Source organism: Polyangium sorediatum (assembly GCF_029946465.1).
GTDB lineage: Bacteria > Myxococcota_A > Polyangia > Polyangiales > Polyangiaceae > Polyangium > Polyangium fumosum.
On the sequence record NZ_JARZHI010000005.1, the window covers coordinates 286,966 to 343,593 of the forward strand.

Annotated in this window: 49 protein-coding genes (2 of these 49 cut by a window edge); 30 read left to right on the forward strand and 19 right to left on the reverse strand. The window is 70.2% G+C overall.

All coding sequences use genetic code 11. The annotated features are described in order from the left end of the window. Positions 1–647 carry the 3' end of an FG-GAP-like repeat-containing protein gene (locus QHF89_RS09030; RefSeq protein ID WP_136970945.1) on the forward strand. It extends 2,296 nt beyond the left edge of the window, so only the last 647 of its 2,943 coding nucleotides appear in the window; its start codon lies beyond the left edge, outside the window; its stop codon occupies positions 645–647. 51 nt (positions 648–698) lie between these two features. After that, positions 699–1,973: a LamG domain-containing protein gene (locus QHF89_RS09035; RefSeq protein WP_136970946.1), complete on the forward strand. Its 1,275-nt coding sequence runs from the start codon at positions 699–701 to the stop codon at positions 1,971–1,973. 4 nt (positions 1,974–1,977) lie between these two features. Here QHF89_RS09035 and QHF89_RS09040 read toward each other — a convergent pair whose 3' ends face one another. Genes QHF89_RS09040 through QHF89_RS09055 form a run of 4 tightly spaced genes read right to left on the reverse strand, consistent with a single transcriptional unit; the run spans position 1,978 to position 7,971 of the window. Next, complete coding sequence (locus tag QHF89_RS09040; protein WP_136970947.1) at positions 1,978–4,428, reverse strand: TonB-dependent receptor domain-containing protein; 2,451 nt, start codon at positions 4,426–4,428, stop codon at positions 1,978–1,980. A 41-nt stretch (positions 4,429–4,469) separates the two neighbouring features. Beyond that, positions 4,470–4,679 (reverse strand): radical SAM-modified peptide, FtsH ternary system-associated, encoded by a 210-nt coding sequence (locus QHF89_RS09045; protein ID WP_136970948.1) that lies wholly within the window; start codon positions 4,677–4,679, stop codon positions 4,470–4,472. Continuing rightward, positions 4,676–5,707: an AmmeMemoRadiSam system radical SAM enzyme gene (amrS, locus tag QHF89_RS09050; protein ID WP_284720263.1), complete on the reverse strand. Its 1,032-nt coding sequence runs from the start codon at positions 5,705–5,707 to the stop codon at positions 4,676–4,678. Before amrS ends, QHF89_RS09045 begins: the two co-directional genes overlap by 4 nt. Further along, positions 5,704–7,971 carry a WD40 domain-containing protein gene (locus tag QHF89_RS09055; protein WP_136970950.1) on the reverse strand — a complete coding sequence of 756 codons (2,268 nt, stop codon included), beginning with the start codon at positions 7,969–7,971 and terminating at the stop codon, positions 5,704–5,706. The genes amrS and QHF89_RS09055 overlap by 4 nt, the downstream gene beginning before the upstream one ends. 64 nt (positions 7,972–8,035) lie before the next feature. Here QHF89_RS09055 and QHF89_RS09060 point away from each other — a divergent pair, with 64 nt between their 5' ends. The 12 genes from QHF89_RS09060 to QHF89_RS09115 all read left to right on the forward strand — a co-directional run bounded on the left by QHF89_RS09060 (position 8,036) and on the right by QHF89_RS09115 (position 20,807). After that, positions 8,036–8,620 carry a hypothetical protein gene (locus QHF89_RS09060; protein WP_136970951.1) on the forward strand — a complete coding sequence of 195 codons (585 nt, stop codon included), beginning with the start codon at positions 8,036–8,038 and terminating at the stop codon, positions 8,618–8,620. Next, positions 8,617–9,687, forward strand: coding sequence for a HesA/MoeB/ThiF family protein (locus QHF89_RS09065; RefSeq protein ID WP_284720264.1), 1,071 nt, complete (start codon positions 8,617–8,619; stop codon positions 9,685–9,687). Before QHF89_RS09060 ends, QHF89_RS09065 begins: the two co-directional genes overlap by 4 nt. Next, positions 9,687–11,084, forward strand: coding sequence for a ubiquitin-conjugating enzyme E2 (locus QHF89_RS09070; RefSeq protein ID WP_284720265.1), 1,398 nt, complete (start codon positions 9,687–9,689; stop codon positions 11,082–11,084). Before QHF89_RS09065 ends, QHF89_RS09070 begins: the two co-directional genes overlap by 1 nt. Beyond that, positions 11,081–11,680 carry an MPN domain-containing protein gene (locus QHF89_RS09075; RefSeq protein WP_136970954.1) on the forward strand — a complete coding sequence of 200 codons (600 nt, stop codon included), beginning with the start codon at positions 11,081–11,083 and terminating at the stop codon, positions 11,678–11,680. The genes QHF89_RS09070 and QHF89_RS09075 overlap by 4 nt, the downstream gene beginning before the upstream one ends. After that, on the forward strand, positions 11,677–12,600 hold the full coding sequence (locus QHF89_RS09080; RefSeq protein ID WP_136970955.1) for a hypothetical protein: 924 nt from the start codon (positions 11,677–11,679) through the stop codon (positions 12,598–12,600). Before QHF89_RS09075 ends, QHF89_RS09080 begins: the two co-directional genes overlap by 4 nt. Beyond that, a complete protein-coding gene (locus QHF89_RS09085) occupies positions 12,597–14,585 on the forward strand; it encodes an AAA family ATPase (protein WP_136970956.1) in 1,989 nt (662 codons plus the stop codon). The genes QHF89_RS09080 and QHF89_RS09085 overlap by 4 nt, the downstream gene beginning before the upstream one ends. Continuing rightward, the gene (locus QHF89_RS09090) at positions 14,582–15,748 is read left to right on the forward strand and encodes an AAA family ATPase (RefSeq protein ID WP_136970957.1); all 1,167 of its coding nucleotides are present in this window, start codon (positions 14,582–14,584) and stop codon (positions 15,746–15,748) included. The genes QHF89_RS09085 and QHF89_RS09090 overlap by 4 nt, the downstream gene beginning before the upstream one ends. Next, positions 15,748–16,524, forward strand: a complete 777-nt coding sequence (locus QHF89_RS09095) for a hypothetical protein (RefSeq protein ID WP_284720266.1) — start codon at positions 15,748–15,750, stop codon at positions 16,522–16,524. Before QHF89_RS09090 ends, QHF89_RS09095 begins: the two co-directional genes overlap by 1 nt. A gap of 10 nt (positions 16,525–16,534) precedes the next feature. Next, positions 16,535–16,789, forward strand: coding sequence for a hypothetical protein (locus tag QHF89_RS09100; protein WP_136970958.1), 255 nt, complete (start codon positions 16,535–16,537; stop codon positions 16,787–16,789). Next, positions 16,786–17,457, forward strand: coding sequence for a tetratricopeptide repeat protein (locus QHF89_RS09105; protein ID WP_136931978.1), 672 nt, complete (start codon positions 16,786–16,788; stop codon positions 17,455–17,457). The genes QHF89_RS09100 and QHF89_RS09105 overlap by 4 nt, the downstream gene beginning before the upstream one ends. Next, a complete protein-coding gene (locus tag QHF89_RS09110; RefSeq protein ID WP_284720267.1) occupies positions 17,454–19,235 on the forward strand; it encodes a hypothetical protein in 1,782 nt (593 codons plus the stop codon). The genes QHF89_RS09105 and QHF89_RS09110 overlap by 4 nt, the downstream gene beginning before the upstream one ends. A 171-nt stretch (positions 19,236–19,406) precedes the next feature. Continuing rightward, positions 19,407–20,807 (forward strand): hypothetical protein, encoded by a 1,401-nt coding sequence (locus tag QHF89_RS09115; protein WP_136970959.1) that lies wholly within the window; start codon positions 19,407–19,409, stop codon positions 20,805–20,807. Between the two features lie 69 nt (positions 20,808–20,876). Here the strand turns inward: QHF89_RS09115 and QHF89_RS09120 are convergent, their stop codons facing one another. After that, on the reverse strand, positions 20,877–21,488 hold the full coding sequence (locus QHF89_RS09120) for a hypothetical protein (RefSeq protein ID WP_136970960.1): 612 nt from the start codon (positions 21,486–21,488) through the stop codon (positions 20,877–20,879). 229 nt (positions 21,489–21,717) lie between these two features. On the opposite strand from QHF89_RS09120, the gene QHF89_RS09125 reads away from it, so the two are divergent. Further along, on the forward strand, positions 21,718–22,272 hold the full coding sequence (locus tag QHF89_RS09125) for a SixA phosphatase family protein (RefSeq protein ID WP_136970961.1): 555 nt from the start codon (positions 21,718–21,720) through the stop codon (positions 22,270–22,272). Here QHF89_RS09125 and QHF89_RS09130 read toward each other — a convergent pair. After that, positions 22,269–23,282: an AAA family ATPase gene (locus QHF89_RS09130; RefSeq protein WP_136931973.1), complete on the reverse strand. Its 1,014-nt coding sequence runs from the start codon at positions 23,280–23,282 to the stop codon at positions 22,269–22,271. The two genes, QHF89_RS09125 and QHF89_RS09130, sit on opposite strands and share 4 nt — an antisense overlap. A gap of 95 nt (positions 23,283–23,377) precedes the next feature. On the opposite strand from QHF89_RS09130, the gene QHF89_RS09135 reads away from it, so the two are divergent. The 6 genes from QHF89_RS09135 to QHF89_RS09160 all read left to right on the forward strand — a co-directional run bounded on the left by QHF89_RS09135 (position 23,378) and on the right by QHF89_RS09160 (position 30,507). Continuing rightward, on the forward strand, positions 23,378–24,952 hold the full coding sequence (locus tag QHF89_RS09135) for a peptidase MATCAP family protein (RefSeq protein ID WP_284720268.1): 1,575 nt from the start codon (positions 23,378–23,380) through the stop codon (positions 24,950–24,952). Between the two features lie 53 nt (positions 24,953–25,005). Further along, a complete protein-coding gene (locus QHF89_RS09140) occupies positions 25,006–25,740 on the forward strand; it encodes a hypothetical protein (protein WP_284720269.1) in 735 nt (244 codons plus the stop codon). 272 nt (positions 25,741–26,012) lie between these two features. After that, the gene (locus tag QHF89_RS09145) at positions 26,013–26,675 is read left to right on the forward strand and encodes a hypothetical protein (protein ID WP_136970963.1); all 663 of its coding nucleotides are present in this window, start codon (positions 26,013–26,015) and stop codon (positions 26,673–26,675) included. Positions 26,676–26,991: 316 nt separating this feature from the next. Then, on the forward strand, positions 26,992–27,876 hold the full coding sequence (locus tag QHF89_RS09150; RefSeq protein ID WP_284720270.1) for a hypothetical protein: 885 nt from the start codon (positions 26,992–26,994) through the stop codon (positions 27,874–27,876). Positions 27,877–28,099: 223 nt separating this feature from the next. Next, the gene (locus QHF89_RS09155; protein WP_136970964.1) at positions 28,100–29,647 is read left to right on the forward strand and encodes a serine/threonine-protein kinase; all 1,548 of its coding nucleotides are present in this window, start codon (positions 28,100–28,102) and stop codon (positions 29,645–29,647) included. After that, entirely contained in the window at positions 29,644–30,507 is an 864-nt protein-coding gene (locus tag QHF89_RS09160; RefSeq protein ID WP_136970965.1) for a tetratricopeptide repeat protein, read from the forward strand. The genes QHF89_RS09155 and QHF89_RS09160 overlap by 4 nt, the downstream gene beginning before the upstream one ends. 72 nt (positions 30,508–30,579) lie before the next feature. Here QHF89_RS09160 and QHF89_RS09165 read toward each other — a convergent pair whose 3' ends face one another. The 3 genes from QHF89_RS09165 to QHF89_RS09175 all read right to left on the reverse strand — a co-directional run bounded on the left by QHF89_RS09165 (position 30,580) and on the right by QHF89_RS09175 (position 35,958). Beyond that, positions 30,580–33,348, reverse strand: a complete 2,769-nt coding sequence (locus QHF89_RS09165; RefSeq protein WP_136970966.1) for a beta-propeller fold lactonase family protein — start codon at positions 33,346–33,348, stop codon at positions 30,580–30,582. Further along, a complete protein-coding gene (locus QHF89_RS09170) occupies positions 33,348–34,277 on the reverse strand; it encodes an STAS domain-containing protein (protein ID WP_284720271.1) in 930 nt (309 codons plus the stop codon). The genes QHF89_RS09165 and QHF89_RS09170 overlap by 1 nt, the downstream gene beginning before the upstream one ends. A 457-nt stretch (positions 34,278–34,734) precedes the next feature. Next, entirely contained in the window at positions 34,735–35,958 is a 1,224-nt protein-coding gene (locus QHF89_RS09175) for an oxygenase MpaB family protein (protein ID WP_136970967.1), read from the reverse strand. Positions 35,959–36,054: 96 nt separating this feature from the next. On the opposite strand from QHF89_RS09175, the gene QHF89_RS09180 reads away from it, so the two are divergent. Both QHF89_RS09180 and QHF89_RS09185 read left to right on the forward strand, forming a co-directional pair. Beyond that, entirely contained in the window at positions 36,055–36,714 is a 660-nt protein-coding gene (locus QHF89_RS09180) for a TetR/AcrR family transcriptional regulator (protein ID WP_136970968.1), read from the forward strand. 106 nt (positions 36,715–36,820) lie between these two features. Continuing rightward, positions 36,821–37,606 (forward strand): class I SAM-dependent methyltransferase, encoded by a 786-nt coding sequence (locus tag QHF89_RS09185; protein WP_136970969.1) that lies wholly within the window; start codon positions 36,821–36,823, stop codon positions 37,604–37,606. Between the two features lie 337 nt (positions 37,607–37,943). Here QHF89_RS09185 and QHF89_RS09190 read toward each other — a convergent pair whose 3' ends face one another. Continuing rightward, positions 37,944–38,351, reverse strand: coding sequence for an Mpo1-like protein (locus tag QHF89_RS09190; protein WP_136970970.1), 408 nt, complete (start codon positions 38,349–38,351; stop codon positions 37,944–37,946). 30 nt (positions 38,352–38,381) lie between these two features. Next, entirely contained in the window at positions 38,382–39,173 is a 792-nt protein-coding gene (locus tag QHF89_RS09195) for an enoyl-CoA hydratase/isomerase family protein (protein ID WP_136970971.1), read from the reverse strand. A 175-nt stretch (positions 39,174–39,348) separates the two neighbouring features. Between QHF89_RS09195 and QHF89_RS09200 the strand changes: the two genes are divergently transcribed. From QHF89_RS09200 to QHF89_RS09220, 5 genes are all read left to right on the forward strand, one after another. Continuing rightward, the gene (locus QHF89_RS09200) at positions 39,349–39,621 is read left to right on the forward strand and encodes a phosphopantetheine-binding protein (protein ID WP_170229404.1); all 273 of its coding nucleotides are present in this window, start codon (positions 39,349–39,351) and stop codon (positions 39,619–39,621) included. Positions 39,622–39,688: 67 nt separating this feature from the next. Continuing rightward, positions 39,689–41,914 carry a beta-ketoacyl synthase N-terminal-like domain-containing protein gene (locus QHF89_RS09205; RefSeq protein ID WP_136970972.1) on the forward strand — a complete coding sequence of 742 codons (2,226 nt, stop codon included), beginning with the start codon at positions 39,689–39,691 and terminating at the stop codon, positions 41,912–41,914. Then, complete coding sequence (locus QHF89_RS09210; protein WP_284720285.1) at positions 41,914–42,702, forward strand: hypothetical protein; 789 nt, start codon at positions 41,914–41,916, stop codon at positions 42,700–42,702. The genes QHF89_RS09205 and QHF89_RS09210 overlap by 1 nt, the downstream gene beginning before the upstream one ends. After that, positions 42,699–44,618, forward strand: coding sequence for a beta-ketoacyl synthase N-terminal-like domain-containing protein (locus QHF89_RS09215; protein WP_136970974.1), 1,920 nt, complete (start codon positions 42,699–42,701; stop codon positions 44,616–44,618). Before QHF89_RS09210 ends, QHF89_RS09215 begins: the two co-directional genes overlap by 4 nt. 31 nt (positions 44,619–44,649) lie before the next feature. Continuing rightward, positions 44,650–45,126, forward strand: coding sequence for a hypothetical protein (locus QHF89_RS09220; protein WP_232379760.1), 477 nt, complete (start codon positions 44,650–44,652; stop codon positions 45,124–45,126). Positions 45,127–45,462: 336 nt separating this feature from the next. On the opposite strand, the gene QHF89_RS09225 is transcribed toward QHF89_RS09220, so the two are convergent. From QHF89_RS09225 to QHF89_RS09235, 3 genes are read right to left on the reverse strand one after another with little or no spacing between them, the layout of a single operon-like run. Further along, the gene (locus QHF89_RS09225) at positions 45,463–46,380 is read right to left on the reverse strand and encodes a patatin-like phospholipase family protein (RefSeq protein ID WP_136972534.1); all 918 of its coding nucleotides are present in this window, start codon (positions 46,378–46,380) and stop codon (positions 45,463–45,465) included. A 58-nt stretch (positions 46,381–46,438) separates the two neighbouring features. Continuing rightward, on the reverse strand, positions 46,439–47,128 hold the full coding sequence (locus QHF89_RS09230) for a hypothetical protein (protein WP_136972535.1): 690 nt from the start codon (positions 47,126–47,128) through the stop codon (positions 46,439–46,441). Then, positions 47,103–47,939, reverse strand: coding sequence for a class II glutamine amidotransferase (locus tag QHF89_RS09235; protein WP_136972536.1), 837 nt, complete (start codon positions 47,937–47,939; stop codon positions 47,103–47,105). Before QHF89_RS09235 ends, QHF89_RS09230 begins: the two co-directional genes overlap by 26 nt. Before the next feature lie 272 nt (positions 47,940–48,211). Between QHF89_RS09235 and QHF89_RS09240 the strand changes: the two genes are divergently transcribed. Further along, a complete protein-coding gene (locus QHF89_RS09240) occupies positions 48,212–49,030 on the forward strand; it encodes a PDZ domain-containing protein (protein ID WP_136972537.1) in 819 nt (272 codons plus the stop codon). A gap of 3 nt (positions 49,031–49,033) precedes the next feature. Next, entirely contained in the window at positions 49,034–49,555 is a 522-nt protein-coding gene (locus QHF89_RS09245) for a TrmH family RNA methyltransferase (RefSeq protein WP_136972538.1), read from the forward strand. 8 nt (positions 49,556–49,563) lie between these two features. Here QHF89_RS09245 and QHF89_RS09250 read toward each other — a convergent pair whose 3' ends face one another. From QHF89_RS09250 to QHF89_RS09270, 5 genes are all read right to left on the reverse strand, one after another. Further along, positions 49,564–50,700: a deoxyhypusine synthase family protein gene (locus QHF89_RS09250; RefSeq protein WP_136972539.1), complete on the reverse strand. Its 1,137-nt coding sequence runs from the start codon at positions 50,698–50,700 to the stop codon at positions 49,564–49,566. A gap of 59 nt (positions 50,701–50,759) precedes the next feature. Beyond that, positions 50,760–53,882 carry a beta propeller repeat protein gene (locus QHF89_RS09255; RefSeq protein ID WP_136972540.1) on the reverse strand — a complete coding sequence of 1,041 codons (3,123 nt, stop codon included), beginning with the start codon at positions 53,880–53,882 and terminating at the stop codon, positions 50,760–50,762. 54 nt (positions 53,883–53,936) lie between these two features. After that, entirely contained in the window at positions 53,937–54,758 is an 822-nt protein-coding gene (locus QHF89_RS09260; protein WP_136972541.1) for an undecaprenyl-diphosphate phosphatase, read from the reverse strand. A 7-nt stretch (positions 54,759–54,765) separates the two neighbouring features. Next, positions 54,766–55,284, reverse strand: coding sequence for a hypothetical protein (locus QHF89_RS09265; RefSeq protein ID WP_136972542.1), 519 nt, complete (start codon positions 55,282–55,284; stop codon positions 54,766–54,768). Between the two features lie 417 nt (positions 55,285–55,701). After that, positions 55,702–56,628 carry the 3' end of a PD40 domain-containing protein gene (locus tag QHF89_RS09270; protein ID WP_136972543.1) on the reverse strand. Its footprint extends 1,107 nt past the window's final position, so 927 of the gene's 2,034 nt are visible here — the last part of the coding sequence; its start codon lies off the right edge, out of view; its stop codon occupies positions 55,702–55,704.

Consider the following 56,628-nt stretch of genomic DNA (forward strand, 5'->3'; position numbering starts at 1 on the left):
TCCTCCTCGTCGGTTCGTACGACGCGCAGGCCCTCCTCAATGACGGCGTGGGAGGACTCTCGCCGAAGACCAAGTTCACGATAGCCGTCGGGTTCGACGTCGATTCCGCGACGCTCGTGGATCGCACGGGGGATGGTTTGCCCGAGCTCGTCCTCGGGATCAGCACGCGGATCGATACGTTCGAGAACGAGGGCAACGGGGCCTTCACGAAGCTCGCCACGAAGTTATGTGATCTCGAGGTGGGCGCGCTCGCGGCCGGCGACGTCGACGAGGACGGACAAACGGATCTCGTGGTCGCGCCGAGCATCTTCACAGACCTCGCGGATCTGCGCCTCTTCAAGGGAATGCCGGCCGGCGAACTCGCGGAGCCGACGCTCGTGCCTGCAGGCAAGCAGCTCCGGAAGGTCTTCCTCGTCGATTTGAACCTCGACGGCAGGCTCGACATCGCGAGCGTCGCCTCGTTTGATCAAAAGATCCCGCTGCATTTCCAGGACGCGGCGGGGCACTTCAACGCCGAGGTGACGTTCCCGTATGTCTGGTCCGGGTATTCGCTCGCCGTCGGGCGGTTGAACGGCGACACGTTGCCGGATCTCCTGGTGTCGAGCTACGCGTCCAGGTTCATCGGCGCCCTCCTGTCGAGCCCCTGACAGGCTTTTTGGCGCCTCGCGGACCGACCGGGCTCCTGGTACCATGCGCCCATGAAGTACCTTCTTGCCTTTCTTGTTTTCTCGGCTGGGCTCGCGGGCTGCGGGCCCGTGGTGGATACGATCGACACCTCCACGTCCGGGAGCGGCGGCGCAGGCGGCTCCGGGGGCGCCGGCGGCTCGTCCGGCGTGGGCGGTTTGGGCGCGGGTCCGTCTGCGCTGTGCAAGCCGCTCACGAATCCTTCGGGCCCCGCGCAGCCGCTTTGCGGCCTGGAAGCGCCTTGCCAGGTCCTCGAAGAGGAGCTGCTTTCTGTTCCGCCCGCATATCGGAACGACGCCCCCGCGCTCTCGCTCGATGCGTCCTGCCACCCCCGGATCCTCTTTTCGTCGGCCACGGGCGAATACAAGGGGTTTTACGCCGTGCGCAAGGCCGTGGGCGACTGGAAGGTGATCCCGACGCCGTTTGATTCGGCCACGGCCGGGCTCGTGTCGATTGTGCCGGATTTGCCGGTCGCGCTCGTGAACGACGGGGCCTTCGGGGCTTCGTTGTGGTCGTTCACCACGGAGGGGTGGAGCCTCGTCGGAGACGTCCCCGAGGAGGGAACGCACCTGGCCCGGGGATTCGCGCTCGGTAAAACCGGTGAGCTCTTTGCTGGGTTCCGTGGTCCCGGCGACGAGCTTCTTTTGGGGCGATATGGTAGTTCGTCCTGGTCCATCGAGACGCTGGGCGGGACCCCCTTTCCGTTCCCGGTCGTGGTCTCGCCCGAGGGCGCGCCGCACCTCATCGCGTGGGAGGCCGTGAATGGCGCGTGGGAGCTCCACTGGCAAACGCCGCCGCACGCGCGCGAGGTCGTCATGCCGCTCGGCGCGGGGACCCTGCAAGCGGACGCGTATCGCCTCGTGCTGGGCACCACCGCGGCGGACGACGCGAACCCCCAGGGCAAACCCCACATCCTCGCATTACGCCAGCTCTCGGATTTCACGTTCGAACTCGTGTACGCGACGCGCGAAGGGAAGGACACATGGACCGTCATGCCCCTCGAAAAGGTACCAGAGGACAGCACGGTATATCCGCTGGGAATCGTGACCAACGAGGCGGGCGCCGTGCGTCTCTTTTATTCGAGGGTCAAGTTTGCCTCGCCGACCGCGGGACAACTCGTCGTCGCCGCGCCCGTCCCCAGCGGGCCCAAGCAGGCCGTCGTGACGGAGGGGTTTTCTCCGTTCGGCGCGACGTTCGACCGTGACGGGGTCGGCCGGATCCACGTCGCGCTTTACGAGTTCAACACGACGAGCGACATCGGCATCCGATATCTCGTCCTGGGCCCTTGATCCGCTAAAAACCGCCCTCGACGCCGATGCTCGGGATCACGAGCGGCCCGATCTCCTCGGGCGCGCATCCGTCCTGGAACGAGCATTCATATTGCGTCACCTCCTTGCCGGCGGTCGCGTTCAGGACCTCCACGGTGAACGAGAGCCAGCGCCCGTTCGGGAACGTCCACCGTTTTTCCAGACGCACGTCGAGGCGGAAAAACGCGGGCAGGCGGTCGGGCAAGTTGAGGCTCTGCACGTAGTTCGCGAGCAGCTTCCGGAGCTCCTCGCGTTGCGCGTGGTCCTCGGGGGTGTCCGGGAGATCCGGTCCCTCGTCGGGTTCGTCCGGCAGGCCGAGATCACGGCGGCGGACCCGGTAATCGAGGATCATCGGGGAGCCCGTGTAAAAGACGATGCGGCCGCCGATCTTCCAGTTCCTGCCGAGGTCGTAGGAGGCCGCGAGGTTCATGACGTGCCGTCGGTCGTAGGCCGACTCGAACGTTTGGTTACCGATATGGCGGAGCGAACGCGAGAGCGTATACGAGAGGAACCCCCCGAGGCGCTTCGAGAGGCTGCGTCGGAGATAAAGCTCCATGCCGTACGTGCTGCCGGTTCCGCGGAGCTCCGCCTGGCGGGCATACCCGAGCTCCGTCGCGGGGGGGCGATTGCCGATCGGATCACTCAGGTTGAAGAACGCGCCACGAAAGCCCGTCACGGTCGCAGTGATGTCGAGGGGCAGGGCCATCTCGACGCCCGCGCTCGATAAGAGCCCCGTTTGCACGCCGCCCTGCAATCCCCCGATCTGGAGGCCTGGGGCCGCGCCAAGGAAGCTCGGGGGCTGGTGCGACACGCCAAACGCGCCGACGATCGTGAAGCGTTTTCCGACCTCGAGGCGGCTCGCGAGCCGCGGATCGAAGGTCGCCTTGGCGACGCCGTCGGACGTGAAGATGTCGGAGCGCACGCCGGGGACGAGCTCGAGCGCGGGCAGGGGGCGGATCACGGCGTCGGCCCAGATGGCGGCGGTGAAATCGTCGCGGCTCGTGAGCTGCCGCAGGAGCGCGAGGTCGTTCGGGCTCGGCGCGTCGTCGTCGTCCTCCTCGATGTCGATCTTGAAGCGCTCGACGTACGCGTCAGCGCCCGCGCGCACGGTCACGAGGTCCGAGGGGCGCAAGGTGAGCTCGGTGCGCGAGCCGAGCAGCCACGTTTTGCCCGCGTTTTCGCCGCCGCGGGCCTCGCTCTCGTCGTAGCCGAGCGTGATCGCGTGGCGCAATTTCCCGCGGTTGCCGAGCTTCCGATCGTAACGAAAATCAATGCGGTGGAACTGGCCGGCGACGACGACCTCCTTTTCGCCGTCGTCCTCGTCGATCTGCGCGAGGTAGTCGTGTGAGCCGAAGGCGAACACGCTGATGCGGTCCGAGGGCGTGAGGTCGTAATGGATCCGCGCCTGATAGTCCCAGTAGCCGAGCTCGATGCCCGGGGAAGCGAGCTTCAGGACCAGCTCGGGATATGCATATCGGCCAGCGACGAGCGCGGCGCCGCGGCCGTTCGCGAACGGGGCCTCGACCATCGCGCCGGCGTCGAACAAGCGGATGTTGCCCTCGCCGTGCAGGCGGTTTTCGGGCTCGCGGACGGTGCCCGCGACGATGCCGCCCGTGAACCGGCCATACCGCGAAGGGAAGCCGCCGGGATAAAGATCCACGCGATCGACGAGGCCGGGGTGAATGACGCTTGGCCCCGCGGCCACGTGGAAGAGGAGCGGGACGCGGATGCCGTCGAGGAAATATCCCACGTTGCCGGGCGGCGCGCCGCGCACGAAGAAATAGGGGACGCCCGAGGCGATGGGCGTGACGCCGGGCATGGCCTCGATGGCGCGGAAAGGATCACCGAATGCGCCGGGGAGCTGGCGGACCTCGACGCGCGACATCGTGCGCGTCGTCGGCGCCTGGTGTTCGCCTTGGACGCGGACCTCGATGGCCTCGGGCGCCGGGGGTTTGGCAGGAGGCGCGGGCGGGGCGGGCGCGGCCGGGTTTGTCGCGGGCGCGGGGGACGTTTCTGCGGGCGGCGCGGGGGCCTCGGGGACGGGGGCGGGCGCGCGGAACGAGACGAGGAAGCGGATGCGGGCGCTGAGGGGTTTTCCATTGCGGCGCGCGGGCTCGAACTCCCACGACGAGGCGGCGGCGGCCGCGGCGCTGGCGAACGGCTCGGGCCCTTCGATCACGCGGGCCTCGGTGACCTTGCCGTCGGAGCGCACCAGAATGGCGAGCATGACGTCGGCGTCGCCCGTCGCGCCTTCGGGATAGGGCGGGATCGTCGGGCCACGCGGCGAGGGCATGGTCGCCTCGGGGGGCTCGCTCGCGGGCTCGGCGTGGGACGGGGCTGTGACGAGGCCGAGGGCGAGGGCCGCTGCGCCGGCGACCAGGGCGCGGGAGAGGATCGTTTCGTGCGCGCGGAGGGGACGCGATCCCGGGTACGGCATGGTTTGAGTACAAACCTACCACGAACGCCCGGACTTGCAGGCTAGCCGCAGAGCATTTGCTCGAGGACGGCCGGGTCGAGGGCGAGGAGGATCTCTTCGAGCTCCTTGGGCCGGACGGCGTCGCCGATCACCTCCACGCCGTCCGCCGTCGGCCGGATGAGCAGCTTGACCTTCCGGCCCTCGGGATCGGCCGCATACTCCTCGGGCGTGATGAGGTCGGGCAGGGATTCGACGAATTCGCGTTTCGTCATGTCGGCACCTCGTCCCATCGCCCGGGGACCTTCCGTGAGCAATGAGGGCATGTTCCGTGAAGGAGGTTGTTCTCCGCGAGCGCCCACACGTCTCTTCGAATCACGGCCTGGCCACAGCCCGCGCAAGATGTATTGCGCCCGTCCTCGCCGAGCGCGCGCTCGACGTACACGTGCATGAGGCCGGCGTCCTTCGCGAGGGCGACGGCGCGGCGGAGGAGGTCGGGGTGTGTCGGGGGGGCTTCCTGGAGGCGGTAATCGGGGTGGAAACGGACGAGGTGCCATGGGGTCTCGGCGCCGAACGAAACGACGAGCGCGGCGAGGGCGCGGAGCGAGGCGTCGTCCGTGTTGAGGCCCGGGATGAGTGGGGTCGAGATTTCGAGCCAGACGCCGCATTCTTTCCAGATGGAAAGCGCCTCCAGGACGGGCGCGAGCGGCGCGGCGGTGAGCTTGCGGTGCGAAACGTCGGCCGGCGTCTTCAGATCGACGTTGGCGGCGAGCAGGGCCGGGGCGACGAGCCGGGCGGCGTGTTTCGTGACGAACCCGTTGGTCTTCCAAACGATGGCGGGGCCGGGGTCGCCCCGGAGATCGGCGACGTCGAGTGCGAGCTCGGCGGCGAGGAGGGGCTCGGTGTACGAGAAGGCGAGGAGCGCGTCTTTCTCCGCGCACGCGCGGACGAGCTCTCGCGCCGTGATGGGACGCGCGGTCCACGGCGCCTCGATGCGGCCGTGCTGCGAGAGGGGGAAGTTCTGGCAATACGTGCAGGCGAACGTGCAGCCCGGCGCGGCCACGGTGAGGACGGTTTTTCCTGGATGAACGTGATACAGCGGCTTGCGCTCGATGGGCTGGGCGTGGAGGACGGACGTCGCGTAGGTCGCCGTTTCCATCGTGTCGCCGCGCCTCTGCCGGACGTGGCAGCGGCCGCGATCGCCGTCCGCGAGCGCGCATGCGAAGGGGCAGAGGGTGCAGGTGAGGCGCGCGCCGTCGGTCCGGTAAAACCGCGCGGGGCGCCATTCCGGAGACGAGGTCACGCGAGCACCTGCCCGAGGGCCGCCGCGAGCAGGCCTTCGTCGTCGGGGCCGAGGCAGACGGCGCGCTTGCATCGCCTTTGCCACGCGGGCTCCCGGGGGTGGCCCGGGTAATGCACGAAAAAGCCGGCGAGGTCCTTGGGCGCGGGGACGTCGAGGTCCTCCTCGCCGAACGACGGATGCGAGAGGAGCACGATCGTGGGTTCGAGCGGCCCGTGCATGGGCAAGGACGCGCAGAGCTCGGCGGCGAGGGCCAGGGTTTGTCCGGTATGCACGGGCTCGCGCGCGCGGGCCGTGAGCACTTCGAAGAGGTCGGCGCGGTGGGCGATTGCCCGCGCTTCGTTGTTGCCGCCGGCTGCAATGAAATAGGCGGGCAGGCCGACGTCGAGCAGGGACGCGGCGAGGGCGTGCGCGGCTTGCCGGAGCATGGCCTCGACCGGGCCGAAGGCGGTGGGTGAGACGTCGAGGACGAGCACGAGCGGGCGCAGGCGCGGCGGCTCGCGGCCAAAGCGGGCGCGGTAGAGCAGGCCGCCGGCGAGGGCGCGATACTGCCGGAGATCGTCGGGCAAGGCCCATTGCGAGGGGACGAGCTGGAGGAGATGGCCCGACGAGGAAAATCCCGAGGGTTCGAGCCAGGGGCCCCGCGCCTCCGCAGCGCCGAGGCTCTGCGCGGGGACACGCAAGGCGAGGAGCCGGCGATCGAGGGCGATTCGCGGGGCGAGCTGAGCGAGGCGCCCGAGCATCACGAGCGGCAGGGTGGGATCGTCGGCGCACGCCTCGGGGCCGAGGGAGCCGAGCAGAACGAGCAGGCGATCGTCGACGACATCGAGGGCGTGTTCGAGGTACGCGAGGGGCAAGGGCGGCGCGTCGGGCTCGGAGGCGCCGCCGGCGAGGGCGTCGATCAGGGCGAAACGAATCTCGGCGGCGGAGGTGTCGGTTGGCGGGGCAAACGAGGCGTCCTCGTAGTCGCGGAGCAGGAGCAAGACGAGCGCGATGCGGGCTTGTGGTGGCCAGCGGAGCGCGGCGAGGGCGCTCGTCCCGGGGTGGCGCGCGAGGCGCTGGGCTTCGGGGGACGAGGGTCGTCCGGCGGTGAGAGCGAGCAAATCGCGGAGGAGCGAGAGCGGCGCTGAGCGATTCACGCGGAGCAGGGCGACGAGCGCGCCGGGCAGCGGGTCGAGATCGGCGGCGAGCGGGCCTGCGCTGAGGAGGCGCGGCGCAGGCGCCACGGCTTTGAGGGTGGCCTGCGTATTCCAGATGCGCGCCGTGCAAGGGTGCGTCGACGCGAGCAGGACGCCGTCGGGCGAAAAGGCGAGGCGATAGGCGAAGTCTTCGGGGAATTCGTACCGGGCGAGCGGGAGGCCGGTGTGCGCGTCCCAGATTCGAATGGTGCGATCGGCCGAGCCGGAGGCGATGCGGCGGCCCTCGGGGGACCAGGCGACGCAAAAGACGAGGCCCGTGTGGCCCGTGAGGCGGAGGATCGGATCTTTCGGGTCGAGGCCGCAGAGGATGACGTCTTTGTCCTCGGAGGCGGTGGCGAGACGGTGGCCCTCGGGCGACCAGGCGACGCCGTGAATGTCGCCCCGATGATGCTGGTGCTCGGCGCGGAGCCCGCTCGGCATGTTCCAGAGGCGGAGCTTTCCGCCGGTCGCGCCCTCGGCGAGGATCGGCGCCTCGGGGGCGAACGCGATGGAATAGGACATCGTCCAATGGCCCGCGGCGAGCGCGGTCTCGGCCATCGTGGCGAGGTGGAGGAGGCGCGTGCCGCCCTGGCCGCCCATGGCGAGGAACTGGCCGTCCTTCGAGAAAGAAAGCTCGAAGAAGGCATTGCCGCCCTTGATTTCGCGGAGGGTCTTGCCGGTCTCGGCGTCGGCGATGCGCACGTCGCCGCTCTTGCGGGCATAGGCGATCCGTTTTCCGTCGGGCGACACCGCGACGCACAGAATGCCGCGTCCGTATTCGGATTCGCTTTGCTCCCATAGGAGCGTGCCCGCGGGCAGGGCGAGGCGCCGGAGCTTGCCGTCGTCGCGGCCGAAGTAGAGCGAGCGGCCGTCGTGGGCGAAGGTGACGGAGCCCGGGCCCTTGCCGAGGTAACTCTCGGAGAAATCGTCGATGATGCCGAGCGAGGCTGCGCCGGTGGCGCCTTTGAAGGGGCCGACGGGGCCGATCGTCGCGACGTCCTCGGTCACGGGCGCGCGGCCCACCGTGGCGGCCTGGCGCGTCACGTACGCGTCGAGCGTGGCCTTGCGTGCGTGTTGCGGCTCGCTCATGCCCCGGCGCTCCCGACCCCCGGATGTATCCGAATCCGAGGGGATTTGCTAAGGTTCTTTGCAGATGGCGAAGCGGGACACCAAGGAAGCAGCCCTCCGCGAGGCGTTCGATCGGGGCCTCGGGAAGGGGCGGGATCCGACGCGCAAAGAGCCCGCGGCAGGTGGGGGGACGCGGACCACGATCCGCTCGCCGTGGCTGGGAAAACCCTGCGCGCACTGCGGGCACACGTTCCGGCGCGGCGATGCCGTGGAGCCCGCGGGGGCGGCGAGGGACGAGGTGCGTCACGGGGAGGTTTGTCCGGACGAGGAGACGATTTCGGCGTCGGCGTCGTCGCGGGAGCGCGAGGCGTTTTACGCGGGGGTCGCGTCCGCGCATCCGCCGCCCGAGGGGCTCCCGCTCGTGCGGCTCTTGCCGGGGGATCCGCGGCTCGCGGCGCCGGGGGGCGCGGGGCGGCGGCCTTCGTGCGTGATCTGCGGGCACACGCTCCGGCCGTTCGATGAGGTCGTGGTTTGTCCGTGCAGCCCCGAGGCGCCGCTCTGCCGCGGGGCCGTGCACCGCGACGCGATCCGGACGATGTATTGCTTCGATGAGTGGCAGAAGAGCAAGATCGGGCAGCATTGCCCCGTGACCTCGCGGAAGCTCACGTGAGCGGTTTGTCCGAGCGGTTCGCGCGGCACGCGCTCGTGCTGGGGTTTCGGCAGGATCGGCTCGCCGCGGCGACGGTGGTGATCGCGGGCGTGGGCGCGCTCGGGAACGTGGTCGCGCAAGCGCTCGCGCTCGCGGGCGTGGGAAAGCTCGTGCTTTGTGATCCCGACGAAGTCGCGGCCTCGAACCTGAGCCGCGCGCCGCTGTTTCGGCCCGCGGACGTGGGGCGGCCGAAGGTGCTGGCAGCGAAGGATACGCTCGCCGCGCTCGCGCCGGAGACGGTCGTGGTGGCGCGGCAAGCGGCGCTCGTCTCGGGTGTGGGGCTCGCGGAGATGCGGGATGCGTCGCTCGTCGTGGGGTGTCTCGATAGCCGCGCAGCGCGGATGTCACTCGCGGGGCGCGCGGGGCTCGTGCGCGCGCGGTGGATCGACGCGGCGACATCGGCGTGGGGCGGGGAGGTGCGGCCGTTTCTGGATCCGGACGGGCCGTGTTACGCGTGCGCGCTCTCGCCCGAGGAGCGCGCGAAGAGCGACGTGCCGTGGAGCTGCATGGATCCGCGCAGGCCTGCGGAGCTCGGGTCGAGCGCGCCTGTCGCGGGCCTCGTGGGCGCGTGGGCGAGCGCGCTCGCGGCGCGGGTGATCATGGGCGAGGCGGCGGCGACCGACGCGGTCGTGATCGACGTGCTGCGCGGTGCGGCCGAGCCGCTCCGGATGCAGCGCGCGCCGGATTGCCCGCTGCATGCGCCGATCGGGGAAGCGACGCGAATTCCGCTCGGGAGTGATGCGACTGTGGGGGCGCTTCGCGCGGCGCTCGGGCCGGGGGCGCGACCGCTCGCGTGGAGCCCGCTCTTGCAGAGGCTCGAATGTCCGCGCGGGGATCACGCCGAGGAGGCGTGGGGCATGCCGTGCACCCGAGGCTGTCCGCGTTGTGGTACGTTGATGCGAGCGCGGACGACGCTCCTCTTCGAGAGCGCGCCCGAGGGGGCGGTGTTGTCGGATCTGGGGGTGGCGCCGCGCGAGATCCTCGCGGTGCTCGGTCGAGTCGGAATCACGTACGTGGAGCTTTCCTGATGTCGAACGCGGGACTTCTTCTGGACACGGCGGAGGCGGTGGGCGAGCTCGGGCGCGTGGCAGAGACACGCGAGGACGCGCTCACGCTGCTCGGAGGCGCGATCCTCGCAGGCGTGCCGGGCCTCGAAGGCGCGCGCCTGCCGCGGTTCGAGGGCCCGGCGCACGACTATTTCCAGAAGGTCGCCGAAATCGTGGAGCAAGGCGGCGGGCGCGCGGGGGTCTCGGCGCTGCTCGCCGAAGCGTCGCGGCTCTTTCCCGGCAAGCGTGGCAAGGGGCGTGAGGTGGGCTTTGCGCGCGAATCGGGCGCGCGTGCGCTGCCCATTTCGATCGTGCTGCAGGAGGGTCTCGGGGACGAGCAGATCCTGGCGATCGTGAAGGCGTCGCGCGGCGTCGCGGCCTCGCTCGGGCGAAGGGCGGCGCTCGATCTCGTGAGCCGCGAGGAAGGAGGCCTCTGCGTGTCGTTCGAAGGCGCGAGCGAGGAGGAGGCGGAGACGATCGTGCGGTCGCTCCGCGCGTCGATCGAGCCCTCGATGCGCGTGGAGGTCGCGCGCGAGAGCCACGCGTTCCGCGATTATTTCCTCGATCCGCTGCAAGCCGAGGGGCCGGACGGGCAGCGGTTCGTGCTCGATCACGTGCGGGCCTCGACGCGGCTCGTGGACGTGGCGCAGGCGATCCTCGGGGCCTACGAGGAGGCGTTCTGGCCCATGGGCAAAGGCGAAAAGGCGCTGCCCGTCGTGGATCTACGGCGGCCCGGGGAGCGCGGGGCGCGGCGGCTCTTCTCGCAGCAGACGCTACACGACGCGGGCGTGCGGCCCTTCGATCTCCTGGAAATCCATCCGGAGCGCCGCGCGGGCAGCGTGAATCCGTTTCTGCTGACCGAGAGCCTGGCGATGGTGAAGAACCAGATCCTCGAGTTTGCCGGGACGCACCAGGGCTTCGAGGTGCAGGCGAACGCGCTCGACGTGCCGACGGAGTACCTCGTACGCTTTCGCGCGCCGGGGTTTGCCCCGGGATCACCACCGCGGCGGGTCGAGGCGCACGAGGTGCTCCTGGTGATGCCGCCCGATTTCCCGGTGAAGGCGCCGGAGGCGTATTTCCAGCGCGAGGTGTTTCACCCGAACGTGGACGCGAAGACGGGGCTCGTTTGTCTGGGCGTGCTCGCGGAGAGCTACCGGCCGGGGCTGCATTTCGGTACGGTTTGTCAGATGCTCGTCGACATGGCGTCGTACCGGAACTACGAGCTGCGCGAGGTTTACAACCCCGAGGCCCACGCCTGGGCCGCCTCGCCCGAGGGGCAGGACGCGATCACGGCGATCGGCGGGCGCTCGTGGAGCGAGCTCGAAGGCGGGGCGGCGCGGCGCGCGCGCAGCGTGAGGATCGAGCGGCTCTCGGCATGATCCGGGCGAAAAAGGCGTTCGGCGTGTCCCCGATCGAGGCGCCGCCGCTGCCCCTCCGAACGAAGAGCGCGCTTGGTCCGCGCGCCCGCGCGTGGCCCGGGGCGGCGCGCGAAGGCGGGCCGGTCGACGTGTTCGTCCGGGAACACGTGCGCGATTCGCTCGGCGTTTCATGGGGATTTTCGCGCGAGGTGGAGGAAGGCGGGTTTCTGTTCGGTGAGGTGCTCCGGGACGCGGATGCGCCTTCGCGGTGGCTCGTCGTGGTGACGGAGGTGATCCGGGCCGAGCACACGGAGGAGGCGCCGGACGCGCTCGTGTTTTCGCCGGAGTCGTTCGCCTCGATGCGGCGGCATGCCGAGGCGAAGCGCGATGGGGCCTCGATCCTCGGCTGGTTTCACACGCACCTCGTCGCAGGGCCGGAGGATCGGGGGCTCTCCGTGGTCGATCGGGATCTGCACTTCTCCACGTTCCGGCGGCCCTGGCAGGTCGCGGCGCTCGTCTGCGTGGATCCGGCGCGGGATCCCGAGGGGCGCGAGGTCTCGTTTTTCGTGCGGCAGGGCGACTTCTTGGTGCCGTGTGCCGTGGAGGTGCTCGCGTGACGGAGCTCGAACGGGGTGCGTCGAGACAACCCGCGGGCCGGACCTCGGCAGCCACGGCGATCGCGGCGGAGGTGATCGCGTGGGCGAGCGCGCCCGGCGGGGCGCGGCCGCGGAAAATGCCCCAAGGAGAGATGGGGTATCCCTCGCTGCTCGCGCCGCCGCAGCGCTTGCGAGATGCGGCGGCGGCGCTCGCCGCGATCCACGCGGCGAAGCTCGGCCTGCGCGCGCCGCCGCTCGGCGACGGAAGGCCGCTCGGGCCCGGAGGTGTGGTGCTCGCCGCGGCCGTGGGGCTCGTGGAGACGAAGGGCGTGGCGGAGGCGCTCGCGGAGGCCTGTCCGGAGCTCTCGGGGGCGTGGGATCTCGTGCTGCGGGATGCGATATGCTCGCGCGCGCTCGCGACGTCGATCGACGCGGATTTCGCGGACATGCTGCGCGCACGGTCGCCGCTCACGGCCGCGCTCGGTAGGCCCGCGCCCGGCGGGGAGGACGAGACGATCGCGACGATCGCCGCGATCACCCGGCATGCGGACGGGAGAAGGTTGGTGGTAAAAACGTTCGCGCGGCCGGGCGCTTCGCGCGAGGTGCGGCGGTTCCGCGCGGCGGCGATGGAGCGGCTGCGCACGGGGGAAACGAGCTTGCTCGATCTGGTGATCGAGGTGTACGAGGCGGCGCTCGTGTTTCATCGCGAGCGCGTGATCGAGGAGATCACGGCGGCGCGGGCGGTGATCCTCGGGCGGGGGGACCCGGAGGCGAAGATCGAGGACGCGCTCGCAGTGGCTGCGTTTTATGGGCCGCTCTGGCGGATCCGTCGGGCGCACGCGGAGCTCTTGCGAACGCGGCACGGGCTCGATCTCGAAGGGATGCTCGAGGGGACGCGGCTGTTCCAGCTCGGCGCGCGCCTCGCCGGAGAGGATGCATGAGCCGGCCGCTCGTCTCGCTCGCGCCGCTCGGGGATGCCGAGGCGTTTCAGGATGCGCTGTTCAATGCGCAGGAACAAACGCTGCGCGTGTTGCTCGAAGCGTGGCCGGCGGTGTCGCTGGAGCCGCTCGCCGAGGTGCTCGATCGGCGCGTGTCGGAGCTGCGGATCAAGGTGGTGACGATCTCCGAGCGGACGCCGGTGTTCTGGCCGCCGGGGCTTCGGCTGCCGACAGCGACGGCGCACCCCGCGCCGCAGGCGCCGGTGCCGGTCGTTGCGCCGAAGGCGCCCGCAGCCGCGGCAAAACCGCCGCCCGCGCCGGAGGGACATCCGCAGGCGATCTCGGAGGCGCAAGCCGTGGAGATCGCGTATGGCGACGAGATCGAGCAGGTCGCGTCGTTCCTGCGGGCCGGTTTGTCGGCCATGGTCATTTGCGACAAACTCGTCGTGCGGCACCTCTGGCCGCGGATCGTGGCGGCGGCGCGGCTTGATCGGGTGGTGCTGGAGCTGCCGCCCGAGGACGCCGAGGCGGGGATTGTGCCGCGGGGCTTGCGGCAGATGCAGATTGCGCGGCTGCGGGAGCTGATCTTCGGGCTGAAAGAGGGGCAGGTGCTCGTGCTGCCGCACCTCGATCTGCTCGTGGCGGCGACCGAGCGCGGGATGTCGAGCGAGGCACGGGAGATCACGGAGCTTTTGTACGAGGCGCCGGATCGGCCGCTGCTCGCGTTCGTGGATCGGTCGCTCGTGGTGCCGGAGGTGGTGGCGGCGCGGTTTTCCGTGCGGATTTCGCTCTCGGGGCTGCCGCGGGAGGTGCCTTGGGAGGGGCGGCGGGCCCCGGTGGGGGTGGCGCTCGTGACCCACAAAGAAAGGGCGATGTTCGCTGATTACACGCCGGCGGAGTTCTTCAAGCAGGTCGCGGGGCTCAATCCGATCCGGCTGCGCGACGCGATGGCCTACGCTGTCCAGATCGAGGCGCGGCGCGGGCATGGCCCGGACAACCCCTCGCGGGTCGCCCGGCTCTACGAGTCGATCCGGATGTTCAAGGCGCAGACGTCCGAGGATTTCGTCATTCCAGACGTCTCGATGGCCGACATCGGGGGGTATGAAGACGAAAAGGCGCTGCTCGCGCGGGCGATCAAGCTGCTCGCCGGGGTGTTCCAGCTCCCGGACGACAAGCTCCGGCGCGAGCTCATCCCGCGGGGATTCTTGTTCCACGGGCCACCAGGGACGGGCAAGACGCTGTTCGCGAAGGCGATCGCGAACCAGATGAACGCGACGATCCGCGTCGTGTCCGGGCCGGAGGTCACGGACATGTACGTGGGCGAGAGCGAGCGGAAGCTCCGCGCGATTTTCGCCGAGGCGCGCCGGAACGCGCCGAGCGTGGTGGTGTTCGACGAGTTCGATTCGATCGCGGCCAAGCGCAGCGGGCGCGACGACGGCGGGAGCCGCGCGGGAAATGCGCTCGTCGCGCAGATCTTGACGGAGATGGATGGGTTTCGGCCCGACGTGCCGATGCTGGTGATTGGCACGACGAACCGGCTGAACCTCATCGACGAGGCGTTGCTCCGGCCGAGCCGGTTTCAGCCGATCGCCATTGGTTTGCCCGACGAGGCGGCGCGGCGGCGTATCGCCGAGGTGCACGCGAAGCATTTTCAGATCGAGGCGAGCCCCGCGCTGCTCGACGTGATCGCGGAGGCGACGCACGGGATGAACGGGGATCAGATCCGGTCGATCTTCCGCGACGCGTGCGTGGGGCTGTTTTGCGAGACACCACCGATCGAGCCGACAGCGGAGCGGCTCGGATTTCTGGTCGGGAGGATTCGCGCGGCGGCCGACGAGCAAAGGCTCGAAGGGGCCGCGCCGATCGTGGCGGTCGCCGCGCGGGCGCCGTCGGGGCCCGGGCCGCGGCGGCCGTCGGGGGCCTTGTTCACGCTTGCGTCGGGGAATGGCCCCGGCGGGCATGGGACGTCCGGAGGAGGATCGACGTGAGTTATCCGGAGGCGACCCTTCGGACGGTGGACCGGCTGTCGCGGCTCGCGAAGGAGCTGAAGCGGCAGTTTTTCCTGCGGGACGAGGCGGTGGATATCCTCGTGCTCGGCGCGGTTTGTCAGGAGCACGTGCTCTTGCTCGGGCCGCCGGGCACGGCGAAGAGTGATCTCTTGACGCGATTCGCCGAGCAGATCGACGCGCCGCGGTTCCATTACCTGCTCACGCGGTTCACGGAGCCGGCCGAGATCTTCGGTCCGCTGGATCTGCCGGCCTTTCAAGAGGGACGATATCATGTACGCACGGAGGGGATGTTGCCTTCGGCGACGATCGCGTTCCTCGACGAGGTGTTCCAGGGCGGGAGCGCGATCCTGAATACGCTGCTCACGCTGGTGAACGAGCGGGTGTTCCACAATGGCCCGGTCCGGCAGCGGGTGCCGCTGATGTCGCTCGTCGGGGCCTCGAACGAGCTGCCGGACGATCCGACGCTGAAGGCGTTCGCCGATCGATTCGCGCTGCGGGTGCTGGCCCCGCCGGCGCCGGACGAGGGGCTCGGCGAATTGCTCGATCGAGGCTGGGACCTGGAAGTGGAGCGGCTCGACGCGGCGAAGAGGAGCGAGCGCGGGGAGGGGACCGCTGTGGTGCCGATGTTGAAGGAATCGGCGGTGCGGGCGCTGCAATATCATCTCGCCGAGGTGAAGCTCTCGGAGGTGCGGCCGCTGTACGAGCAGATTTTGCGGGATACACGGGCCGAGGGGCTGGAGCTTTCGGATCGGCGGATCGTGAAGGGGCTGCGGCTCGTCGCAGGCGCGGCGCTCGTCGCGGGGCGGGAGCAGGCGGCGGTCGAGGATCTGTGGCCCATCAAGCACGTGTGGTCGCGGCCTTCGGACGCGCCGATCCTGCGGCGCGTGGTGGAGGCGCGGATCACGGAGGCCGGGGGCGCGAAGGCGCCGCGGGCGCGAGGGCAAAGGCATATCCTCGCGGATCTGGAGACGCTGGAGGAGCGCGAGGGGAGCCTGCGCGGGGAGACGGCGATTTCTGCGCATTTGATGGCGCTCAATCGCCTGCGACGCGAGGTGATTCTGGATCACCCGGACGGGCGGGAGCTCCGGGAGCGAATCGAGGTCGTCGTGCGCCGCGTGCTCGGGCGGCTCGAGGAGGCGTGATGTGCAATCCGCGTCGGGTGGAGGTGACGGCGACACGCGCCATCGTGGAGGCGTGGGAGCGTGAGGTGCGCCGCGTGGCGTCGCGGACGGGGACGGTGCACGGCGAGGTGCGGATCCGGCAATCCCTCGCGGCGTCGCTCGGCGCGCCGGCCCTGGCCGCCTTGGAGCGAGCGCTCGACGCGGGGGATCTCGCGTGGCGAGAGGTGCCGGAGGGATATCGATACGCCATCGACGGGGGATATGCGCTGTATTCGCCGGACGATCGGAGCTTGACGATCGTGGCGACGCAAAGCGAAGAGGTGGTCGGTCGGGGCGAGGCGGAGAGGCGTTTGTCGGGGCGCGTGGAGGCGGAACTCTCGGCGCGCGGGACGGGGGCCTATTACGACGACGGATACAACGGCAGGACGCGGGCGGCGGCGGACGTGGAGGCGCGGGCGGCGGCGCAGGTCGCGCTGGATGCGGCGGCGCGGGCGCGGGTCACGCAGGCGGCGAGCGACGCGGAGGCGGCCGTGCGCGCGGAGGTCGAAGCGCAGGCGGCGCGCGCGGCGGAGGCCGATTTCGAGGCGCGCGCGGCGGAGCGGCGAGCGGAGCTCCAGCGGCAAGTGGAGGGGCGCGCGGATCGGGTCTTTGCGGAGGCGCGGCGGGCCTTTCACGCGCTGCTCGCGCGGGCATACCGGGACGCCTTGCTCGCCATGGCGCGGCACCGGGGGGCGCAGGGCATTTCGGTGCACGAGGACGGCGACGTGCTCGAAATCGAGTTCGAACTGCCGAGGTAGGAGGCGCGCCATGCCGACGCTCGTGCGATTTCGATTCAACAAGGTGACGGGGGAGGTCGAGGAGTTTCTGGTGGACGATCAGGATCGCCACCTGCCCGAGGCCGAGCACGACCGCATCGCCGCCGAGGTGGGGCGGTTTGTCGCGGCCTTTCCGCGGCTGCGGGAGGTGGCGCCGGAGGGCGCGCCTCTGCGTGAGGCCGGGGGCGCGCGCGAGGCGCACGCCGAGGAGGCGGAGGGCGGGCCGCTCGTGCCGGAGGTCGAATGACGTCGCCGCGGGAGTTCTGGGCGTCGGCCGGGCGATGCTGGCTGTCGAGCGGGGACGAGGACGAGGCGCTCCGGTGTTTCGAGGCGGCGGAGGCGTGGGGGAGCCTCGGGGTGCTGCACGAGCGAAAGGGGCGGTTTGTCGAGGCGGCAGAGGCCTACCAGCGCGCCGAGCAATGGGTGGACGCGGCGCGCTGCTTTCACGTGGCGGGGAAATGGGAGCCGGCCGGGCGTTGCCTTTCGCGGGCGGAGCTTCCGATGCGGCGGGCCTGGACGCTCGTGCACGAGATGGGGCTCGTGGCCGAGGCGGAGAAGGTGATCGACGCGGCGCCCATGCGCGATGTGGCCGAGACGGTGTCGATGACGCTCGTGCGCGCGCGTTGTGACGTGGCGCGCGGGGATCACGCGGCGGCGGCGAAGAAGCTGCGCGAGGTGTTTCCGGATCTCGCGAAGGTATCCCCGGCGTCGGGGTATCGGTGCGTGACGGAATGGGCGGTGCTGATCGGGGAATCGATGCGGCGGCCGGATCTGTCGGCGCTCGCGCTCGCCGCTGCGCCGCGCGGGGTCGAGGCGGACGCGTTATGGGAGCGCTGGTCGTCCCGGGTGTTCGGAGAGGTGGTGCCGCCGCCCTTCTCGCTGCACGCGCGGGATGAGGAGGCGGGCGCCGGATGAGCGACGGCAAACCCCCGACGTTCTGGCAGAAGCTCTTTGGGCGCGCAGGGGACGTGGCGCGATCGGACGAGGCGGCGGCGAAGGAAGAGCCGCCGCCACCGCCGCCGCCACCGCCGCCGCCACCGCCGCCGCCACCGCCGGCTGCGGTTCCACCTCCGCAAACCAAGGCTGTCGCGGAGTTTGTCCAGGCGCCGGCAGGGCAGGCCATGGCGTTGCTTGAGGCAAACCTCTGCGGGGCCATGTTTTCCGGTGCCGGTGAAGCCCTCGCCTTTCTCGGGGCGCTCGGCGGGGCGCGGCTCGCGGCGCGGGCGGTTTGTCGGGTAGGTCCACAAGGAAGAGTCTGGGTCGAGGCCGCCGCGCCGCCCGAGAAAGCAGCGATGCTCGCGCGTCTCGCCGGCGGGCGCGCATTCACGGGGCTCGTCGCGGGCGCAGGGGAGGAGCCGACCCTGGGCGAGCCACGGGCGTGGGTCGCGATGTTGCCTGATGGAAAACCCATGCCGCCGCGGATCCTTTTGCCGCAAGGGTCATCGCGTACGGTGCTGGTCACGGGGCGCGACGTGGAGCGGCTGGAGCGGACGTCGTGGAGCGCGGCGCCATTGCCTTCGCTCCTCGAATCGACGTCGCTGCGCGCCGAGCGCGCGCGTGCGCGGAGCGAGGTCGTGGCCGTGGTGCCGCCGGAGCTCGCGCGCTGGGTCGTGGGGCGTTGTCTCGCGCTCGGGCTCGTGGTCTCGCTCGCGCCGGCGGAGCAGCGGGGGCTCCTTGACGCGGAGGAGGGCACGGGGGTCGTGTGGATGCGCGTGCACGCGCCGAAAGGCGTGGTGCCGGCGTCGTGGATCGCGCGGCTCGCGGATCTGCCGGGCGTCGTGGTCGCGTATGCGGCCGGCGGAGACGCGCGGCTCTTCGTGGATGCGCGGTGTGACGCGCCTGCGTGGGCGCCGTTTTTCGCGGCGTTTTTGGGGCGGGACGAGGTATGGGTGCTCGGCGCCGTGGACGTGGGGCACGCGCGTCTGCGTCTGCTCGGTGAAATGGTCTCCGGCGGTTCGCTCGTGACCCTGCCGGATCACGCGGCGGCGCCGATCGAAATGGAAGCGACGGCGGCGCGGTTGCCAGCCCCGATCCAGGTGGAGCTCGTGCACGACGGGCGCGCGGCGCGGATCGACGCCGTGCTCCTCGACGCCGACGAGTTCGCATGGGCGCGGCAATGGCTTTTGCGGCTGCCGGCGGGGGATTCGGTGGTCCTTGCGTTCGGAGGAGAGCGGCACCTGCTCCTTGCGGCGGACGAGACGGCGTCGCGTGTGCCGTTTGGCGTGTCGCTTTCGCGGATCGGCCCGGGGGCGATTTACATCGAGCAGGGGCTCGGGTTTTTCCCGGCCATGCCACCGGAGGCGCGGCGCCGGGCCTTCGGGCCAAAGGAGGGCGAGCTCGTGGTCGTGACGCGCGGCGGGTCGTTCGTGTTCCGGATCGATTCACTCGCGCCGGCCTGGGCGGCGTGGATCGCGGAGCCGCCGCCCATGCACCCCGAGCCGTTTGGCGAAGCCACCCAAAAACTCGCGGAGATCGAACGGCGGGCGCGCGCGGACGAGGCGCGCGCGGCGGCCCGAAAGCTGCCGATTGAATTCGACGTGCAGGACGGCGAGGTCGACGTGGGGCGGCTGCGCGAGCAAGCCACGCGCGCGCTCGCCGCCGGGAGCCTCGCCCGCGCGGCGCAGCTCTACGAACGCATCGGTGATCTGCGCGCGGCCGCTCAGCTCTATGAGCGCGCCGCGCGCGGCGAATAGATCGACGGAATCGGCGCGTCGCTGACGGGACGGCGTTTCGCCTCGGGCATGCGCGTGTTTCGAGCGCCTTCCCGCGTGCTCCCCCCTGCCGGTCGTTGTATTCTGCGTTACTTCCGTGGGGCGCTGAACGCGTGACGCTTGCGTGTTCGGCGAATGAAAAAGGGAGGATGCATGCAACGACGACGGATGGCGGGCGTGGCGCTCGGCGTGGGGCTTCTGCTCGGTCTCGGGGCTTGTAGCAAGAACGACGAATCCCGTGTCGAGTCCTCGACGGGGCCAGCGGCCTCGGGTCCCGCGATGTGGGCGAACGCGCTCGGCGCCGACGGCAGGCAGGCAGGATGGTTCGTCGGCGCGTCCAAGACGGGCGAGATCGTCTTGGTCGGGACGATGGAAGGATCCGTGCAATTCGGCGACGCAGGGGCCCTTCAAGCCAAGACGAAGAGCGACATCTTCGTGGCATGGCTCGGGCAAGATGGGAAAATCAAGCGCGCGCGGCGCTTCGGCGATTCGGGCCGGCACGTGCCCGTGGGGGTGGCCGTCGATCCACAAGGCGGCGTCGTGATTTCGGGTCTCGCCGATGGGAACATCGATTTCGGCGGCGGGCCGCTCGCCGATCTCGGCGGCGGTGACGCCTTCGTGGCCTCGCTCGGTCCGAACGGCGAGCTCCGGTATGCGCTGCGCGTCGGCGACGCGATGATGCAAAACGGCGGCGAGGTCGTGCTCGCCTCCGACGGGAGCGTGTACTGGTCCGGCTCGTTCGACGGGACAATCGATATCGGCGGACAAACCCTGACGAGCGCCGGAAACTCGGACGTGTTCGTCGCGCGGCTCGATTCTACGGGCAAGGTCACCTGGGCGAAATCGCTCGGCGGGGCCGGGACCGAGGCCGATGGCTCGCTCGCGATCGACGCGAAGGGCCAGATCCTCGTGTCCGGGTATTACGAGGGCGCGCCGAACCTGGGCACAGGCGCGCTTCCGGACACCGGCGTGGCGGACGGCGAAATGCTCGTCGCCCTCGATTCGTCGGGCAAGGTGCTGTGGTCGCAGGGCGCGCCGAACAAGACCGGCTTCTTCGGGTTCAGCATGCAGGCGGGCGAGAACGGTACGTTCCTCGTCGGCAGCGTGGCAGGGTCGATCGATTTCCTCGGCAAGACGCTCGCCCCGCAAGGCGGCTCGGCCGAGGGCCTCGGGGTCGTGCAGATCGACAGCGCAGGCAAGGTGCTACGCGCGGACGTGTTCCCGGTGGAGCGGCTCGGGCAGGTCTTCGCGACGCCGGTGAAGGGCGGTGGCCTCGTCCTGGGTGGCCATTTCCAGGGCACGGTTGATCTCGGCGGGCAGAAGCTCACGAGCGCCGGCGAGGAGGACATGTTCGTGGCCTGGATGAACCCACAAGGGCGCATCGAGCGTCAGGAGCGGCTCGGCGGCAAGGATCACGAGCGGCTCGGCGATCTCGCGATGACGCCCGACGGGCACGTCGTGTTGACCGGGATGTTCGAGGGGACGATGAACCTCGGCGCCGGTGACCTGACGAGCGGCAAGGGGCCGGACGCGTTCGTCGCGTTCCTGCGGTAAGGACCAACGGAGCGCGTCGGGCTCGCTTTGGGCAGGGTGGGCCCGACGCGCTCGCTTTTCTTCGCTTCGTTACCGCGTGGGCTTGAGGTGGAACGCGCCGCAGCCCGGGAACGTGATCTTGCCGGCGAAGAGGGAGTTGTCGGTGGCGATTTCGCCCTCCATGCTGACCATGATGTAGTGCTCGGGCTGCACGATCCAGCGGCTCGGATCGAAGCGCACGCGGCGGGTCTCGGGCTCGTACGTGCCGGAGATGAGGTACGAGCCGGCCGCGCCCGAGGGGGCGTGCTGGAAGTCGAAGACCGCACGCACGACGCGGCCGCGGACGTCGACGATGCGGAGCGCGAGGCCCGTGTTGCCCTGCGTGCAGTCATAGTCGCCGACCCAGGTGCGCGCGCGCTGGAACGGGTTTTCCGCGGGGAACTCGCTCGGGACCCAGCCCTCGTCCTGGTGGACGATCTCGGGCGCCGGGGCGCCCTCGGGCTGGTTCACGATGATGTAGATGGCCGTGGGCTCGGACGCGGTCTCGACGACCTCCGCCGGGTCGGGAGGCAACGGCGCCGCGGCGCGGACGTAGTGCGGGCCGCCCCCGCACCCGAGCGCGGAGAGCGCTCCGACGAGGAGCGCTCCTCGTGCGGCACGAAACCCCATCGCCACCCTCTCCTCGAACGAGCTCAAGAACATCGTGTCCTCCCCGGCTCGAGTGCCTTCGTGACCCGCGGCGGCCGGCCGCAGGGGGGAGAATAGCGCGTTTTCCCCGAAAGCACGTTCCTTTCGCCAAGTTTTCCCGAGGCGCGTCGCTCTGGACATCCTCCCGCGCACTCCCCCGGAGGCCCTGACGGTCGTTCCCGAACTCCCCTCGGTCAACGAGACGGGTGCAGGGGCGCGCGGCGCGAGGTAGAGATCGCGCGCCATGGATCTCCTTCTATTCCGACACGGCGAGGCCGTGGAGAACGCTCCCGGGCTCGGTGACGCAGGCAGGTGGCTTACGGCGAAAGGCCGTCGGGTGTCGCGAAAGGTCGCGCGCTGGCTCGACGAACGGTCGTCGCGCAGGCCCACGGCGATCTGGACCTCGAGCCTGGTGCGCTCGGTGCAAACGGCGGAAATCCTCGCGGCCGAGCTCGGGCTGGAAGAGGAAGTCCTCGTGCGGCCGGAGCTCGCGCCGAGCGGGGATCTCGCGGACCTCGTGCGGCTCATCGAGGCCCATCGCGGGCGCGGGCCGCTCGCGCTCGTGGGCCACGAGCCGGGGTTGTCGATGCTCGCCCGGAACCTGCTCGGCGACGTGGCCTGGCCCGGGATCAAGAAGAGCGGGGTCGCGGCGATCCGTCTGACGCCCGCCGAGGGGGAGCAGGGGCGGCGGGAGGCGAGCTTCCGCTTTTTGCTCCTGCCGAAGGGGATGGAGCTCGTGCGCTCGCTCGACGTGATCTCGCAGGAAGAAGCGGCGCCGCCGCAGCAGGCGTCGGCCTAACGCACGCTCTTCGCCGCCGCTTCGAGGACGTCGACGTCGCGCACGCCGTCGGCCTCGGCGCGGTAGGAGAGGACGATGCGGTGGCGGAGCGCGGGCACGAGCATGGCGCGCACGTCGTCGACGTCGGCGGCGGCCTCGCCGCGGAGGGCAGCGCGGGCCTTCGCGGCGAGGACGAGGGCCTGGCTGCCGCGCGGGCCGGCGCCGTACCGCACGTACTCCTTGACCTCGCGGACGACCTTGCCCGCCGTGGGTCGCGTGGCCCGGCAGAGCGAGACGGCCAGGGAGACGGCCTCGTCCGTGACGGGGATGCGCGGCACGAGCTTGCCAATCGCGCGCACGTCGGCGGCGTGGAGGACGGGCTCGATCTGCGGAGCCTTGCCGCTCGTGGTGCGGCGCGCGACCTCGCGCTCCTCTTCTTCGCTCGGGTAATCGACGTGGATTTCCAGGAGGAAGCGGTCGAGCTGGGCCTCGGGCAGGGGGTAGGTGCCCTCCTGCTCGATCGGATTGCGGGTCGCGAACACCTGGAAGGGATCCGGGAGCGGGTGCGTCGCGGCGCCGACCGTGACCTTGCGCTCTTGCATCGCTTCGAGGAGCGCCGCCTGGGTCTTCGGGGGCGTGCGGTTGATTTCGTCGGCCAGGATCAGGTTGTGGAAGATCGGGCCGGGCATGAAGCGCAGCGTGCGGCTGCCGTGTTGCTCGTGGAGGACGTCGGTGCCGGTGATGTCGGCCGGCAAGAGGTCCGGCGTGAACTGGACGCGGCCGAACGAGAGGTCGAGGGCGCGGGCCAAGGAGGCCACGAGCAGGGTCTTCGCGAGGCCCGGGACGCCGACGAGCAGGGCATGGCCCCGCGCTGCCAGGGTGACGAGCATGGATTCGACGACCGCGTCCTGGCCGACGACGGCCTGGGCCACGGCGGTGCGGAGGCGCTTGGCAGCGGCCTCGGTCTTTTCGAGCAGCTCGGCGTCGGAGAGTTCGGCCTCGCCGGTGTCGGTCGTCGTATCGGTGGACATGCGGGGCTGGCCTCGTACCGCGGGCGTCGTGCCCGAGCAAGGCTTCCGGAACTTCCCATGATCCGTCCGGGCCCAACTGTGTGACAATCACCTCGATGCCCCCGAAGCAGGAGCCTCGCGAAAAAGACACGCGGGAGGTCGCCGCGTTCGCCGTGCCGCCGCCGCCCCTCGTCCCCGCGGAGGCGGAGGAGGCGCGGGAGGCCCGGGACGCAGCCGAGGAGCCCTCGAAAGAGCGAGAGCGTCCGCCGGAGCGGCCGTCGAATCCAGGGAAACGGAACGGGAACGGGAACGGCGCGGCGAAAGCGCAGGCTGCGGAGCATGCGGCGACGGCGCCGCTCGAGTCGCTGAGCCTGCGCGACGATCCGATCCCCTCGGTGCCGCCGCCGCCCGCGGCAGGGCCCTGGCGCTCGTACAAGGAGATCCTGGCGAAGCTCTCGCAGCGCGTGCTGGAGGCGCAGCGGCCGATCCGGATCTTGCAGGCGCTGCGCTGGGAGTCGGCGGTGGAGGAGCAGTTTCTCCGCGGCAAGCAGCGGGATCTGCCGAAGGTGACGTACGCGACGGACCTGGGCTTCGACGCGGACGTGAAGATCGCCGAGCTCGAGGAGATCCTGCGCGACGCGGAGCGTGAGCTCGGGAAGAACGATCGGCTCGGAAATATCCTGCGGCACACGGCGGCGGAGTACCGCGACGTCGTGCGGATGCTCAAGGCGCGCGGGAAGCGGGATTTTTACAAGCTGTCGCGGGTGCTCTACGGATCACCGAAGGACAAGCTGCCCGACGGTCAGACGAGCGTGCGCGACATGGGGATCGTGCTCTACGACGTGCTCACGGCGATCGGCGGCGAGAAGCTCGGCCCGCCGGAGCGGCGCGAGATCACGGCCGAGATGGCGGCGATGGAGCTGAACGCGCGCTTCGATCGGTTCTTCGGGAGCGCCGCGATCCGCGTGCAGGTGGACGACTCGATCCTCGCGGACGCGGCGGCGGGCAGCGACTACGTGAAGATCCGGAGCGGGGCGACGTTCTCGACGCGGGACATCGACATCCTCGAGGCGCACGAGGGCTGGGTGCACGTGGCGACGAACCTGAACGGGCAGGCGCAGCCCGTGGCGCGCTGGCTCGGCAAGGGTCCGCCGCGCACGACGGCGGTGCAGGAGGGGCTCGCGGCGCTCGTCGAGATCTTCACGTTCCGGTCGTCGCCGCGGCGCGCGAAGAAGCTGAACGATCGGATCCTCGCGGTGGACAAGGCCGAGGACGGCGCGAGCTTCCTCGACGTGTTCGAGTGGTACCGGACCGAGGGCTACGAGGAAGACGAGTGCTTCCAGAACGCGCGCCGGGTCTTCCGCGGCGGGCTGCTCGAAGGCGGCGGGCCCTTCACGAAGGACGCCTGTTACTGCAAGGGGATCGTCCTCAACTACGCGTTCATGCGGGCCGCGATCCAGCAGGACAAGGCCGCGCTGATCCCGTTCTTGTTCGTGGGGAAAGTGGCGCACGAGGACGTGCCGGTGCTCTACGCGCACGTCACCGACGGGATCGTGAAGCCTCCGCCGTACCTGCCGCCGCTCTTCGACGACATGAACGGGCTCGCGATCTGGATGTGTTACTCGTCCTTCTTCTCACGGCTCGGGGCCACGGCGATCGCCGAGCACTACAGCAAGGTGATGGCGCTCTAGCAAGAGCGCACCGCATAAAGCCGCGGCCCTGTCAATTTAAAAAAGGACAGGACATGGGATCGCGGACGATGCGGTATGGGGTGAGCGTGGCGCTTCTCGGCGTCGCGCTCGGCGGGTGTGGAGAAGGCGGCGGGACGGGCGGCACGGCCGGGGCGAGCGCGTCGAGCACGAGCACGGGCACGGGCGGCGCCGGCGGCAGTGGGGGCGACGGCGGCGGCGGGATGGGCGGCGCCGGGGGTTCCGGCGGCGGGACCGTGGACAAGGCGAAAGATTGCGCCGACACGTTCGGCGACGCGCTCACGAGCGCGTTCGGGCGCGCCGATGGAACGGTGCTCGCCATCGTGAAGCCGACCGATACGCAATGCGCGATGCCGAACGACGATCACGTGGTCGTGCAGGTGGTCATGAACGGCAAGGCCTATCGGATGGTGGTGAACGTGGAATCGAGCTTCGGGGATCCCAACGTGCGGTACCTCGAGACGTCGCACGTGTTGCCCGGACCGGTGTGGGAGGAAGGCTGGCATCCCGGGCTCTCCCTCGATTACGTGAACGACCTCGGGGTGCAGGCGGAGGCATTCACGCCGTACGACCTGCCCACGTTATCGGACATGATCGCCGACGTGATCCCGCTCGGCGAGAAGATCAGCGTCTATGCCCACAGCTCGGGCGGGGCGAGCGCGCACAAGGTGCACCGGAACAGCGCGGCCCAGGATGGGGTCATCGTGCTCGATCCCGAGGGCGCTGCGCCGAAGATGCTGCTCTTCCGCTTCTCGAACCAGGTATTCTGAGCTTCTCTCCGCGTTGCGCTGCGGGGCCCTGAAAACGGGACCCGCGTGGCGCGTAGGGGCCTCGGCTGGGCCCGTAGGGGGTTCGCCCCTAGGATTTCTCCTGCAAGTCGCCGCATGCTCGGGGCGTGTTCCATCGCCGGACCGCTCGACGTTCTGACGACCGGGCCGAATGAAATGGCTCGTGGTCGGACCTTCGCGGCAAGCGAGCACATCACTGCTTTTCAGCCCACGGAGGAAAGACCTCGTCGAATGGAAACAGGGGGGAGATTCGTATGAAGAACACGTCGAAGCTCGTTGCGTTGATCCTGTCCGCGTCGGCCTGTGTGTGGATGACGGGCTGCGCGGCCGAGTACGGGGATCTCAGCGAGGATACGGACGACGCGGCGGCCAACCTGGAGAAGGGCGCGATCACCAAGGGGCATCTCGGCGGTCAGGCGGAGTTCCAGGGGATCTCGAAGGGACATCTCGGTGGTCAGGCGGAGTTCCCGGCGATCTCGAAGGGGAAGGGCATGGTCGGGCAGGACAGCCAATTCGAGGGCAGGATGCTCGGCAAGGCCGCGCGGGTCGTGGCAGGCGGGACGCAAATCGAGCAGCCGGCGTTCGGCGGAAGCCTGGAAGGCGGCCAGGCTGCGCGCGAGGAGAGGGTCGAAGAGGGGCAGCGCGCCGGTATCGAGGGGCAGCTCTCGGAGACGGCGCTCGTGCACGAGGAGTCGGCGGGTCAGGATGTCGCCGGCCAGGTCGAGGAGGGTGATACGTCGGAGTCGCAGGAAGCGCTCTCGAGCTGGTGCGGGGCTGGCATTGGATTCGCCGGGTTCGGGGTCGGCTGGCGAGGATACTATCCCGGCTTCGGCGGCGGCGGCTGCTATCGCCCCTGCGGCGGCTACGGGATCTGGGGCGGCTACGCCGGCTGCGGTTTGGCCGGCGCCTTCTGGTGATCGCTCCAGACGTCGCCGGAAGGAACGCGTGAATTGAACTTACGGGCCTGAGCGGCCTCCGTGGAGGAGGTCGTTCGGGTCTGTTTCCATTTCCACGCTCCACGACTTCCGATCGAGCCATCCTGCGCTGGACATGAGCTCCTTTGGACCCGCGTGCCGATCGTCCCCGCGGGCGTTTCACCCGCGCCTACCCTCGACGTCGGGCTGTCCCGGCCAAATGAATTCGCTTGTGGCCGGACCCTCCGAGGAGAGCGAACCGCTCGCGCCCCTCACGCAGGGAATGGCCGCAGCGAAGTGGGAACAGGGGGAGGTTGGTATGAAGAACACGTCGAAAATCGTGGCATTGATCCTTTCCGCGTCCGCGGGCATTTGGCTCGCGGGTTGCGCTGCGGAGGTCGGGGATATCGACGAGGAGACGGAGAGCGCTCTCGATAACGTGCACAAGAGTGCCGGCTTCACCAAGGGGCGCATTGGCGCCTCGACGGATGCCTCGGGGAGCCAGGACGGCCAGCGCGAGAACGTGTCCCTGGGCGGCCAGGTCGCGGGGGAGATCGCGGGCGGCATGCTCGGCAAGGGCCTCGGCAAGGGCATGGAGAAGGGGAAGGGATTCGAGCAGGGGCTCGGCAAGGCCATCATGGAAAAGGGCCTCGGCAAGGGCACGGAGAAGGGGCTCGGCAAGGGCTTCGTGCAGGGGCTCGGCAAGCACCATCTCAGCAAGAGCGCACCGATCGCGGCAGAGGAGAGGGCTGGAGAGCAGCCGGCGCTCGGCCAGCAAGAGGAAAGTGGCCAGCTCGCCGGGGAGAGCGGTCAGCTCGCTGGGGAGAGCGGTCAGCTCGCCGGGGAAGGCGGCCAGGTCGCGGGCGCGGAGAGGATCGAGGGCCAGGTGGCCGGCCACGAGGGGCAGATCGAGGGCCAGGCGGCCACGAGCGGAGAAGAAGTCGGCCAGGCCGAGGAATCGACGGGTGAATCGCAGGAATCGCTCACGGCGCAGCCGTGGCGTCGCGGCTGGTACGGCCGCGGTTATTACGGGTACGGCCGCGGTTATTACGGCGGGTACGGTCGGTACGGGTACGGCTACCCGTATTACGGCGGCTACCCGTACTACGGCGGCTACCCCTACTACAACTACCCTTACTACGGCGGCTACCCGTATTACGGCGGCTACCCGTACTACCGGCATCATCGCCGCTACTGGTGGTGATCGGCGGAACGGCTTTGTGACGTGAATCCATGGGCCCGGTCGGTCTCCTCGGAGGCCCACCGGGCCCGCTTCATTTCATCGTTGTTTCGATTCCCTGCCCGCCCTCGGCGCCGCGGGCGGCCGCTTCCGTCCCGACGGCGCGTCCGCCGTCCTCTCCGCCTCCGCCCGCTCTTCCTCCCTTTCCCCTTCCGCTCCCATCCGCCCCGGTGGCATCATCCTCGCCGTGAGGATCTGCCCCGCGTGCTCGCGCGAGTACCCCGATGCGCGCTCGCATTGTCAGGATGACGGGATCAAGCTCGTCAGCCTGGACAAGACGGCGGCGCTCCGGGCCGAGCAGCTCGTCGGGCAGCTCGTCGACGGGCGCTACCGGATCGAGCGCGTGCTCGGGCACGGCGGCATGGGCACGATCTACGCCTGCCGGCACGTCGTCGTCGGCAAGGCGTTCGCGATGAAGGTGCTGCGCCCGCCGCGCAGCGGGCAAAACGATGGCGTGCTCGCGCGCTTCATCCGCGAGGCGCAGACCGCGAACGCGCTGAAGAGCCGGCACATCATCGAGACGACGGACTTCGGCCAGCTCGAAGGCGGCCCGTTTTACGTGGTGATGGAGCTGCTCGAAGGCTTCGATCTCGCGCGGGCGATGCGCGAGTCGAGGCTCGGTCCCGCGCAGCTCCTGCACGTGTTCATCCAGATCGCCGACACGCTCGTGCTCGTGCACGCGCAAGGGATCGTCCACCGCGATCTGAAGCCGGACAACGTGTTCCTCGTGCAGGAAAACGGCGATCCGCTCTTCGTGAAGCTGCTCGATTTCGGGATCGCGAAGATCCTGCACAGCGGTTCGTCGGAGCTGACCGAGGAGGGGATGATCCTCGGCACACCGCACTACATGGCGCCGGAGCAGGCGCGCAGCGAGAGCGTGGATCACCGCGCCGACGTGTACTCGCTCGGCGTGATGATGTACCGCGCCTTCACGGGGAGGCTGCCGTTCACCGCGGAGTCGACGATCGGCGTGATCACGCGGCACGCGATGGAAGCGCCGGAGCCGCCGAGCCGGCTCTGCGCGATGGATGGGCTGCTCGAAGGCGTGATCCTGCGCTGCATGGCGAAGCGGCCCGAGGAGCGGCCGCAAAGCATGGCCGAGGTGTCGCGGGATCTGCGCGCGCTCGCGATGAAGTCGTCGGGGCAGGGCTGGCCCGTGCCGAACCCCGCAGGCAACGCACCGGCGCCGTACGCGACCGGGAACTTCGCGCGGATCTCGACGAGCAGCGTGCCGATGCCGATGCCGGCGGCGACGCCGAGCCAGGCGCCTCCGCCGATGATGGAGAGCGGCGCGACGCAGCGCGGGTTCGTCACGTCCGCGACCGGGGCGCACAAGGCGCCGCCGAAGCGCAGCGCGGCCGTGGTCGTGTCGCTCGGCGTCGCGGCGCTCGCGATGGGCGGGATCGGCGCGGTGCTCGCGTTCGCCGTGATGCGCGGAGGCGGAAGCTCGCAGCAGAACGCGAGCGCATCGAGCGCAGAGGCGCCCACCCCGAGCGCGAGCGCGAGCCCGACGTCTCCGCCGCAGGCGCTCGCCGCGACGGCGCCGCCCGAGCCCACGACGACGCCCGCGACGTCGGCCGCAACGCCGACGACGTCGACGCCGACGGCGACCCCCGCGGCCACGCAGACGTCCGCGCGCGGGACGTCGCCGGGGCCCGTTCGTACCGCAGCGCCGCCGCCCACGACCACCAGCAAAACGGGCCGCAGGTCGGAGATCCGGAGTCCCTTCGAATGATCCGTCGCTCCATGCCGCTCGTCGCGGCGTCGCTCCTCGGTTTGTCCTTCCTCGTCACGAGCCCCCTGGCCTCGGCCCAGGCGAAGAAGCCCACGTCCACGTCTGCGCCTGCGACGAAGAAGAAGCCGCCGAACAAGAACGATCCGAAGCTCGTCGAGGCCAAGCGCCTGTTCCAGCAGGGCGAGGAGCTCTACACGAAGGGCGACTACGAGAAGGCGATCGAGGTGTGGGAGATGTCCTACGAGCTCTCGCAACGAGAGCTGATCCTCGAGAGCATCGCGAACGCCTACGAGCGGCTCGGCAAGGCCGAGAAGGCGCGTGAGTACCTGGGTCGCTGGCGGGAAGCGGCGCCGCCGGAGGAGCACGCGGATCTCGACGCGCGGCTCGCGAAGCTCGACGAGCGCATCGCGAAGGAGAAGGCGGAGCAGGCCGCGAAGGAGAAAGCCGAGAAGGACGCGAAGGACAAGCGCGACGCCGACGAGCGAGCGAAGCGCGAGGGCAGCAAGCTCTTCATGCCCGGCGTGATCCTCGCGGCGGCGGGCGGGGCCGTGGCGCTCGGCGGCGGCGTGCTCGACATCCTGGCCGCGACGCGCAGGCCGGATGCGGCGTCGGTCTGCGGAACGACGGCGGATGGACGGCAGCTCTGCCGGTCGTCGGCGAAGGACGACATCGAGACGTCGAACACGTTCGCGACCGTGGGCGACATCATGCTGATTGGCGGCGGCGTGGCCGCGGCGGTGGGCGTCGTGCTCGTGGTGACGCAGAGCGGCGGGAAGAAGGGCGCGGAGGAGACGAAGACCGCCGTCGTGCCGTGGTTCTTGCCGGGCGGCGGCGGGATCGTGGCGGGCGGGTCGTTCTAGCGGACGCGTGCCGGTCGCGTACGACGCAGGCGCCGAGCGATGCGTGCGATCGCTCGGCGCTTGTCAAGCGATTTACGGCGTGCTGTTGGGATCCGCCGGATCACTCCCGGCGTCGTGCTCGTCGCCGTCGCGGAACCCGTCCTCGTCGCGGTCGAGGCCCAGGCGCTCGCCCGAGCCGGGCGGCGTGCAGGTATAGGTCAGCGGCAAGTTGAGCAGGAGGGACACGAGGCGGAGCGTGGCGTCCGCGATCGGGGGAGAGCCCGCGCGATTGCTCGTGAACAGGCCGCCGCCCGCGTAGAGATAGCCGAGCTCGCTGCCGAGCAGGTGCCCCTTCACGACGAGATCACATTCCCCGGCCTCGGCGCGGCTGCGCAGCAGATTGAGGCGGGCGTGGACGGCCGCGTTGCTCGTTTGGGTCAAGGTCGCCTGCTGCCCGACGATCGGCGCCATGTTGGAGTCGAACGCGAGGAGGAACGACTCGACCTGCCGACGCAAAAGCTGGCCGCTCGGGCCGACCGGGAATCCCTCGGGGTTGAATTCGCTCTCTCCGAAGCCGAAATGCATGAATCGGAAGATCGTATCGATCATGCCATCGTGCAGAAAGCCGAAGCCGCGCACCTGATCGCCCATGAAGCCATTGTCGCCCGGCTCGATCCCAGGCGCCTCGGCCATGCCGAACATCCCGACCTTCTGGTAGAGGTTGCGGAAATGGGGGACCTTCATCGTTTGCGGCGTCCCCTCGAAGGTGCTCAGGCCCATCGTGCCGAAGAAACCCGGCGCCTCGCTCTCCGGATTGCCGGTGGTATCGAGGGTATGGCATCCCTCGCAGCTATGCGTGACGTCGGACATGGGGCCGGTGAAGAACGCTTTCCCCGCTTGCTGGTCCGGCGTGAGCGAGTTGTCGAGGTTGCGGATCGGGTTCGGCGGATAGGTGATGCGCAGGACGAAATCGGTGAATGCGTCCATGTCCGGCTCGGAGAGCTCGGTGTGGCGCCCCAGGAGCTCCACGAAGGCGGGGTTGAATTTCTTGAAAGCCGCGACCTCGTCGAAGATCCCGCTGTCCGGCTGGACGGACGGCGCGTCGTTGCCGCCGGTGCGGTCGCCGCGCCAGTGCATCGGACCATGGTTTGCCATGCCGCGCAGGCTCTGGGTGGTCATGGGGCCCTTCATCGGGCGATAGTCGGGGGTGCCGGGATCCTCGACCAGGAAGGGCCCCGGATTGGTGATCGTGACCGCGTCCGGATTGCCGAGGTCCCAGGCCAGGCTGTCGAAATCGCCGAACACGTGGCAACTCGCGCAGGACGAGTCGCCGTGGCTGGACGAGAATTTCGCGTCGTAGAGGAACTTCCGGCCATGCGTGATGCTGGGCGGCTCGGGGTTGTGCATCGGCACGTGGGCCGTCTCGACGCGCGTCGCAGTATCGATGATGGAAATGGCGTTGTCGAAGCTCGTCAGCGCATAGAGGCGGCCGCGCGCTTGATCGAGCACGATCCCCGTGGGCCCCCCGCCCGAGACGGGGATATGGTTCGTCGCCGAGGGCACGAACGTGTCGTTCTCCAGGGCTGCCGTATTGAAAATGCCGATCTTGTTCGAGCCCAGGGCGGCCACGTAGAGCGTCGCGCCGTTGCTGGTGATGGCCATGCCCTGCGGCAGCGCGAGGCTCCGCTCGTTCTCCGTATTGGGCAAGGGCGCGCAGCAGCTCGCGTAATCGATGTGCTTGTTGATGTGCCGCGGGGCCACGCTGCCCGGGCCCAGCACCGTGATTCGGCTCTCGTGCAGGTGCCCCCGCAGCGTCTCGCCCGCGAAGATCCCCGGGCCCTCGAACCGCTTGTCGTTCTGTGCGTCGGTGTTGGTGACGTAGACCTTCCCGTTCACCGGGTTGACGATCATGTTGTACAGGATCGTGCCGACGCCGGTGTAAAACCCTGACGGGCCTGCCTTCTGGGCCGGGGGATTGGCCGTGGCGTCGATGACGAACACGTCCTCGTCGGGCAACGAGAAGCGCACCTCGTCGTCCCACGTACGGCCGATGGAATCGACCCAGTTGGCGCCGTTGTGCTTGACGATGATGCTGCTCTCGGGCTGCGGGAGGCCCTCGAAATTCGTGTTGGGCGCGGCGACACCGCCGGCCGCTTCCCCGCCGTCGGGGACCAGCAGATCGCTGACGACCGTCGTGCGGTTGCCGGAATGGAAGGCGGCCGCATACACCTTGGAGCCGTCGGGGGAGACGGCGAGCGCGCGCGGCGTGTCGCTGAAGAGGGTCACGATGGTGAGCGGCGTCCCACCGAGGGGCGCGCCCAGCGCATTGGCGTCGAAGACCCAGACGTCGGCGCGGCCGACGCCGGGCGTGGCGAACTGCGGGTCGCTCGGGCGATTCTGGCCGCGGTGGGCTGTCGTGACGAATGCGCGACGGCGGTTCGGCCCACCAAAAACGATATCACGAGGTTCGTCCCCCACGAGCAACGTGCGCACCACCCGCCCGTGCTCCGGGTCGCTCACGTTGACGACGCTGATGCTGTCCGAGAGATGATTGACGACCCATACCTCGTCGTCGTTTCTCGCCGCGACGGCGACGGGCTCGAGCCCCACGGGCACCGAGCCGACGTGTGACAGGCCGTTCTTTTTGACGCGGAAGATCTCCAGCCGACCATCCGGGGTATTGACGGCGAAGAGATGTTTGCCATCGGTCGACAGTGCGAGGGGGCGCACTTGACCACTTTCGAAGAGTGTGTACGACGAGGCCGCGTGTGCGAGGGTGGGGGCGGTGAGGGTGGGGGCGGTGAGGGGGGCGGCGAGCCCTGCAATCGCGAGGGCTTTGCGCAGCAATCCAGATCGGGTCATCACCTGTTCCTTGCCAGCGTCGCGGGGCGGATTCCGGCGTTACGCCGGAGAGCGTGCTCGACGCCACTCTGCAATGTGCTACGGGTGACGAGCCCGCGCAAATCGGTCCCGAGCTCGACGAGCGTGCGCGCGGTCTCCGCCCGGATACCGGTGAGTACGACCTCCGCCCCGAGGAGCGCCACGGCCTGCGCGGCCTGGATCAGCCCATTGGCGACATCCGCGTCCACCACCGGGACGCCGGTCACGTCGAGGATGGCGACCGCCGCCCGATGCGCCATCACCCCTTCGAGCAGCGTCTCGATGACCTGCTGCGCGCGCGCGCCATTCACGACGCCGATGAGCGGCATGACCACCACGCCCTTGGCGATGGGGATGAGCGGCGTCGACAGGGCGCGCAGGGCCTCGGCCTGCATGCGAATGATCTCCTCCTGGAGGCGTACGTTTTCGGCCTCGGCGCGCTGCGTCTGCTCGATGGCCCGCTGGGCCCGCTGCTGCGAGGTGACGTCGATGTTGAATTCGACCACGTACTCGGTGCCGTCGTCGCCCTGGATGGGGATGTAGGTGGTCTCGGTCCACACCACGCGTTCGTCGACGGTCGCCAGGGTGGACCCCGCGGTATCGTACGAGGTCGGCGGCATCGTGATGTTCGTATGCTCGTCGGCCGACCGCTCGAAATTGGCGACGAATCCCATCGATATCGATGCCGGATCGGTCAGGATGTTGAATTTCCCGATGATGTCTTCCCGGACACCCCCGACGACGTCCAGGGAATTGCGGTTCATCGCGACCGACAGCCCATCCCGCCGGTAGACGCCCAGGCCCACAGGGATGGCATCGAAAATCTTACGATAGGGAACGCGCCGCTCGTGCTCCGTGAGGGTGTTCTCCAGCACCTCGCGCTCGGCGAGCGCGCGTTCGAGCTCGTCCACCCGCGCGCGCAGGGCCGCGTTATCGGCTCGTAAGGCTTCGTAGGTAGGCTCGTCGTTCACGCCTCTCCTCCTTCCAGGGCCGCACCGCCAGCACGCATTGGTTGGGACAGCAAACAGCCGGAATTCACCCGCGTATCGTATCCGCGAGCAACACCCGCGAGGAAGGGAATCCGTGCGGCACGAGGCAGGATCCTTCGTCTTGTGTGGGCGGTGTAAGGAAGGTGATGCGACAGCCGATTGACGGTTGCGACTTGCGTGCAGTCTCCACGCAATTTCGGGTTGATGCGGTGCCTTCGCGGAGTGCCCCCTCTTCTTACCAGCCGACCGATCGCGAGCATGGAGCGGTGGGCTGCAAAACGACGGATCGCAGCGAGCTCGCAATCGCGTCCGCGTGCGTCCTGCCAAACAAATGCTTGACGATGGGCGATTTTGCCCCGGAGAGGGGTACCTCGTGATTCTAGCGGCTCTCGCTTCGCGGCGGGTACGGTCGGTACGCGGGGGGCTTGCCGTCGAGCGCGCGCTCGACGTTGCGCCGGACCCGGTCCCGGCGGATGCGCGTGAGGAGCGCGTCGCCGCCCGGGATCACGAGCCGTACGATTTCGGTCGCGAAGTTCCACGCCGCGCTGCCGAGGACCAGCCATTTCCACGCGTTGTTCGGCAAACCGAGCTCGTCGCCCGCTTCGTCGCCCAGCACGAGCCGCGAGAAGCCCGCGCGCCACTGCGCGTCGACGTAGACGAGCGGCCGTGGGCGATCCGGCTCCACCGGCACGGCGAGCAGCGCGGCGGCGAGCTTGCGGCTGTCCTCGTCGCCTCCGGGCTGCGTGGCGGCAGAAAGATAGACGAGCGCGCACGCCTCCTCGAAATCGCGCGGGAGCTGGTCGAGGCGGACGCCCATGAGATACCCGACGTACCGCCAGAAATGCACGAGCGCGTCCGCCTCGCGTCGCGTGATGATATGGCCGAGGGTGCGGAGGCCGATCACGAACACCGCCGAAAAGAGGAGGTTCGTCGCGAGCAGGTCGGCCTGGTTCACCGGCAGGCCCCACGCCTCGTTTTGCCATCGCGGATCGTCCGCGAGCCGGACGCGCACCATGGCGTGCATGAGCCGGACCATCACGGCGCCGCGAAACCCGGCCGAGTCGCGCGCCACCGTTCGCGACGCGTACAGATCGAAGACGAACTTCGACGTCTCCGCGAGCCGCCGATACGCCATCGATTCGAGGGCGCCCGTGAACGCGATCGGCTTGTTCGCGGCCGACGAGCGGTAGCCGCCGGTGAGGCAAATGCAGCTCAGGACCCGCTCGCCGCTCATCCCCACGCGATCCGCCGTCCGCGCCGCGAGCTCGAGCTTCTCGTCGTCGACCCACGCCGGCCGGGCGTCGAGCTCGGCGAAGAGCGCGACGAGCGCCGCGGGCGCCTCCGCAAGGCTGTGGATGCCCTCATCGACGGCGCGCCCGAGGAGCCGATACCCCTCGCCGCGTGGCAGCTCGGCGAAGCTCCGAACGACCTCGTCCGCGAGCGGATCGCCGTCGAAGAGGGTGTCGCGGAAGCGCGTGATGTGCTCCTCGCGCGGCGGCGGAAGCCGGTACGCCTTCCGGAAGAGCGCGTTGCGCGGGCTCTCCTTCACGAGAGGGTCCTGGTACCGGGTCGGAACGGCGCGGGCGCTTGTGTGGGCGGCCATGCGGGTCTCCTGCGTCTCCTGGTTGCCCCCGATCATGATCCGAGCAAGAACGCCGATCAGCTCGGATTCCTCCCCTCGCCTCGGCGGTGCACGCGCATGATCGGAAAAGTCTTTGATCCGAAGCCGCGGAAGTGGCCCCGGCAGGGGCGGTCCCGGGCCACCTTCGACGCGATCCTGGATGCGACGGCTCGGATTCTCGAAGAGCGCGGCTACGAGGGGCTGACGACGAACGGGGTCGCGGAGCGCGCCGGCGCGAGCATCGGGACGCTCTACGAGTATTTCCCCGACCGCGAGACGCTGGTCGCGCTCCTCGTCGAGCGTGAAGCGCGCCGGGTGCTCGCGGCGCTGGAGGCGAGCATGGCCTCCCTCCATGGCCTTCCGCTCGAAGCGGCGATGCGGATCTGGCTCGAAGCGATGTTCGTGGAGCTCGAATCGCGCCGGGCGCTCGTGGCCGCGCTCCTGACGGGCGTCCCGTTCGTGGGCCTCTTGCCGATCGCGACGGAGTTTCCGGCGCGCCTCGTCGGCATCGCGGCCGCCGGGGGCAGCCATCGGCGCGAAGAAATCACGCTCGACGGGCTCCCTTCGGTCTTTTTCCTGATGGCGAACATGCTCCGCGGCGCCTACCTCGCGATGCTCCTCGAACCCCCGGCGGGCCTGTCTCGCGCGTGTTTGCTCGACGACCTGACCGTGCTGGTGATGCGCATGCTGCGCCCTTTGCAGCCGGCGACGCCCCGCGTCACCGACGAGGGCGCATGACCCATTTGTCAAGCTGATTTTCCCGGGCGCCAAGCGGCTGCGCGAGGGAGGCGGGGCGGGCGTGACGGCCCTTGAGCCGTCGGGGGTTGCCAGTCATGCTCCGTCGATGCCGACGTCCGACGGAGCGAGGAGCACGAGCTACGAGCGCCTGCACCACATCATGGCGGCGGCCGAGGATCGCAGCGGCCCGTGCGCGGCGCAGGTCTTCGGCCTCTTGCGTGGCCAGGGCATGGAGATCCGCAGCGTGCTCGATGTCGGCTGCGGCCTGGGATCTTGGCTGGCCGCCGCGCGGGACGCGCTCGGCGCGGAGGTGCTCGGCGTGGACGGGCCCTGGACGAACCTCGATCTGCTTCGAATCGACCGCGCCCGCTTCCAGGTGGCGGACCTCGAAAAGCCGCTCTCCCTCGGCCGGTCGTTCGATTTGGCGATTTCCGTCGAGGTGGGGGAGCATCTCCCCGCGGAAGCGGCCCCGGTGCTCGTGGCCTCGCTCGCGCGCCACGCCCCCGTCGTCCTGTTCTCGGCGGCGATTCCGGGGCAGGGCGGCATCTCGCACGTGAATGAGCAATGGCCCGCCTATTGGGCCGAGCGATTCGCAGAGCACGGATTCGGTTGCTACGACGTGCTGCGCCCGATCCTGTGGGAGCGCAGCGACGTCGATTGGTGGTACAAGCAAAACCTGCTGCTCTTCGTCCACGAGGCGAGGGCCGCGGAGGCAGGGGTGCGGCTCCACCTGGGCAGCCCCGAGACGCCGCGCCGGCTGGTCCACCCGGACGTATTCGCCGTGCGCTGCCCGCCCCGCAACATCGATATCTTTTACGAGAATGGGACGGCCAAGGGCCGGTATTGGGAGTGCGACCGCGAGACCGGTGAGCTGCGGGAAAGCGGTCGCTGAGAAGGTCACCAGGTCGCGCGCCGACCTCCGCGCGCGTCCTCGTCGAGCGACCAGGTCCCGCTCCCTCCTCCCGCCGCACCCTGGCGAGCTCGCAAGGTCGCGAGCAGACCTCCCCACGCGTGCTGTTCAACCCACCAGCGCAGGATCCCGACGCCTCGTGCGTCCTCGGCCATGCACCCGAACGGGATCCCGGCTCCCTGCGTGTGCTGGTGGGCTGACGCGTCGGCGATCCCGCGGAGGGGTGTGACCTGGCGAGGTGGCCAGGCCTCTCCGGCGGCTCGGTTCGCGTCCTTGTCGACGTGCGAGGGATGGATATCCCTGCGGTCGACGGGGTCCTTCAGTTCACCCCGTTCGTGCCGGCCTGGTAGTGCGTGTAGCCGGCCGTGGCCTCGTCCTCGTCGTGGCCCTTGCCGTTGCTCGACGTCACGCGCTCGACCTCGGCGTCCATCGTGCCCCGGAGCATCTTGCTCCACATCACCCAGTCGGCCGCGAAGGACCAGAGCGGGTACTTGAAGCTCGCGGGCTTGTTCTTCTCGATGAAGAAGTGGGAGAACCACGCGGGCCCGTAGCCGGCCACGAGCGCGATCGGGACGAGCGCCGGGCGGCGCAGCGCGATCGCCGCGAGGGCCGTCAGCCCCGCCGCGGTCGTCCCGGCGAAGTGGAAGAGGCGCGTCGCCTTGAGGCTGTGCTCGCGCACGTAAAACGGCCAGAATTCCTCGAAGCTCTCGATGTCCTTCGTCGACATGTCTGACGTTCTACCACGCCCGGCCGCGGTTCACTTGCCCTGGAACGACGCCTTGCGTTTCTCGACGTAGGCCGCGATGCCCTCGCGGGCGTCCTCGGAGGCGAAGAGCTCGGCCTGGAGCTCCCGCTCGAAGGCGAGACCCTGCTCCAGGCCCATTTCCATACCGGTCTGCACGGCGCGCTTGATACGCCCGACGGCCAGGGACGCGCGGCCCGGGGTCGTGAAGCCCTGGGCATATGCGATCGCGCGGTCGAGGAACGCGGCGTGGGTCTCCGTCTGCCAGACCTCGTCGACGAGGCCGTAGGCGAGCGCCGTGTCGAAGTCGAACGTCGTGCCCTCGCACATGAGCTTGATGGCGCGCGGTTTTCCGACGAGCCGCGCGAGCCGCTGCGTGCCGCCCGTGCCCGGCAAGACGCCGAGCGCGACCTCGGGCAGGCCCACCTTCCCGGCGCCGCGCCGCGCCACGCGCAGATCACAGGCGAGCGCGATCTCCAGACCGCCGCCCACGGTGTGGCCGTTCAGCGCGGCGATCACGAGCTTCGGCGTGTGCTCGAGGCGCAGGAGCGTCTCGTTTGCGTGCAGGCAGAACTGGTATTTGAAGCTCGGCGCCGCGGTCTTCAGCATGTTGATGTTGGCGCCGGCGCAGAAGAACTTCTCGCCGTGACCCGTCACGACGATCGCCTGCACCGCGTCATCGAAGCGGCAAGCGAGGATCGCCGCGTCGAGCTCCTTCATCATCTCGTGCGTGTAGCCGTTCACCGGCGGGTCGTTCAGCGTGAGGACGGCGACGCGAGATCTTGTTTCGCACTCGACAAGAGCCATGGCGCGCCCCATTTACCGTGGCGGCGCGACGGGATCCACCGCCTGCGCCACGGCGGGCACGCTCGCGATGCGCGCGTGTTCTCCTTCCTTCCGCGACGCCGGCCTCGGGGCGCGGCGGCGCGAACCACCTTCAAACGGGGCACGGTTTCGTGCTACCTGGGACGCGTTGAACCCCATGGATCCTGCGGACGTGCGGCAGAAGCTCAAGGAACTCATGGTCACCGAGCTGAACCTCGAAGGAAAAGCGCCGTCGGACATCGACGACGCGGCGCCGCTCTTCGGCGAGGGGCGCGGGCTCGGGCTCGACTCGCTCGACGCACTTCAGCTCGCCATGTCCGTGGAAGAAAAATTCGGCGTGCGTGTCCCGGAGGGGGACGAGGCCCGCAGCATCTTCGCCTCGGTCAACGCGCTCGCCGACCACATCGTGCGCGCGAAGGCCGCGGCCTGACGAGGACGTTTTCCGTTGTCGCCCGGCCGAACGCGCCGGGCGGCGCCGTGACGAGGCCGAGGGGCGCATGCGCATCTGGGTGACCGGCATTGGCGTCGTCTCGCCCCTCGGGCGCGGGGCCGGCGTCACCATGGACAGGCTGCTCGCGGGCGATCGCGCCTTCGGCGAGCTCTCGCTTTTTCATCTGCCCGACATGCGCACGCGGCTCGCCGCGGAGGCGCCCGGGATCTCGGCGGCCGAGGTCGCGCCCGAGGGCGACGCCGAGGCGTGGTCGCGCACGGACGCGATGAGCGTGCTCGCGGTGCGCGAGGCGCTCGTGCAGGCCGGCGTCGCGCCCGCGGCCGCGCCCATCGATCTGATCGTCGGCGGCACGACCGCCGGGATGTACGAGACCGAAGATTTGCTCGCGGAGCTGTCGCGGGACGCGGACGCGATCAAGCCGCTCCGGGCCATGCTCACGCACCCGCTCTCGTCGACGGCCGATCACGTGCGCGCCGCGGTGGGGCCGTTCCGCCGCGTGCGCAGCTTGTGCAGCGCGTGTTCGAGCGGGGCGAACGCGCTCCTGCTCGCGGCGGCCTGGATCCGCGCGGGCGTCTCGCATTGTGTGGTCGCGGGCGGCGCCGATGGGCTTTGCCGGCTCACGTACACGGGGTTCGGCGCGCTCTCGGCCGTGGATCCGAACCCGTGCCGCCCGTTCGACAAACGCCGCGCGGGCCTGAACCTCGGCGAGGGCGCGGCGTTCCTCGTGCTCGAACCCGAAGACACGAGCCGCGCGCGGGGCGTGACGCGGCCGATCGCGGAGCTCGTCGGCTGGGGCGTGGGCGCCGAGGCGCACCACATCACGAACCCCGAGCGCGAGGGGCGGACGGCGGCGCGCGTGATGCAGGCGGCGCTTGCGAAAGCGCGCCTCTCGCCCGCGGACATCGACCACGTGAACGCGCACGGGACGGCGACGCCGCTGAACGACTCGATGGAGGCGGCCGCGATCCGCGCTTGTTTCGGGCCGGAGGCCGAGCGCGTCCTGGTCTCGTCGGTGAAGGGCCAGATCGGGCACACGCTCGGGGCCGCGGGCGCGATCGAGGCGGCCGTGTCGGTCATGACGATCGCGCGGGGCGAGATCCCGCCGACGCAGGGGCTCGAAGAGGTCGATCCCGCATGCCCGCTCGCGCACGCGACACGCGCGACGAAGGCGGACGTGCGTGCCGTGATGTCGAACTCGTTCGGCTTCGGAGGAACGGACACGTCGCTCGTGTTCGCCGCGCCGGGCGTGTTTCCCGCTCCCGAGGCGCTGCCGCGGCGCGCGGTGGTGGTGGTCTCCGCGGCGACCATCGGCCCGCTCGGGGTGCTCGGCGCGCGGGAGAACGACGCGTACCTGAAGCCAGGTCCTGCGCCCGCGCCGGGGCCGATCGCCTTCCAGGCGGCCGATCACCTCGACGTGGGCCGCGCGCGCAGGCTCGATCGGGCGGGCCGGCTCTCGGCGGTGGCGATCCAGCGGGCGCTGCGCGACGCGGGCCTCGATCCGCTCGATGCCTCGATCAGCACGGAGGTGGGCGCGATCCTCGGCGCGGCGTTCGGCAGCGTGGATGGCTCGACCGCGTTCATGCGGCGCATCTACGAGAAGGGCGTGAAGTTCGCGAGCCCGGCGGATTTCCCGAACCTCGTGCCCTCGTCGCCTGTTGGGCACGCGTCGATCTACCTCGGGCTGCGCGGGCCCGTGTTCGCCGTGGCCGACCTCGGGGTGACGGCCGAGTGCGCGGTCGTGACGGCGGCGGACCTGATCGCGGTCGGCGAGGGCGAGGTGCTCGCGGCCGGCAGCGTGGAGGAGGCGAGCCCGATGATCGAGCGTTGCCTCGGGCCGATCTGCTCGGGCGAAGCGCGCGGCGTCCGCAGCGAGGGCGCGAGCGCGATCCTGCTCGAAGCCGAGGAGCACGCGAAGGCGCGCGGGATCCGGCCGCTCGCGCGTTTGCCCTGGTGGACGTCGTGGCGTGGCGCGGGCGAGGGCGTCTTCAAGGACGCACCGGCGCCGTCCCAGCATTCCGCGGTCCTCACCGGGCAGGAGGATCTCCCGCCCGGCCTGCATTTGCCCGAGGCCTGGGCGCGTGTCCCGCATCGCGCCGTCGCGCCGCGGTCGGGCGTGCACGAGGGCGCGGGCGGGTTCGCCCTGGCCGCGGCCCTCGCCGCCATCGCGCGGGGCGAGCTCGACGCTGCGCTCGTCGTGGGGCACGCGCCCGAGCGGGGGTACGCTTTGCTGCTCACGGCCGAGCGATCGCCGGACGAATCCGGTTCGTCGTGATGGGCCGCGCCGGCTTGCTCGGGGCCTTCACGTTGCTCCTCGGCGTGACCTCGTGCGCGGCGCCGGCCGCGCTCGCCCCGCGCGCGGCCGAGGCCCCGACGCTCGCGCGCTGGCGGGAGGCGCGGAAGAAGCTCGCGGCGATCTCGAAGGCGGCCGAGGGCGAGGGCGCGCGGACGCTCCGGCTCGCGCTCGCGCTGCGGGAGCCTTTGACGGGCCGCACGCTGGAGGCGCGTGGCGCCGTGGCGATCGCGCCGCCGGACGCGCTGCGCATGATCCTGCTCGGGCCCGGCGGCACCACGGCGCTCGACCTCTGGGTGCGCGGGGAGCGCTTTCGTTTTGCGGTCCCCGCGATCGACCTCTTGAAGCGCGGCGACGCGTCGACGCCCCGCGCCGAGACACGCGGGCTGCCCGTGGATTTCCTCCGCTGGTGGCTGCTCCGGCCCGCGTCGGGGCGGCTGCTCTGGCACGAGGCCGCGCCTTCGGGGGATCGGTTCACGTTGCGCGACGGCGCGGCCGTGATCGAGCTTTACGCGGCGCATTCGGGGGCGCTCTCGGCGCGGCGCACGACGTGGTCGAGCGATGGGATCCGCGCGGAAAAACTCGACGAGGAGAGCGTGGAGGCCGATCGGATCGGGTGCGGCACCGTGCGCTACCGCCAGGCCTCGACCGGGCTCACCGTCACCGTCACGTGTGAGGGCGAGGAGAAAGGGCGCGCGCCGAACCCGCGCGCCTTCACGGATCCGGATGCGCCTGCGGAGGACGTTGCCGCGGGAGGAGGCGCCTCGTGAGTGATGCATGCGTGATCGCGGTCGGCGCCGTCTCGGCGCTCGGCGTGGGCCCGAGCGCGTACCACGCGGGGGACGTCGGCGCGCCGGCGCGTGGGGTCCTCGCCCGGGACGAAGACCTCGCCCGCGCCGGCCTCGCCCGCCCCTTCGCCGCCCGCGCGCCCGGCTCGCTCCCGCTCCCCGCGGGCACGGCCTTCGAGGATCCCGCGGCGGCGCTGCTCGCGTGTGCGCTCGGGCAGATCGTGCGCTCCCTCGACGAGACGCGCCCCGCTTGGCGGAACGAACGCCTTGGGATCGCCGTCGGCACGTCGAGCGGCGGGATGATCGGGGCGACGCGGTGGTTTGCGGCCCGCGAAGCCTGGGCCCGCGGCGAGGCGGCTCGCGAGGACGAACGCGCCGCGCTCGCCCGACGCGCCACCTACTTCGCGCCCTTCGACGAAGCGCTCGCCGCCGCGGATCTTTCGAGCCCCAACGTTCGCCGCGTACACCTCGTCGCCGCGTGCGCCGCTTCGACCCTGGCGATCGGCCTCGGCCTGCGATGGCTCGACCGGGGCGCCTGTGACCTCGTGATCGCCGGCGGCTACGACGCGGTCTCGGGCTTCGTCGCGACCGGCTTCGAGGTTCTCCGCGCGACCACGGCTTCACGTCCCCGGCCTTTTCGCGTCGGCCGCGACGGCATGAGCCTCGGCGAAGGCGCCGGCCTCGTCGCGCTCGTCCGCGAACCGCACACCCGCGGCGCCTCGGTGTTCGTCCGTGTCGCCGGCTTCGGCGCCTCCACGGACGCCGTGCACATCACCGCGCCCGACCGCACCGGCGACGGCCTCGCGCGCGCAGGGGCCGCGGCGATCGCCGACAGCGGCCTCGCCCCCGCGTCGATCGGCCTCGTCAGCGCCCACGCGACCGCGACCCCCTTCAACGACGCGATGGAGTCCCGCGCGATCGCCCGGCTCTTCGAAGCCGTGCCCGCCCCCGTCGTCCACCCCTTCAAGGCCCAGATCGGCCACACGCTCGGCGCGGCCGGCGTGCTCGAATCCCTCGCCGCGGCCGACGCGCTCCGCCGCGGGATCGCGCCCGCCGCGGCCGGGGAAGGCGAGCTCGATCCGGACGCCGCCGTCGCCCTGCTCGATCACGCCGAGGCGCGCCCGCTCGACGCCGCGCTCAAGCTCTCGGCTGCGTTTGGCGGCGCGAACGCCGCGCTCGTCCTCACGCGTGCGCCGAGCGGACGCGCGCCGCGACGAGCGCGCCCCGTGTACCTGCACGCGCACGCCGCGATCACGAGCGTCGACCTCGTCGAGCTCTCTGCGCTGACGGGGGTCGCGCGGGATCGCCTCGCGCGCCTCGATCCGCTCTGCCGGCTCGGGATGCGCGCCGTCGCCGAGCTCGCGCGTGTCGTCGGGCGCGAGGCCCTCGCAGGCGCCGGCATCGTCGCGGGCCACGCGCTCGCCACGCTCGACACGAACGAGCGCTTCGACGCGCGCCGCCGCGCGCGTGGCCCCGGCGCCGTCGATCCACGCCTCTTCCCGGCCACCTCGCCGAACGCCGTCGCGGGCGAGTGCGCGATCGTCTACCAGCTCCGCGGCCCGAGCTTCGCCGTCAACGCGGGCCTCGACGGCGGCACCGAGGCGCTCTCCGTCGGCGCGGAGCTCGTCGCGATGGGCGACGCGGATCGTGTCGTCGTGCTCGCGGTCGACGAAGCCGGCCCTGCCGCGCGTGATCTTCTGTCATGCACATCCGCCGCGGGCCGCGCCTACGCTGAGGGCGCGATGGCTGTGTTCCTCGGCGCTTCCGCGGAAAATGCGCTTGCTTCGATCGACCCTGACATCACGAGCGACCCTGACGCGGGCCCTCTCGGGCATCTTGCCTTGCAGGCAATCGTCCTCGATTTCGTGACAAAATGGCGGTCGGCTTGCCGGGGGTAGGGGTCCTCTGGCAAGTTGCGCGTGGACCTCGATGCCTTCGACCCGAACCCTTGCCGCCTTCGCGATCGCCCTCTCCACGCTCACGGGATGCGCCACGCGCTACATCCCCAACACCGACGTGGAGGACACCGACGAAAACCGCAAGATCATCGCATTTTGCGAGAAGTATCGGCACGCCGTCGAGGAGAAGGATCTCTCCGTCCTCTACAGCTTCGCGTCGCCCGACTATTACGAGGACGGCGGCAACGTCGATCCGGGCGACGACATCGATTACGCCGGCTTGAAGGCCTACCTGAGCGGCGCCTTTCAGGACGCGCGCGCGATCCGCTACGAGATCCGCTACCGCCGCATCTCGCACGAAGACGGCATGTTCTTCGTCGACTACACGTACAGCGCGAGTTACCGCATCCCCGGCACGCGCGGCGAGGAGTGGCGCCGCAAGGTCGAGGACAACCGCCTCGAGCTCGTGCCCTACAACAACGAGTTCCGCATCGTCGGCGGCATGTGACGAGGCCGCTGCGCTGGGGCTTTGCCCCAGGCCCCAGGAGGGGGCTGTCCGCCCCCTCCACCCCGGACCAGCGAGGCGCTGGACCCAAGCTCGATGACCTGCGCTCCGCGCAGCTCATCGAACAGACCCGGTCAAGACCGACAACGACGTTCCCCACCAAAACAGCCGTGCTGCTGGTTCGGCTGGCACCCCGGCTTCTTCGTCGGCCTGTTTGAAAAACTGCGCGGAGCGCAGTTTTTCAACCCTGGGTCCAGCCCCTGGCTGGTCCGGGGTCGAGGGGGCGGACAGCCCCCCGCGGGGTCCGGGGCAGAGCCCCGGGCGCGGGCGGCTCCCGGGTCAATTCAGCGGGCTCGTCTGCTTGTTCGTCCGCTCGAACAAGCCCTTCTCCTTCGCCTCGGCCAGCACCCGCAGCGCTTGCCGATATCCACGCAGCACGAGCGATCGCACCGCGAACCGGTTCAGGTAGCTGAAGGCCCCGATCTCCGGCGCGATGTCGAGGAACGTGACGTGCGGGTGGAGCTTTCCGTAAAGCTCCACGCCCTGCCGCTCCTTCTCCGTGAGCAGCACGCTGAGCGACTGCCGCAGCACAGGGAAGGGGCCGCGCCGCGCCAGGCTACGCCGCCCTTCGCGCACGTGCTCCGGCTTATACACGTTCGAGACGATCACCACGTCGGCCCCCGCCGCGATCGCGATGTCCGCCGAGAGCGTGCGCGCCACCTCGCCGTTCACGTAGTACCGGCTGCCGATGCGGAACGGGCGAAAGATCCCGGGCACGCAGCAGCTCGCCGCGACGGCGCGGCTCACCGGCGTCGTCTCCTCGTAGCCCGGACCGAACACCACGCGCTCGCCCGTGTCGATGTCCACGGCCGTCACGAACACGGAGTTCGGGAGCTTGCGGAAATCGTTGATGGGCAAGAAGCTCGAGAGGTAGGTCTCCAGGCGGTCGGCCGAGAAGATCCCCGAGGCGAGGTGCCCCGGATCGAGCAGCTCCGCGGGCCTCGGCAGGCCGAGGAACGTGGACGGGAAGAGCCGAGGGCCACGATGACGGCGCCGCCACGGCAGGCGATACGCGTCGAGCAGGACGTCGAGCGGGATGTCCTGGCCATAGGTCGCGGAGATGAGCGCGCCGGAGCTCGTCCCCACGAAGATCTCGGGCAAGACGCCGAGCTCCTCGCAAGCCTTGAGGACCCCGAGGTGCGCGAGGCCTCGCACGGCCCCGCCCGACGCCACGAACGCGACCTTGAGGCGACTCATGGGAGACATTGTGGTCACCCGCGCGAGGTCGGGCAATCGGGCGACCTGGCCCCGATTCTCAAGGCATCTGAAAATCTTCGACGAGGCGATAGATGCGGTATCGCTCGCCCTCGCGGCGCAGCCAGAGCACGACCTCCTCGCCGAGGAGCCGATCCGACCCCACGCGGGACGTCGTGATCGGCACGCGCACCACGACGTCCCCCATCGAGAGCGCCTCGACGCGGATCGCCGGGTGCGGCGAGGACGTGAGCGCATCCTCCGCGCGGTAGACCTCGAGCTCCACCTCGCGGAAGACGACCTCGCCGGCGAGCCGCGTGTAGTCGAGCCGGCGCATGCGTTGCGTCCAGAAGAGCGGCGCCGAGGGCGAGCTGCCGCTCGGGCCGTAGGTCGTGCTGATCGACAGCGCGTCCCGCGTGAAGAGCCCTTCGAGCGCCTCCATGTCCTCGTTCACGATCGCCCGGAAGAACCCGCTCACCGTGGTGAGCACGGCCTCCGTTCCGAGCGGCGTGCGCAGCGTGACGAGCCCCGCCTCTGCGTTCGCCACGTCCCGCGCGCGCGGCGGCGCGCTCGCCGGATCCACCGCGACGCCGTCCGGCCTCCGGGAGCCTTCGGGCAGCTCCGACGTGGTGGCAAACAGAGGCGCCCCCGCGCCCCCGCAGCCAAGCAGGCCCACGAACAGGAGCACGCACGCCGCCATGGAGACGCGCGCGCGGCGAGGCAGCTCAGATCGGCTCGATGAGAGGATCATCCGTGCGGGTGAGCGTGACGATCGCACGGTCCTGGACGGCCGTCCATCCGGGCGGCGTCTGGTCGTCGTCGAAGTCGGAGGCGAGGATCGAGAGGCGGCAGGAGGCGAAGTCGGGCAAGCGCATGCGCCCGAGGCCGCCGTCGCCGAGGATCCGTTCGAGATCCGAGGCGCCCTGGAAAACGCGGCGAACCATGCGGCCGCTCCCGTGCATGGCGATGACGTAATCGGGGGCCGCGACGAGCAGGTTCATGCGGCTCGGTCCCTTGCCCTCCTCGGCCGAGAGCCCGTCGACGAGCGCGATGCTCGAACGGAGCGCGCTGCGCGCCGTCTCCGGCGGTATGTCCTGACGTTCGAGGGCCCCGGCGTCGTGGAGGAACGAAAGGAAGAGGTGGAAGAGCAACTCGCTGTCCGTCTCGCCCCGAACATCCCGCTGCAAGAACTGCGGGAGCGAGTCCGAGAGGCGGCCGCGCAGCGTGGAGAAGGCCTCGATCGTGCCGGTATGCGCGAAGAGCCATTGCCGGTACCGGAAGGGATGCGTGTTCTCCGTGCGCGAGCCGCCGACGGTGCCGAGCCGCACGTGCGCGATCAACGTGTCGGCGCGCAGGCCGTGGGTCATCTCGGCAATGCTGACCTGCGGACGATCGTCGATGGGGCGGCGTTTCAAGAGGATCTCGCCACCCTGGTAGAAGCCGACACCCCAGCCCGGGATCCGATCGGGCTGCTTGTGGACTGCGAGGTGGCGCGCTTCGAGCTCGAGGACCCGTGCCCCGAGGTCCGGACGGTTGCCGACGAAGCCGACGAGACGAGCCATGGCGTTATTTCCCTCTCCGCGAGCGCGGTGAGACGTGGGGGGGATGGACGGAGCCTGCTCCCCTTTTTGTGATGAAACGGAGGCGTCCAGGCAAGCCACTGCTTCGCTTGCCGGCCTGCATTCGGGCCGCAGACCCGAACGACATGGGGAGAGGGAGCGAGGCGTCATCGGGGGCCCCCGCAGCGCCCCACGATCTCTGATAGACAGGAGCTTCGTCCTTGGCCAGGGTGCCCCGGACGCGCCGTGACTCCGTCTCGAACTTCCCCTCCGCGATGAACACGAAAAGACTCGCCTCCGCGCTCGTGCTCGCGAGCACCCTCGCCGCCTCGGCGCTCTCGACCGGATGCGTCGCGCTGTATCCCGAGATCGGGACGAACATCCGCAAGATCACCGCCGAGCAGGCGCTCGATCCGCCGCCGCCCGAAGACCTGCGCTGGATCCGCCTCGTCTCCGGGACGATCAAGGACTCGATGCGCGACGGCAGGACCTGGAAACAAGCCCTCGGCAAGCTGCCGGATCCCTACGCCAAGCTGTACATCAACGACCAGGAGGTGCTGCGCACGAACCCCAAGAACGAGACGCTCGAGCCGAGCTGGGACGACGCGCCGCGCGGCAACTTCCAGGTCTCGTCCGCGGACAAGATGCGCGTGGAGATCTGGGACGCGAACACCGTCACGGACAAGCCCATCGGCGTGAAGGACTTCCGCGCGACCGAGGATCTCGTGCTCGGCGATCGCATCCGCATCGACGTGCCCGGCGCCGGCGAGGTCGTGATCGCCTACGAGCGCGCCCACGCCATGTTCGGCCTCGGGCTCTGGTTCGAGCTGCGCACGGACACCTGCTTCCTGACGCGCATGATCGGAGGCAGCCCCGCCGAGCGCGCAGGCGCGCAGCCAGGTGACGAGGTCGTCCAGATCGGCGGCAAGGACGTGAAGACGATGAGCAGCAACGCCGTGCGGAGCGCCTTCAACTCGATCCCCTCGGACGGCCTGCCCGTCGTGCTGCGGCACGCCGACGGGACGACGGCGAGCGTGACCCTGCGCGAGGGGCCCATCTACCCGACGTTTGCCGAGTTCGGGCAAGTCGACTGATCCGTGAAGGTCCCCGCGTTCAACCTGTCGACCGACGAGATCCGCGAGGAGCTCGCCCCGATCCGGCACCCCTTCTCGATCGCCGTCTGCCGCGCCAAAAACCCCTTCAACATCGGCGCCATCATCCGCACCGCGCACTCGTTCCTGGTGCGCGAGATCTTCCTCGTCGGCACCGAGCCCTGGTACGAGCGCGCCGCGATGGGGATGGCCAAGTACGAGACGATCGTCGAGTGCCCCGACGAAGAGGCCTTCCTCGAAGCCGTACGCGGCCGCCCGCTGATCGGCGTCGAGCGAGATCACGCGCGCACGACCTTGTGGGAAGCCGAGATGCCCGACGGCCTCGTGTTCCTCTTCGGCAGCGAGAACGACGGGCTCTCGGACCACCTCCTCGCAGCGTGTAGCCAGGTCCTGGCCATCCCCATGTACGGGATCAACCACTCGTACCCCGTGGCGATCGCCGCCGGCATGGTGATGTGCGAGTGGGCGCGGCGCCGCGATCCGCGGGGAAATCCCTCGCTGCGGTAATTGGTCTCCTACTTGACCTCGGCCGTCTTGCTGCGGCGCTTCTCCAGCCGCTCGAGCACCGCGCGCACGATCAGCGGCCACGCGACCGTCGCGTCGGCGTACACCTCGGCGTAACGACCGCCCTCGTTCGGCGGGACGAATTTGCCCCAGCTCACGCCCTCCGAATAGGTGCAGCCCGAGAGCCCGCCCCAGTGCACCGGCTCGGGGCAGATGCGCACGCCGTACTGGAAGCGCGGGTGAGCCACCTCCACGCCGAGGCGGTGGCCCACGATGTCGTAGAACGGGCCGACCTGCTGCGCCCAGTTGCGCGGCACGCCGCCGCCGATCGTGAAGATGCCGAGCTTCTTCTTCGTCCCGATGAGCTTCGCGTAGCTCAGCAGATCGAGGAACGGGTTGTACGCCGGCGGGGCCGCGTGCTTGAAGGGATCGAAGTTCGGATCACGCCCGTGCTGGGCGTGGATCTGCCGGAGCTTCCATACCGCGACGTCGAGGCCCATCTCGCTGTCCGTGAAGGCCGGCACGTAGACGGGCACGTTGTGCAGGTAGGCGCTGCGCAGGATGCCGGGAGAGTCGCCCATCGCTGCGAGCGCCTTGCCGAGCTGACGGCAGATCATCTCGCTCGACCACGGCACGTTCGGGTCGAGCTGGTCGAGCTCTGCCCGGACGAACTCGTCGATCGTGTTGAGGTTCTTCTCCATCTCGAGCGTGTCGTAGACGCGGTTGTAGCCCTTCTGAAAGAGCACCTCGTCCGGCACGTTGGGGTTCGCCTTGTAGTGCGTGAGCCCCACGGCCTCGCTGAGCCCGTGCGCCATCAGCGCGCCCGTCGAGACGATCGCGTGGATCATCCCTGCTTCGATCATGCGGACGATGACGAGGCCCATCTTCGCGACCGTCATCGCGCCGGAGAACGTCGCGATGATCAGGCACTCCGGATCGAGCGTCATCTCCGTCAGCACGTCGCACGCCTCGCCGAGCGAGCGGCCGCTGAAGGCCGTGCGGCCCATGGCCGTGACGAGATCGTCGAAGCTCTTGATCTGCAGGGGATCGAGCGCCGTGATCGGCACGAGCTGGTCCTCGACGCCGTCGCTCAGATCCCGGACGGCGCGCGGCGGCTCGTGGGCTGGGTGGGGAGGTCGGTCGGACATGACGAACACCTCTTGGGTTGTTCGGTCCTTCCGTACAAGTCAGGGGGAGACGGCTTCGATCACTTCCGCTCTTCGAGCGTGCAGGACAGCTTGAAGACCTGGTCCTTGGCCGGCAGACCACGGTCGCCGCCCTCGGCCTTCTTGCCGAGGAAGTCCGCCCGCGCGAACGTGATCGGGCCCTTCTTCGCGGGCGGAGGAGCCCCCTTGCCGGGTCCCGGAGGCGGCGGCGGCGTGGGCCGCGCCGAGGCGCGGTCCGGCGCGTAGAGCGTGGACACCTGCGCGATGCAGGCGTCGTTCCCCGAGAGGCGCACATCGTAGAGCGCCGAGGCGAGCGAGCCGACCGCGCCGTCGATCGCGGCCCGGGCATACCCGCGCGTCACGAAGAACCGCACGCCCGCCTTGGGCTTCGTCCCGCATGGAGCGAGCTTGCCGACCAGGTTGCGGAGGTTCGGCACCGTCGCCCAGCCTTCGAGCGTCGGCGCGAGCGGCAGGGGCGCCGGCGCGCCCTTCTTCTCGGGCGGCGGGATCGGGAAGACCCGCATCGCGCTCCAATCGTTCGCGCTCAAAAGGACCGGGATCCCGTCCTTCGTCGGCTCGCCGAGCGTGCGCGTGCTCCGCGCCGCCACGTGCCCGATGATCCGCGGCGCCTCGCCCGTGACCCACACGACGAGCGCGGTGTCGCGCATCCACGCGATCGGCTCGCCCTTGTCCACGCCGAACACGACTTCGTTCGTGGGCAGGAGGTCGTAGCCGACCTCGGCCGTCTCCACGCCGCCGCCGGCCTTCGTGCGCACGAGCAGGTTCTTCGAGCTGCCCACGCGCAGCGTGAAGAGCGCGCGGGCGCCGCTGCCTGCCGCCGCGCGCAGCTCCGTGCCCCACGCCGTGCCCTTCGGCGGCGGGCCGCTCCACGTGCGCACCTTGCCGCCTACCTCGGCCGCGTCGTGCCAGGAGAGCGTCCACTTCGCCGGCTCTGAGCCGGGCTTGTCCGGTCCCTCTTCTTCGAGCAACGCGACCACGTCCATGAGCCCGTTGCGCGCCGTGGGCGCCGTCCGCGTCGCCCTCCGCGTGCCCTTCGGCGCCGCGCCCTTCTTGCCGAGGAGCTGCGCGATGAGGCTCGAGCTGGAGAGCGGCGCCGTGGCCTGGATCGAGCCCTCGCTCGTGCACGCGAGCACGCGATCCGCGCCCGGACCGTAGGTCGTCTCGGCGCGCGCGATCGTCACGTCGAACGGAGGCTCGGCGCGGTCCTCGCGTGGCTCCTCGGCGCCCCAGCCGATCCGCACGTGCCGATCGAGCATCAGGCCGACCTCGGACACGCTGAACACCGAGGCGTCGTCGAGCAGGCCGCTGACGTCGGAGAGCGACGCGCGCACGGGCTCCGGCAGCGGCACGCCCTGCCACGTCTTGCCGCCGTCGCTCGACGCGCTGATCCCCTCCTCGCCGATGGCGATGCCACGCCCGCCGCGGATGCGCGCGCTCGACGCGTCCTTGAGCCGGTGCGGCTTGCGCGCCTCCTTGCCCGAGCCCGCGGGCTGCGAGACCGCGTAGATCCCGTCGTCGTCGGCCATCACGAAGGAGAGCGTGTGCTCGTCGTCCTCCTCGATCGCGCTGATCACGCGCAGCTCGCCGATCGGCTGGAAGTCGATCGTGGCGATACGCTCCTCCTTGCCGTTCTCGCCGAGCGCGGCGACGTAGACGCGCTTGTGCTCGGGGACGGGTTTGTCTTCGCGATCGCCCTCGCCCTCCTCGCGCGGCTCCTCTTCCTCGTCGCGGTCGCGCGCGGATTCCTCCTCGTCGCGGCGCTCGGACTCGGGGACGTCGCCCTCCCAAATGTTGCGCACGAACGCGATGCGGCCGTCGGAGAGCGGGCCGGCGCCGCGCGGGTAGAGGTCGATCTCGCCGTGCAGCGTGAGCCAGCGGCCGTCGGGCTGGCGCGCGCAGATGTCGCCGTCGTCGTCGGTGCTGCAGGGGCCGAGCAAGAGGACGCCGCCGCTCGGCGAGGTGCGGAGCTCGGCCTCGCCGCTGCGGAGGAGCGCCGGGCGCTCCGGCTTCAAGGTGCCGCCTTCGAGCGAGACGCGCATCACGCCGAAGGGATCGTACCGATCGCCGCCCATCTCCTCGCTGAGCGTGCAAGCGATCCACGCGTGCTTGCCGGCGCGGCTCATGCCACACGCGCCGAGCCCGTCGCCGCGCGCGAACTCCGCGGTGGCCGTGACCATGCCGGTCTTCGTGTCGACCCGCGCGAGCAGGCCGTGGCTCGCCACGATCGCGCTGCCGTCGGGCAAGAACACGCCCGCCGCGGCCGCGGCCGCCAGCGGATCGCGGTGCGTCGCGCGGATCCATTTCACGAGCGCCGGCTCGTCCTCCTTCGGCGTGTGCTCCGCGAGCCGCCCGAGGCGCGCCTGCGCCACGTCGATCGGCGCGTCGCGGCCCTCGTCGTACACGAACGCGCGGAGCATGCCGTCCCGCAGCGCGAGCTCGAACACGCGGAGCGCGTCACCCTTCACGTCTTCGGTCACGCGCTTCCACGTCGCGCCGCCGTCGGCCGTGACCGCGAGGCCCACGCCGTCGAAGACGCCCGCGCCTTCCTTGCTGTCGCGGAACGCGACCGCGCGCAAAGGCAGGGGCGGCAGCGTGGTCACGGGCTTGATGCGTCCCGTCTCCACGTCGACGAAACGAGGCATGTCGCCGCCGAAGGTCCACACCGCGACGAGGCCCGCGTACGCGCCCATCGCGCGGATGTCCTGCTCGGCCTGGGCGAGCGGCTTGGGGGCGCCGAGCGGATCGTCGAGCCGATAGACCCCGCGATGACCCCGCGCCACGAGGCGGCGTCCGCCGCCCGGCATCGGGACCTCGACCACCTCTTCGAGCGGCTCGGGCGAGGGCACGGTCTCGGCCTTCACGGAGCCGTCCTTGCCCACGAGCGCGCGGCGCCCGCCGACGAGGACGAGCGTGCCCGCGTCGAGCTTCGGGCCCACCTCGGTCGCGCCGCCCGCGGACGACCAGCGCGAGGGCGGCAGGGGCGCGGGCGCGGCCACCACCAGGGGCGGCGGCGCGGGCTTGGTGATGGGCTTGGGCGCGGGCGGCGGCGTGGACGAGCAGGCGGTGGCTGCCGCGGTCGCGAGCGCGGCGAGCGCCACGACGGAGGAGCCGGCGCTCGTCCGGCGAAGCAGGGACCTCTTCATGAGGCGCGCACTGTATCGACTCGTGATCTCGAAATGAAGCGCTCTTTCGTCGGCTCAGCCGCGCGCGATCCAGAGGACGAGCGCGCCGAGGGCGATGCGGTAGACGCCGAACGGCGCGAGGCCGAAGCGCGTGAGGTACCGCAGGAATGCGGCGATCACGAGCCACGCGACGACGAACGAGGCCACGAGGCCGACGGCGAGCGAGAGCGGGCCGGAGGGAGAGGCGAGGAGCGCCGCGCCGCCCTTGGCGAGGTCGTACACGGTCGCGGCGCCGAGCGTCGGGATGGCGAGCAGGAAGGAGAAGTCCGCCGCGGCCTTCGTGCGCAGGCCGGCGAGCTGGCCGCCCACGATCGTGGTCATGGAGCGCGACGCGCCGGGCCAGAGCGCGAAGCACTGAAAGAGGCCGATCACGGCGGCGCGGCCGAGCGTGATGGAGGCAAGATCCGGATCGTCGTCCGCGCCCGCCTCCGCGCCGTTTCTGCGCCGCCATGCGTCGACGCCGGTCATCACGACGCCGCCGACGATGAGCGCGAGGCCGACGGGCCCGGGGCCGAAGAGGCGCTCCTTGATGAAGCCGTGCAGCAGAAAGCCCACGAGCGCGGCCGGGAGGAAGGCGACGGCGAGCGCCGCGAGCAGGCGCAGGCTCGCGGGGTCTTTGCGCAGGCAGCCGCGGGCGAGCGCGGCGAGGCGGGCGCGGTAGTACACGACGACGGCGACCACGGCGCCGAGCTGGATCACGACGTCCAGGGTCTTCGCGACCTCGTCGTGTTTGCCGAGCCAGGCGCCGAGCAGGATGAGGTGACCGGTCGACGAGACGGGCAAGAACTCGGTGAGGCCCTCGAGCGCGCCGAGGAGCAGTGCGTCGAGCCAGGTCATCCGAGGGTCAAGCCGCGGCGCCGCGTCGGGCTTCGAGGCTGGCCTGATCGGCGGCGGCCTGGGTGGTCGCGTAGCGGGCGAAGCGCTTCGTGCCGCCCATGAAGATGCGCCCCTGATCCTTGAGCGCCTTCAGCGCGGAGCCGACGGCGGAGCGCGTGAACCCCGACTGCCGCTCGATTTCGCCGACGCTGAGGCCACTTCCATTGCCGACGATGCGGGCGATGCGCTCGATGGCCGCGGCGCGCTCCTCGTGCGTCGGGCGTGCAGCGTTCCGGCGCTCGGAGACGGGGGCGCGGACCGTGGCCGGGGCGCGGTTCGGCGCGCGTTTCGTGCGCGAGGAGGTGGGCGCGGAGGGCGTGGAGGCCGGCGCGGACCGCACTTGCACCGTGCGCGGGTTGGGGGCGCGCGTGGCCGGCGCGCGCTCGATCCCCAGCCGGCGGAGGAGGAGCGCGCGGATCTGGTCTGCCAAGTCGCGGGAGAACTTGCTGACGAGCTCTTCGAGCTCCGCGTCGAAGGGTTGCGCCATGGGACCCGACCCTAGCATGTTCGGGGTGATTTTCCGCGAGCGCGGGTTCTTCGTTCTCGAAGCCGCGGAGCTGGGGCTTTGCCCCAGGCCCCAGCAGGGGCTATCCGCCCCTGCACCCGGACCAGCGAGGCGCTGGACCCAAGCTCGATGAACTGCGCGATGCGCAGTTCATCGAACAGGCCCGGTCAAGACCAGCAACGGCGTTGCCAACCAAGGCAGCCGCGTTGCGGGTTCTGCTGGCACCCCGGCTCCTTCGTCGGCCTGTTTGAAAAACTGCGCGGAGCGCAGTTTTTCAACCCTGGGTCCAGCGCCTCGCTGGTCCGGGGTCGAGGGGGCGGACAGCCCCCCGCGGGGTCCGGGGCGGAGCCCCGGGCGCGGCGCCGCCTCCCGCGCCGGGGGTGCCCGAGGGACGTTACGTCACTTCGGCCCGTCGGACGCGCAGAAGCCGCCGATGCATTTCGCGTCCGGGTCGCAGCAATTCGCGGACGACATGCAAGCCTCGCCGAGCTTCGAGCAGCCTTGCGCCTGGTCGGAGCAGACGAGCGCGCCGCTCTGCGCGTCGGGCTTGCAGAAGCCGTCGCAGCAGTCGAAGCCGGCGTTGCAACCCTCGCCGAGTTGCTTGCAGGGCGATTTTGCCCATTCGCCGCGCATGTTCTGGTTGTCGAGGCCCTGGCCGGGGAGCCAGAACGCTGGGTGGCTCGGATCCTGGCCGGGCACCGGATTCGCGTCGATCGCCGTCACCCAGAGCTGCTTGCGCCGCGTGTTCGGGTTCGTGTCGAGCAGCGTATTGCCGTACTTGCGCTCGGACACGATGACGAGCCAGAAATACCCGCCGAGCGAGAACGGATTGAACGTCGGCTCGTAGTTCGTCGTCGTCTGCTCGGCCTCGATGTGGTTCATGCCATTCGTGTTGTCGAGCGGGATGACCACCGAGCCGTCCGTGTTCGTCAGCCAGATCTCGGCGAGCGCGCCGCGCGAGCGCGCCATCGTCGAGCGCTCGAACGCGATCCATTTCGAGTCGGGGCTGAAGGTCGGGAACGTGACCGTGGGCCGGCCGGCGTCGTTCGTCACGATCTGCTTCGTGTTCGAGAAGGACGGGACGGCCAGGTTCACGTCCGTCACCCACAACGTCGACTGCGTGAAATCGAGCCCATTGCCGTCGGTGCGCATGCTGAACGCGATTTTCTGGCCGTCGCCCGACCAGGCCGGGTGCGAGGGGAAACCACCACCCGGGTTCAACTGGGCGAGCTCGACGTCGCTGTTGTACGTGCTGAGCGAGAGGAAACCCGTCCCATTGAAGGCGCCGTCGTTCCAGTGCCGCCAGAGCACGTGCGAGCCGTTCGG

Excerpts from the sequence above, each read along its gene's own strand:
- QHF89_RS09240 (WP_136972537.1), top strand. The coding sequence starts at position 48,212 with ATGAACACGAAAAGACTCGCCTCCGCGCTCGTGCTCGCGAGCACCCTC.
- QHF89_RS09200 (WP_170229404.1), top strand. The coding sequence starts at position 39,349 with ATGGATCCTGCGGACGTGCGGCAGAAGCTCAAGGAACTCATGGTCACC.
- QHF89_RS09225 (WP_136972534.1), bottom strand. The coding sequence starts at position 46,380 with ATGAGTCGCCTCAAGGTCGCGTTCGTGGCGTCGGGCGGGGCCGTGCGA.
- QHF89_RS09095 (WP_284720266.1), top strand. The coding sequence starts at position 15,748 with ATGTGCAATCCGCGTCGGGTGGAGGTGACGGCGACACGCGCCATCGTG.
- QHF89_RS09120 (WP_136970960.1), bottom strand. The coding sequence starts at position 21,488 with ATGTTCTTGAGCTCGTTCGAGGAGAGGGTGGCGATGGGGTTTCGTGCC.
- QHF89_RS09185 (WP_136970969.1), top strand. The coding sequence starts at position 36,821 with ATGCCGACGTCCGACGGAGCGAGGAGCACGAGCTACGAGCGCCTGCAC.
- QHF89_RS09260 (WP_136972541.1), bottom strand. The coding sequence starts at position 54,758 with ATGACCTGGCTCGACGCACTGCTCCTCGGCGCGCTCGAGGGCCTCACC.
- QHF89_RS09230 (WP_136972535.1), bottom strand. The coding sequence starts at position 47,128 with ATGATCCTCTCATCGAGCCGATCTGAGCTGCCTCGCCGCGCGCGCGTC.
- QHF89_RS09085 (WP_136970956.1), top strand. The coding sequence starts at position 12,597 with ATGAGCCGGCCGCTCGTCTCGCTCGCGCCGCTCGGGGATGCCGAGGCG.
- QHF89_RS09255 (WP_136972540.1), bottom strand. The coding sequence starts at position 53,882 with ATGAAGAGGTCCCTGCTTCGCCGGACGAGCGCCGGCTCCTCCGTCGTG.
- QHF89_RS09040 (WP_136970947.1), bottom strand. The coding sequence starts at position 4,428 with ATGCCGTACCCGGGATCGCGTCCCCTCCGCGCGCACGAAACGATCCTC.
- QHF89_RS09140 (WP_284720269.1), top strand. The coding sequence starts at position 25,006 with ATGGGATCGCGGACGATGCGGTATGGGGTGAGCGTGGCGCTTCTCGGC.
- QHF89_RS09180 (WP_136970968.1), top strand. The coding sequence starts at position 36,055 with ATGATCGGAAAAGTCTTTGATCCGAAGCCGCGGAAGTGGCCCCGGCAG.
- QHF89_RS09165 (WP_136970966.1), bottom strand. The coding sequence starts at position 33,348 with ATGACCCGATCTGGATTGCTGCGCAAAGCCCTCGCGATTGCAGGGCTC.
- QHF89_RS09045 (WP_136970948.1), bottom strand. The coding sequence starts at position 4,679 with ATGACGAAACGCGAATTCGTCGAATCCCTGCCCGACCTCATCACGCCC.
- QHF89_RS09150 (WP_284720270.1), top strand. The coding sequence starts at position 26,992 with ATGAAGAACACGTCGAAAATCGTGGCATTGATCCTTTCCGCGTCCGCG.
- QHF89_RS09250 (WP_136972539.1), bottom strand. The coding sequence starts at position 50,700 with ATGTCCGACCGACCTCCCCACCCAGCCCACGAGCCGCCGCGCGCCGTC.
- QHF89_RS09175 (WP_136970967.1), bottom strand. The coding sequence starts at position 35,958 with ATGGCCGCCCACACAAGCGCCCGCGCCGTTCCGACCCGGTACCAGGAC.
- QHF89_RS09220 (WP_232379760.1), top strand. The coding sequence starts at position 44,650 with ATGCCTTCGACCCGAACCCTTGCCGCCTTCGCGATCGCCCTCTCCACG.
- QHF89_RS09125 (WP_136970961.1), top strand. The coding sequence starts at position 21,718 with ATGGATCTCCTTCTATTCCGACACGGCGAGGCCGTGGAGAACGCTCCC.
- QHF89_RS09035 (WP_136970946.1), top strand. The coding sequence starts at position 699 with ATGAAGTACCTTCTTGCCTTTCTTGTTTTCTCGGCTGGGCTCGCGGGC.
- QHF89_RS09265 (WP_136972542.1), bottom strand. The coding sequence starts at position 55,284 with ATGGCGCAACCCTTCGACGCGGAGCTCGAAGAGCTCGTCAGCAAGTTC.
- QHF89_RS09235 (WP_136972536.1), bottom strand. The coding sequence starts at position 47,939 with ATGGCTCGTCTCGTCGGCTTCGTCGGCAACCGTCCGGACCTCGGGGCA.
- QHF89_RS09110 (WP_284720267.1), top strand. The coding sequence starts at position 17,454 with ATGAGCGACGGCAAACCCCCGACGTTCTGGCAGAAGCTCTTTGGGCGC.
- QHF89_RS09105 (WP_136931978.1), top strand. The coding sequence starts at position 16,786 with ATGACGTCGCCGCGGGAGTTCTGGGCGTCGGCCGGGCGATGCTGGCTG.
- QHF89_RS09055 (WP_136970950.1), bottom strand. The coding sequence starts at position 7,971 with ATGAGCGAGCCGCAACACGCACGCAAGGCCACGCTCGACGCGTACGTG.
- QHF89_RS09145 (WP_136970963.1), top strand. The coding sequence starts at position 26,013 with ATGAAGAACACGTCGAAGCTCGTTGCGTTGATCCTGTCCGCGTCGGCC.
- QHF89_RS09135 (WP_284720268.1), top strand. The coding sequence starts at position 23,378 with ATGCCCCCGAAGCAGGAGCCTCGCGAAAAAGACACGCGGGAGGTCGCC.
- QHF89_RS09060 (WP_136970951.1), top strand. The coding sequence starts at position 8,036 with ATGGCGAAGCGGGACACCAAGGAAGCAGCCCTCCGCGAGGCGTTCGAT.
- QHF89_RS09070 (WP_284720265.1), top strand. The coding sequence starts at position 9,687 with ATGTCGAACGCGGGACTTCTTCTGGACACGGCGGAGGCGGTGGGCGAG.
- QHF89_RS09205 (WP_136970972.1), top strand. The coding sequence starts at position 39,689 with ATGCGCATCTGGGTGACCGGCATTGGCGTCGTCTCGCCCCTCGGGCGC.
- QHF89_RS09075 (WP_136970954.1), top strand. The coding sequence starts at position 11,081 with ATGATCCGGGCGAAAAAGGCGTTCGGCGTGTCCCCGATCGAGGCGCCG.
- QHF89_RS09210 (WP_284720285.1), top strand. The coding sequence starts at position 41,914 with ATGGGCCGCGCCGGCTTGCTCGGGGCCTTCACGTTGCTCCTCGGCGTG.
- QHF89_RS09130 (WP_136931973.1), bottom strand. The coding sequence starts at position 23,282 with ATGTCCACCGATACGACGACCGACACCGGCGAGGCCGAACTCTCCGAC.
- QHF89_RS09100 (WP_136970958.1), top strand. The coding sequence starts at position 16,535 with ATGCCGACGCTCGTGCGATTTCGATTCAACAAGGTGACGGGGGAGGTC.
- QHF89_RS09115 (WP_136970959.1), top strand. The coding sequence starts at position 19,407 with ATGCAACGACGACGGATGGCGGGCGTGGCGCTCGGCGTGGGGCTTCTG.
- QHF89_RS09160 (WP_136970965.1), top strand. The coding sequence starts at position 29,644 with ATGATCCGTCGCTCCATGCCGCTCGTCGCGGCGTCGCTCCTCGGTTTG.
- QHF89_RS09195 (WP_136970971.1), bottom strand. The coding sequence starts at position 39,173 with ATGGCTCTTGTCGAGTGCGAAACAAGATCTCGCGTCGCCGTCCTCACG.
- QHF89_RS09190 (WP_136970970.1), bottom strand. The coding sequence starts at position 38,351 with ATGTCGACGAAGGACATCGAGAGCTTCGAGGAATTCTGGCCGTTTTAC.